Source organism: Mycobacterium heidelbergense (genome assembly GCF_050205645.1).
Classification (GTDB): domain Bacteria; phylum Actinomycetota; class Actinomycetes; order Mycobacteriales; family Mycobacteriaceae; genus Mycobacterium; species Mycobacterium heidelbergense_A.
Genome location: NZ_JBNMQT010000006.1, coordinates 171121 through 223842, shown reverse-complemented (window position 1 = coordinate 223842; position 52722 = coordinate 171121). Strand labels below are relative to the sequence as shown.

63 protein-coding genes and 1 pseudogene (2 of these 64 cut by a window edge) are annotated in these 52722 nt (G+C 66.3%); 32 read left to right on the top strand and 32 right to left on the bottom strand.

What is annotated here, in order from left to right:
* Both ACQI5H_RS09135 and ACQI5H_RS09130 read right to left on the bottom strand, forming a co-directional pair.
* Nucleotides 1-960 carry the 5' portion of a nitronate monooxygenase gene (locus ACQI5H_RS09135; RefSeq protein ID WP_427079065.1) on the bottom strand. 171 nt of this gene lie to the left of the window's left edge, so only the first 960 of its 1131 coding nucleotides appear in the window; its start codon is at nt 958-960; the stop codon falls past the left edge of the window.
* Nucleotides 961-1083: 123 nt separating this feature from the next.
* Entirely contained in the window at nt 1084-1545 is a 462-nt protein-coding gene (locus tag ACQI5H_RS09130; protein WP_427079064.1) for a hypothetical protein, read from the bottom strand.
* A gap of 111 nt (nt 1546-1656) precedes the next feature.
* Here ACQI5H_RS09130 and ACQI5H_RS09125 point away from each other — a divergent pair, with 111 nt between their 5' ends.
* The 4 genes and pseudogenes from ACQI5H_RS09125 to ACQI5H_RS09110 all read left to right on the top strand — a co-directional run bounded on the left by ACQI5H_RS09125 (nt 1657) and on the right by ACQI5H_RS09110 (nt 6906).
* Nucleotides 1657-2397 (top strand): glucose 1-dehydrogenase, encoded by a 741-nt coding sequence (locus ACQI5H_RS09125; protein ID WP_427079063.1) that lies wholly within the window; start codon nt 1657-1659, stop codon nt 2395-2397.
* Nucleotides 2398-2484: 87 nt separating this feature from the next.
* A pseudogene (locus ACQI5H_RS09120) lies at nt 2485-3851 on the top strand (HNH endonuclease signature motif containing protein).
* Between the two features lie 87 nt (nt 3852-3938).
* On the top strand, nt 3939-5870 hold the full coding sequence (locus tag ACQI5H_RS09115) for a flavin-containing monooxygenase (RefSeq protein ID WP_427079062.1): 1932 nt from the start codon (nt 3939-3941) through the stop codon (nt 5868-5870).
* Nucleotides 5871-5880: 10 nt separating this feature from the next.
* Nucleotides 5881-6906: an alcohol dehydrogenase family protein gene (locus tag ACQI5H_RS09110; protein WP_427079061.1), complete on the top strand. Its 1026-nt coding sequence runs from the start codon at nt 5881-5883 to the stop codon at nt 6904-6906.
* Here the strand turns inward: ACQI5H_RS09110 and ACQI5H_RS09105 are convergent.
* Nucleotides 6896-7819 carry a class I SAM-dependent methyltransferase gene (locus ACQI5H_RS09105; protein WP_427079060.1) on the bottom strand — a complete coding sequence of 308 codons (924 nt, stop codon included), beginning with the start codon at nt 7817-7819 and terminating at the stop codon, nt 6896-6898. The two genes, ACQI5H_RS09110 and ACQI5H_RS09105, sit on opposite strands and share 11 nt — an antisense overlap.
* Nucleotides 7820-7840: 21 nt before the next feature.
* Complete coding sequence (dtd, locus tag ACQI5H_RS09100) at nt 7841-8272, bottom strand: D-aminoacyl-tRNA deacylase (RefSeq protein WP_427079059.1); 432 nt, start codon at nt 8270-8272, stop codon at nt 7841-7843.
* 31 nt (nt 8273-8303) lie between these two features.
* Between dtd and ACQI5H_RS09095 the strand changes: the two genes are divergently transcribed.
* The gene (locus ACQI5H_RS09095) at nt 8304-8609 is read left to right on the top strand and encodes an MTH1187 family thiamine-binding protein (RefSeq protein ID WP_427079058.1); all 306 of its coding nucleotides are present in this window, start codon (nt 8304-8306) and stop codon (nt 8607-8609) included.
* 10 nt (nt 8610-8619) lie between these two features.
* On the opposite strand, the gene ACQI5H_RS09090 is transcribed toward ACQI5H_RS09095, so the two are convergent.
* Complete coding sequence (locus ACQI5H_RS09090) at nt 8620-9114, bottom strand: macro domain-containing protein (RefSeq protein WP_427079057.1); 495 nt, start codon at nt 9112-9114, stop codon at nt 8620-8622.
* A 45-nt stretch (nt 9115-9159) separates the two neighbouring features.
* Here ACQI5H_RS09090 and ACQI5H_RS09085 point away from each other — a divergent pair, with 45 nt between their 5' ends.
* Nucleotides 9160-10455, top strand: a complete 1296-nt coding sequence (locus ACQI5H_RS09085; RefSeq protein WP_427079056.1) for a competence/damage-inducible protein A — start codon at nt 9160-9162, stop codon at nt 10453-10455.
* Nucleotides 10456-10457: 2 nt separating this feature from the next.
* Here the strand turns inward: ACQI5H_RS09085 and ACQI5H_RS09080 are convergent, their stop codons facing one another.
* Nucleotides 10458-11705: an MFS transporter gene (locus tag ACQI5H_RS09080; RefSeq protein ID WP_427079128.1), complete on the bottom strand. Its 1248-nt coding sequence runs from the start codon at nt 11703-11705 to the stop codon at nt 10458-10460.
* Nucleotides 11706-11784: 79 nt separating this feature from the next.
* Between ACQI5H_RS09080 and ACQI5H_RS09075 the strand changes: the two genes are divergently transcribed.
* Together ACQI5H_RS09075 and ACQI5H_RS09070 are read left to right on the top strand one after the other, a co-directional pair.
* Nucleotides 11785-12852: an amidohydrolase family protein gene (locus ACQI5H_RS09075; protein ID WP_427079055.1), complete on the top strand. Its 1068-nt coding sequence runs from the start codon at nt 11785-11787 to the stop codon at nt 12850-12852.
* A 5-nt stretch (nt 12853-12857) separates the two neighbouring features.
* A complete protein-coding gene (locus ACQI5H_RS09070; protein WP_076123341.1) occupies nt 12858-13259 on the top strand; it encodes a phage holin family protein in 402 nt (133 codons plus the stop codon).
* A gap of 3 nt (nt 13260-13262) precedes the next feature.
* Here the strand turns inward: ACQI5H_RS09070 and ACQI5H_RS09065 are convergent, their stop codons facing one another.
* From ACQI5H_RS09065 to ACQI5H_RS09040, 6 genes are all read right to left on the bottom strand, one after another.
* Nucleotides 13263-14045: an enoyl-CoA hydratase/isomerase family protein gene (locus ACQI5H_RS09065; RefSeq protein ID WP_427079054.1), complete on the bottom strand. Its 783-nt coding sequence runs from the start codon at nt 14043-14045 to the stop codon at nt 13263-13265.
* Nucleotides 14042-14989, bottom strand: coding sequence for an FAD-dependent oxidoreductase (locus tag ACQI5H_RS09060; protein WP_427079053.1), 948 nt, complete (start codon nt 14987-14989; stop codon nt 14042-14044). The genes ACQI5H_RS09065 and ACQI5H_RS09060 overlap by 4 nt, the downstream gene beginning before the upstream one ends.
* Before the next feature lie 11 nt (nt 14990-15000).
* Nucleotides 15001-15507, bottom strand: coding sequence for a hypothetical protein (locus ACQI5H_RS09055; RefSeq protein WP_427079052.1), 507 nt, complete (start codon nt 15505-15507; stop codon nt 15001-15003).
* Nucleotides 15508-15668: 161 nt separating this feature from the next.
* A complete protein-coding gene (locus tag ACQI5H_RS09050) occupies nt 15669-16163 on the bottom strand; it encodes an SRPBCC family protein (RefSeq protein WP_427079051.1) in 495 nt (164 codons plus the stop codon).
* Nucleotides 16163-16792, bottom strand: a complete 630-nt coding sequence (locus ACQI5H_RS09045; protein ID WP_427079050.1) for a nitroreductase family protein — start codon at nt 16790-16792, stop codon at nt 16163-16165. The genes ACQI5H_RS09050 and ACQI5H_RS09045 overlap by 1 nt, the downstream gene beginning before the upstream one ends.
* Nucleotides 16793-16824: 32 nt before the next feature.
* On the bottom strand, nt 16825-17319 hold the full coding sequence (locus tag ACQI5H_RS09040; RefSeq protein ID WP_427079049.1) for a carboxymuconolactone decarboxylase family protein: 495 nt from the start codon (nt 17317-17319) through the stop codon (nt 16825-16827).
* Between the two features lie 196 nt (nt 17320-17515).
* On the opposite strand from ACQI5H_RS09040, the gene ACQI5H_RS09035 reads away from it, so the two are divergent.
* The 3 genes from ACQI5H_RS09035 to ACQI5H_RS09025 are packed head-to-tail and all read left to right on the top strand — an operon-like array spanning nt 17516 to nt 20400.
* Nucleotides 17516-18205, top strand: a complete 690-nt coding sequence (locus ACQI5H_RS09035; protein ID WP_427079127.1) for a hypothetical protein — start codon at nt 17516-17518, stop codon at nt 18203-18205.
* 14 nt (nt 18206-18219) lie between these two features.
* Nucleotides 18220-19671: a class I adenylate-forming enzyme family protein gene (locus ACQI5H_RS09030; RefSeq protein ID WP_427079048.1), complete on the top strand. Its 1452-nt coding sequence runs from the start codon at nt 18220-18222 to the stop codon at nt 19669-19671.
* Nucleotides 19672-19686: 15 nt separating this feature from the next.
* On the top strand, nt 19687-20400 hold the full coding sequence (locus ACQI5H_RS09025) for a hypothetical protein (RefSeq protein ID WP_427079047.1): 714 nt from the start codon (nt 19687-19689) through the stop codon (nt 20398-20400).
* An 84-nt stretch (nt 20401-20484) separates the two neighbouring features.
* Here ACQI5H_RS09025 and ACQI5H_RS09020 read toward each other — a convergent pair whose 3' ends face one another.
* Nucleotides 20485-21288 (bottom strand): alpha/beta fold hydrolase, encoded by an 804-nt coding sequence (locus tag ACQI5H_RS09020; protein WP_427079046.1) that lies wholly within the window; start codon nt 21286-21288, stop codon nt 20485-20487.
* An 86-nt stretch (nt 21289-21374) separates the two neighbouring features.
* Between ACQI5H_RS09020 and ACQI5H_RS09015 the strand changes: the two genes are divergently transcribed.
* Both ACQI5H_RS09015 and ACQI5H_RS09010 read left to right on the top strand, forming a co-directional pair.
* Entirely contained in the window at nt 21375-21710 is a 336-nt protein-coding gene (locus ACQI5H_RS09015) for a DUF962 domain-containing protein (RefSeq protein ID WP_427079045.1), read from the top strand.
* A complete protein-coding gene (locus ACQI5H_RS09010; RefSeq protein ID WP_427079044.1) occupies nt 21707-22249 on the top strand; it encodes a TetR/AcrR family transcriptional regulator in 543 nt (180 codons plus the stop codon). Before ACQI5H_RS09015 ends, ACQI5H_RS09010 begins: the two co-directional genes overlap by 4 nt.
* A gap of 9 nt (nt 22250-22258) precedes the next feature.
* Here the strand turns inward: ACQI5H_RS09010 and ACQI5H_RS09005 are convergent, their stop codons facing one another.
* The 6 genes from ACQI5H_RS09005 to ACQI5H_RS08980 form a co-directional block, all read right to left on the bottom strand.
* Nucleotides 22259-23059, bottom strand: coding sequence for a lipase family protein (locus tag ACQI5H_RS09005; RefSeq protein WP_427079043.1), 801 nt, complete (start codon nt 23057-23059; stop codon nt 22259-22261).
* A gap of 65 nt (nt 23060-23124) precedes the next feature.
* Entirely contained in the window at nt 23125-23742 is a 618-nt protein-coding gene (locus ACQI5H_RS09000) for a YbhB/YbcL family Raf kinase inhibitor-like protein (protein ID WP_427079042.1), read from the bottom strand.
* 60 nt (nt 23743-23802) lie between these two features.
* On the bottom strand, nt 23803-24249 hold the full coding sequence (locus ACQI5H_RS08995; RefSeq protein WP_427079041.1) for an SRPBCC family protein: 447 nt from the start codon (nt 24247-24249) through the stop codon (nt 23803-23805).
* A 60-nt stretch (nt 24250-24309) separates the two neighbouring features.
* Complete coding sequence (locus tag ACQI5H_RS08990) at nt 24310-25314, bottom strand: synaptic vesicle VAT-1 family membrane protein (protein ID WP_427079040.1); 1005 nt, start codon at nt 25312-25314, stop codon at nt 24310-24312.
* A gap of 4 nt (nt 25315-25318) precedes the next feature.
* Nucleotides 25319-25729: an SRPBCC family protein gene (locus ACQI5H_RS08985; protein ID WP_427079039.1), complete on the bottom strand. Its 411-nt coding sequence runs from the start codon at nt 25727-25729 to the stop codon at nt 25319-25321.
* Entirely contained in the window at nt 25726-26040 is a 315-nt protein-coding gene (locus tag ACQI5H_RS08980; protein WP_427079038.1) for an ArsR/SmtB family transcription factor, read from the bottom strand. The genes ACQI5H_RS08985 and ACQI5H_RS08980 overlap by 4 nt, the downstream gene beginning before the upstream one ends.
* Before the next feature lie 147 nt (nt 26041-26187).
* Between ACQI5H_RS08980 and ACQI5H_RS08975 the strand changes: the two genes are divergently transcribed.
* Nucleotides 26188-27432 (top strand): PucR family transcriptional regulator, encoded by a 1245-nt coding sequence (locus tag ACQI5H_RS08975; RefSeq protein WP_427079037.1) that lies wholly within the window; start codon nt 26188-26190, stop codon nt 27430-27432.
* Nucleotides 27433-27474: 42 nt separating this feature from the next.
* Entirely contained in the window at nt 27475-28191 is a 717-nt protein-coding gene (locus tag ACQI5H_RS08970) for an MBL fold metallo-hydrolase (RefSeq protein WP_427079036.1), read from the top strand.
* Here the strand turns inward: ACQI5H_RS08970 and ACQI5H_RS08965 are convergent.
* Entirely contained in the window at nt 28188-28562 is a 375-nt protein-coding gene (locus ACQI5H_RS08965; protein ID WP_427079126.1) for a hypothetical protein, read from the bottom strand. The genes ACQI5H_RS08970 and ACQI5H_RS08965 overlap by 4 nt on opposite strands.
* Nucleotides 28563-28764: 202 nt before the next feature.
* Between ACQI5H_RS08965 and ACQI5H_RS08960 the strand changes: the two genes are divergently transcribed.
* From ACQI5H_RS08960 to ACQI5H_RS08945, 4 genes are all read left to right on the top strand, one after another.
* Nucleotides 28765-29382, top strand: a complete 618-nt coding sequence (locus ACQI5H_RS08960; RefSeq protein WP_427079035.1) for a DUF5134 domain-containing protein — start codon at nt 28765-28767, stop codon at nt 29380-29382.
* 125 nt (nt 29383-29507) lie between these two features.
* A complete protein-coding gene (aceA, locus tag ACQI5H_RS08955) occupies nt 29508-31799 on the top strand; it encodes an isocitrate lyase ICL2 (RefSeq protein ID WP_427079034.1) in 2292 nt (763 codons plus the stop codon).
* Nucleotides 31800-31953: 154 nt separating this feature from the next.
* Nucleotides 31954-32349: a hypothetical protein gene (locus tag ACQI5H_RS08950; protein ID WP_427079033.1), complete on the top strand. Its 396-nt coding sequence runs from the start codon at nt 31954-31956 to the stop codon at nt 32347-32349.
* A 184-nt stretch (nt 32350-32533) separates the two neighbouring features.
* Nucleotides 32534-33697 carry an LLM class flavin-dependent oxidoreductase gene (locus ACQI5H_RS08945; RefSeq protein ID WP_427079032.1) on the top strand — a complete coding sequence of 388 codons (1164 nt, stop codon included), beginning with the start codon at nt 32534-32536 and terminating at the stop codon, nt 33695-33697.
* A gap of 34 nt (nt 33698-33731) precedes the next feature.
* Here the strand turns inward: ACQI5H_RS08945 and ACQI5H_RS08940 are convergent, their stop codons facing one another.
* Nucleotides 33732-34199 (bottom strand): SRPBCC family protein, encoded by a 468-nt coding sequence (locus ACQI5H_RS08940; RefSeq protein WP_427079031.1) that lies wholly within the window; start codon nt 34197-34199, stop codon nt 33732-33734.
* 188 nt (nt 34200-34387) lie between these two features.
* Between ACQI5H_RS08940 and ACQI5H_RS08935 the strand changes: the two genes are divergently transcribed.
* On the top strand, nt 34388-35473 hold the full coding sequence (locus ACQI5H_RS08935) for a serine hydrolase domain-containing protein (RefSeq protein WP_427079030.1): 1086 nt from the start codon (nt 34388-34390) through the stop codon (nt 35471-35473).
* A 6-nt stretch (nt 35474-35479) separates the two neighbouring features.
* On the opposite strand, the gene ACQI5H_RS08930 is transcribed toward ACQI5H_RS08935, so the two are convergent.
* On the bottom strand, nt 35480-36886 hold the full coding sequence (locus ACQI5H_RS08930; RefSeq protein WP_427079029.1) for a TIGR00366 family protein: 1407 nt from the start codon (nt 36884-36886) through the stop codon (nt 35480-35482).
* Nucleotides 36887-36987: 101 nt separating this feature from the next.
* Between ACQI5H_RS08930 and ACQI5H_RS08925 the strand changes: the two genes are divergently transcribed.
* Nucleotides 36988-37644: a hypothetical protein gene (locus tag ACQI5H_RS08925; protein ID WP_427079028.1), complete on the top strand. Its 657-nt coding sequence runs from the start codon at nt 36988-36990 to the stop codon at nt 37642-37644.
* 40 nt (nt 37645-37684) lie between these two features.
* Nucleotides 37685-38458, top strand: coding sequence for a YqjF family protein (locus ACQI5H_RS08920; RefSeq protein ID WP_427079027.1), 774 nt, complete (start codon nt 37685-37687; stop codon nt 38456-38458).
* Between the two features lie 6 nt (nt 38459-38464).
* On the opposite strand, the gene ACQI5H_RS08915 is transcribed toward ACQI5H_RS08920, so the two are convergent.
* Nucleotides 38465-39235, bottom strand: a complete 771-nt coding sequence (locus tag ACQI5H_RS08915) for an SDR family oxidoreductase (RefSeq protein ID WP_427079026.1) — start codon at nt 39233-39235, stop codon at nt 38465-38467.
* A 58-nt stretch (nt 39236-39293) separates the two neighbouring features.
* Between ACQI5H_RS08915 and ACQI5H_RS08910 the strand changes: the two genes are divergently transcribed.
* The gene (locus ACQI5H_RS08910) at nt 39294-39770 is read left to right on the top strand and encodes a nuclear transport factor 2 family protein (RefSeq protein ID WP_427079025.1); all 477 of its coding nucleotides are present in this window, start codon (nt 39294-39296) and stop codon (nt 39768-39770) included.
* Here the strand turns inward: ACQI5H_RS08910 and ACQI5H_RS08905 are convergent.
* Both ACQI5H_RS08905 and ACQI5H_RS08900 read right to left on the bottom strand, forming a co-directional pair.
* Nucleotides 39767-40507, bottom strand: coding sequence for a DJ-1/PfpI family protein (locus tag ACQI5H_RS08905; protein ID WP_427079024.1), 741 nt, complete (start codon nt 40505-40507; stop codon nt 39767-39769). The two genes, ACQI5H_RS08910 and ACQI5H_RS08905, sit on opposite strands and share 4 nt — an antisense overlap.
* 45 nt (nt 40508-40552) lie before the next feature.
* The gene (locus ACQI5H_RS08900) at nt 40553-41503 is read right to left on the bottom strand and encodes a GlxA family transcriptional regulator (protein WP_427079023.1); all 951 of its coding nucleotides are present in this window, start codon (nt 41501-41503) and stop codon (nt 40553-40555) included.
* A 110-nt stretch (nt 41504-41613) separates the two neighbouring features.
* Here ACQI5H_RS08900 and tpx point away from each other — a divergent pair, with 110 nt between their 5' ends.
* Nucleotides 41614-42108, top strand: coding sequence for a thiol peroxidase (tpx, locus tag ACQI5H_RS08895; RefSeq protein WP_427079022.1), 495 nt, complete (start codon nt 41614-41616; stop codon nt 42106-42108).
* Nucleotides 42109-42138: 30 nt separating this feature from the next.
* Here tpx and ACQI5H_RS08890 read toward each other — a convergent pair whose 3' ends face one another.
* Nucleotides 42139-42597 (bottom strand): hypothetical protein, encoded by a 459-nt coding sequence (locus tag ACQI5H_RS08890; RefSeq protein ID WP_427079021.1) that lies wholly within the window; start codon nt 42595-42597, stop codon nt 42139-42141.
* A 163-nt stretch (nt 42598-42760) separates the two neighbouring features.
* On the opposite strand from ACQI5H_RS08890, the gene ACQI5H_RS08885 reads away from it, so the two are divergent.
* Complete coding sequence (locus tag ACQI5H_RS08885; protein ID WP_427079020.1) at nt 42761-43084, top strand: DUF4333 domain-containing protein; 324 nt, start codon at nt 42761-42763, stop codon at nt 43082-43084.
* 3 nt (nt 43085-43087) lie between these two features.
* Here the strand turns inward: ACQI5H_RS08885 and ACQI5H_RS08880 are convergent, their stop codons facing one another.
* Nucleotides 43088-43468, bottom strand: a complete 381-nt coding sequence (locus tag ACQI5H_RS08880) for an NYN domain-containing protein (protein WP_427079019.1) — start codon at nt 43466-43468, stop codon at nt 43088-43090.
* Between the two features lie 59 nt (nt 43469-43527).
* Here ACQI5H_RS08880 and ACQI5H_RS08875 point away from each other — a divergent pair, with 59 nt between their 5' ends.
* Nucleotides 43528-44712 carry an acyl-CoA dehydrogenase family protein gene (locus ACQI5H_RS08875; RefSeq protein WP_427079018.1) on the top strand — a complete coding sequence of 395 codons (1185 nt, stop codon included), beginning with the start codon at nt 43528-43530 and terminating at the stop codon, nt 44710-44712.
* Between the two features lie 92 nt (nt 44713-44804).
* Here ACQI5H_RS08875 and ACQI5H_RS08870 read toward each other — a convergent pair whose 3' ends face one another.
* Both ACQI5H_RS08870 and ACQI5H_RS08865 read right to left on the bottom strand, forming a co-directional pair.
* Complete coding sequence (locus ACQI5H_RS08870) at nt 44805-45626, bottom strand: alpha/beta fold hydrolase (RefSeq protein ID WP_427079017.1); 822 nt, start codon at nt 45624-45626, stop codon at nt 44805-44807.
* Nucleotides 45627-45638: 12 nt separating this feature from the next.
* Nucleotides 45639-46640, bottom strand: coding sequence for a cation diffusion facilitator family transporter (locus tag ACQI5H_RS08865; protein ID WP_427079016.1), 1002 nt, complete (start codon nt 46638-46640; stop codon nt 45639-45641).
* A 60-nt stretch (nt 46641-46700) separates the two neighbouring features.
* Between ACQI5H_RS08865 and ACQI5H_RS08860 the strand changes: the two genes are divergently transcribed.
* The 3 genes from ACQI5H_RS08860 to ACQI5H_RS08850 all read left to right on the top strand — a co-directional run bounded on the left by ACQI5H_RS08860 (nt 46701) and on the right by ACQI5H_RS08850 (nt 48609).
* Nucleotides 46701-47597 carry an NAD-dependent epimerase/dehydratase family protein gene (locus ACQI5H_RS08860; RefSeq protein ID WP_427079015.1) on the top strand — a complete coding sequence of 299 codons (897 nt, stop codon included), beginning with the start codon at nt 46701-46703 and terminating at the stop codon, nt 47595-47597.
* Between the two features lie 149 nt (nt 47598-47746).
* Nucleotides 47747-48193 carry a helix-turn-helix transcriptional regulator gene (locus tag ACQI5H_RS08855; RefSeq protein WP_427079014.1) on the top strand — a complete coding sequence of 149 codons (447 nt, stop codon included), beginning with the start codon at nt 47747-47749 and terminating at the stop codon, nt 48191-48193.
* A gap of 5 nt (nt 48194-48198) precedes the next feature.
* A complete protein-coding gene (locus ACQI5H_RS08850) occupies nt 48199-48609 on the top strand; it encodes a VOC family protein (RefSeq protein WP_427079013.1) in 411 nt (136 codons plus the stop codon).
* Between the two features lie 75 nt (nt 48610-48684).
* Here the strand turns inward: ACQI5H_RS08850 and ACQI5H_RS08845 are convergent, their stop codons facing one another.
* Together ACQI5H_RS08845 and ACQI5H_RS08840 are read right to left on the bottom strand one after the other, a co-directional pair.
* The gene (locus ACQI5H_RS08845; RefSeq protein WP_427079012.1) at nt 48685-48939 is read right to left on the bottom strand and encodes a hypothetical protein; all 255 of its coding nucleotides are present in this window, start codon (nt 48937-48939) and stop codon (nt 48685-48687) included.
* A 111-nt stretch (nt 48940-49050) separates the two neighbouring features.
* Nucleotides 49051-50064 carry an NADP-dependent oxidoreductase gene (locus ACQI5H_RS08840; protein WP_427079011.1) on the bottom strand — a complete coding sequence of 338 codons (1014 nt, stop codon included), beginning with the start codon at nt 50062-50064 and terminating at the stop codon, nt 49051-49053.
* Between the two features lie 266 nt (nt 50065-50330).
* On the opposite strand from ACQI5H_RS08840, the gene ACQI5H_RS08835 reads away from it, so the two are divergent.
* Nucleotides 50331-50996 (top strand): hypothetical protein, encoded by a 666-nt coding sequence (locus ACQI5H_RS08835; protein WP_427079010.1) that lies wholly within the window; start codon nt 50331-50333, stop codon nt 50994-50996.
* Nucleotides 50997-51000: 4 nt separating this feature from the next.
* On the opposite strand, the gene ACQI5H_RS08830 is transcribed toward ACQI5H_RS08835, so the two are convergent.
* Nucleotides 51001-51849, bottom strand: coding sequence for a glycoside hydrolase family 16 protein (locus ACQI5H_RS08830; RefSeq protein ID WP_427079009.1), 849 nt, complete (start codon nt 51847-51849; stop codon nt 51001-51003).
* Nucleotides 51850-52005: 156 nt separating this feature from the next.
* Between ACQI5H_RS08830 and ACQI5H_RS08825 the strand changes: the two genes are divergently transcribed.
* On the top strand, nt 52006-52314 hold the full coding sequence (locus ACQI5H_RS08825; protein WP_427079008.1) for a hypothetical protein: 309 nt from the start codon (nt 52006-52008) through the stop codon (nt 52312-52314).
* A gap of 228 nt (nt 52315-52542) precedes the next feature.
* A protein-coding gene (locus ACQI5H_RS08820) for a hypothetical protein (RefSeq protein ID WP_427079007.1) crosses the window boundary here: on the top strand, nt 52543-52722 show its 5' end (the start). Its footprint extends 264 nt past the window's final position; the window shows 180 of its 444 coding nt (coding positions 1-180); it begins with the start codon at nt 52543-52545; its stop codon lies beyond the right edge, outside the window.

Here is a 52722-nt window from a genome sequence, read left to right as displayed (position 1 = left end):
GGCCCGCACCGCCATCCCGGAAACCATGTACTGCAACGGCATTCCCAGTGGCTTCGGGTTGTCGGCCTGCTCCCAGGCCTCGGTCCAGTCGTTGCGCAGCATCCGGGCGGGCTTGCCGGTGAACGAACGGCTGCGAACCGTGTCCCGGGAGCTGGCCTTCGCGTATGCCGCCTGCTGAACCGGGGTGTTCGAGGCTTCCTCGACCATCAGCCACTGCGATCCGGTCCACGCACCCTGGGCGCCCAGCGCCAGTGCCGCCGCGATCTGCTGGCCACTGCCGATACCGCCCGCCGCCAGCACCGGCACCGGGGCGACCTCCTTGATGACCTGCGGCCACAACACAATTGAGCCGACCTCGCCGCAGTGACCGCCGGCCTCACCGCCCTGCGCGATGATGATGTCGACGCCCGCGTCGGCGTGCTTGCGTGCCTGCGACGGTGAGCCGCACAGCGCGGCGACCTTGAGTCCGGCGTCGTGGATGTGCTTGATCATGTCGGCCGGCGGGGTGCCGAGCGCGTTGGCGATCATCTTCACTTTCGGGTGCTTCAGCGCCAATTCGACCTGTGGAGTGGCCGTCGCCTCGGTCCAGCCCAGCAACTGCAGGGTGTCCTCGTCGGCGTTCTCCACGGGCACGCCGTGATCGGCAAGGATCTTCTTGGCGAAGTCGAGGTGCTCCTGCGGCACCATCTTGCGCAGCGTGTCGGCCAGCTCCTCGGCGGACAGATGCGAGTCCATGCCCTCGTACTTGTTCGGGATCACGATGTCGACACCGTAGGGATGGTCGCCGATGTTCTCGTCGATCCAGTTGAGCTCGATCTCGAGCTGCTCGGGCGTGAAGCCCACGGCGCCGAGCACGCCGAACCCCCCGGCCTTGCTGACAGCCACCACGACATCGCGGCAGTGGGTGAAGGCGAAGATCGGGAACTCGATACCGAGTTCATCGCAGATAGGGGTGTGCATACCAACTCCTGAAAGCTTGACCGACGCTAAAAGAACTGAAACGTGTTCTAGTTTAGTACGCACCCCCTTGACGAGGCCAGCCGCCCCTCACCAGCGTCCCGAAACTACGACGCGTCGCCGGTGTCAGAGCACCACGGCATGGGCCACCCACAAGACCAGGAACCCGAGGATGCAGCAGACGCAGATCAGATGATCCCGGCAGATGGAGCGCGCCAGGCGGGTCTGCTCGGGCGCGCTGTCGGTGCGGTGCCCGAGCCGAACGGCGTCGGGAACGGTCTGGGTCAGTGCCAACATGATCGGGATGCCCGCGAGCAACGCCGACGTCACCAGCAGCCACGCGGGGTCGTGTCCGCGGGTAGCCTGAAACCCTAACGAGCCCAAGAGGACAAGCATCACCAGGGCGATCAGCCGGCCCATCGGCCGGGAGGTGGTTGTCGCCCGGTGGTAATACCCCGCGATGGACGCGAGTACCGGCTCGGGCAGCTCGTCAGCGCCGCGGTGCCGGAAAACCTGGGCATCGAAAATCAGATCCATCCATAAGACGGCGAACAGGAAACCACTGCAGGCCGCGAGCAACGGGGCCACTGGTCATCCACCTCCGCTTTTCATCCGCTTCGCCCAGGTCACCATTGTTTCGCAGCGCATCGGATAGGCACAGGGCTTCGGCCGGCGAACCAGGCGCTAGCCTGACCCGTCATGGGACGAGTGGAAGACAAGGTTGCACTGATCAGCGGCGCCGCGAGGGGGATGGGCGCCTCGCACGCCCGGCTGCTCGTGGCCGAGGGCGCGAAGGTGGTAATCGGCGACATCCTCGACGACGAGGGCAAAGCGCTGGCCGACGAGCTCGGCGCCGCGGCGCGCTACGTGCATCTCGACGTGACGGATCCCGAGCAGTGGACGGCGGCCGCGGCGGCGGCGGTGGCGGAGTTCGGCAAGCTGAATGTCTTGGTCAACAACGCCGGAATCATGAACTACGGCCCGCTCAAGACCTTCGATCTGTCCAAGTGGCAGCAGATCCTGGACGTCAACGTCACCGGAACGCTGTTGGGCATCCAGGCGGTGATCGATCCGATGACAGCCGCCGGCGGGGGCTCGATCGTCAACGTGTCGTCCATCGAGGGCCTGCGCGGTGCGGCGTGGGTGCACGGGTACGTGACCTCAAAGTGGGCGGTTCGCGGCCTAACCAAATCCGCCGCACTGGAATTGGCACCCCACCACATCCGCGTCAACTCCATTCACCCCGGTTTCATCCGAACCCCGATGACGGCCAAGCTTCCGCAGGATCTGCTCAACATTCCGCTGGGACGGCCCGGGGAGGCGCAAGAGGTGTCGATGTTCGTGCTCTTCCTCGCCAGCGACGAATCGTCGTACGCGACCGCGGCCGAGTTCGTCATGGACGGTGGGCTGATCGCCGACGTTTCACACAAGGCCGAGTAGCGGTTCTTTCTGAAACCACTTGCGCCACTTGCGTTTCAGTGGTTTCGAGAGAGATTTCTTGTCGGTGCCCCGTCGTAATATCCGAACATGCTTTCGAGTGATCGCGAGGAAATCGAAGCCGGCTACGCCGGGCTGCGCACCGCGGTGTCGCGGATCCTCGGGCACTCTTACGACGCGCTGACCACACCCGAGCGGCTGGCATTACTCGAGCAACTCGAACATGAAACGCGGCGGCTACGGGCGCAGGGCCACCACTTGATCAATCAGATCGCCGAGCAGGCGACGCCTGAAGAGCTGGGCGGCAAGCTGCCCCATGCACTTGCCGACCGGCTGCACATCACGCGCAGCGAGGCGAACCGGCGGATAGCCGACGCGGCTGACTTGGGGCCGCGCCGTGCGTTGACCGGTGAATCGCTCGACCCGCGGCTAACCGCGACGGCCGCGGCCCAGCGCGACGGCGCGATTGGGACTGCGCATGTTGCCGTGATTCGCGACTTCTTCAATCAATTGCCGCATTGGGTGGACGTGGAGACCCAACAACGCGCCGAGCAACAGCTCGCGCAGCACGCCATCCGGTTTCGCCCCGAGCAACTGCGCAAGCTGGCAGATCGGCTCGCCTACTGCCTCAACCCGGACGGGAACTTCACCGATGTTGACCGCGCCCGCCGCCGCGGGCTGATCCTGGGCAAGCAGGACATCGACGGGATGTCGCGGCTCAGCGGCTGGCTGACGCCGGAAGTGCGTGCCACCGTCGACGCAGTGCTGGCGAAACTGGCCGCACCGGGAATGTGCAATCCCGAGGACCCCATCCCGGTAATCGACGGCGTGCCGGACGAGGAGGCAGTCCAGCGTGACGCCCGTTCGGCGAGCCGACGCAACCACGACGGATTGCAGGCCGCATTACGCGCTGTGCTCGCAAGCGGGAAACTGGGGCAGCACAATGGATTACCGGCGACCATCATCGTGACCACGACGCTCAGGGAACTCGAAGCGGGTACTGGCAAGGCGCTCACCGGGGGAGGCGCCCTGCTACCGATGAGCGATGTGATCCGCCTGGCCCGCCAGGCGCACCACTACCTGGCCGTCTTCGACAAGGGCCATGCCCTGGCGTTGTATCACACGAAGCGGCTGGCCTCGCCGGGACAGCGAATTGTGCTCTACGCCAAGGACCGTGGGTGTACGGCACCCGGCTGCGATGTACCCGGCTATCTCTGCGAAGTCCACCACGTCGACGAGTACGCCGCGTGCCGGGCGACGAACATGGGCAACCTCACGTTTGTCTGCGGCCCCCACCATCGACTATTGCGATCCGGCGGCTGGACGACCCGAAAACGCGCCAACGGCGACACCGACTGGATTCCGCCGCCACACCTCGATCGCGCCAACCGCGCACCAACACTTTCCATCACCCCGAGGACGCGCTGTGCGACGACGAGGTTGATGACGACCCTTGATCCGCTCCGTCGGCACCGGGTAGCGTAGTGCTGCCAATTACGAAACGCCTCGTAGCGTAATTCCACGCTGCCGAAAGGATCGGCTTGATGCGCAGCCGCTATGCCGGCCATCCCTTCACGACGTCAACGCCGGAAATCGCGGCCGCGCTAGAGGATGTCAGCATTCCGACGCTGCTGCTTTCGCTCGTGCACATCACGGGCGACCCGCGATTCATCCGCGAGTTCAAACAGATGGGCATCTTCCTCAACGAAGTCCAGGGATTCATGTCGGAGGAGGACAAGGCACGAGCCCGGGCCGCGGCACTGCCGGTGATCACCGAGTATCGAGACCGCGGCTGTCCGGAACCAGCGCCGCTGAACCCCGAGCTCATCAGGGAAATGATGGACTGGGCGGCCTGCGAGCACGTTCCCGACGACTACCTTGCCCTGGTCTCCGAGGAGCTGGACCTCGACGGGGCCGACCCCCGCCGCCCGGCGCCCCTGCCGCCCGACCGGGCCGCCGCACTTCCGGTGCTCGTCGTCGGCTGCGGCGAGTCCGGCATCCTGGCCGGGGTGCGCCTCCGACAGGCCGGCATCCCCTTCACCATCGTGGAGAAGAACGCCGGTCCCGGCGGAACATGGTGGGAGAACAGCTATCCCGGGGCCCGCGTCGACGTGGCGAACCATTTCTATTGCTACAGCTTCGAACCCAACAACGACTGGACACACTTCTTCGCCGAGCAGTACGAGCTGCAGGACTATTTCACCCGCGTGATGAACAAGCACGACCTGACCGAGCACGTGCGGTGGAACACCGAGGTTCTCGGGACCGAGTGGCAGGACGACGACGGCATGTGGGCCGTCACGCTGCGCTCGGCCGACGGGCAGACGAGCACGGTGCACGCGCGGGCGCTCATCACCGCGGTCGGTCAGCTGAATCGCCCCCATATCCCCGAATTCGACGGTGCCGACACCTTCGAGGGGCCGTCGTTTCACTCCGCGGCCTGGGATCACTCGGTCGACCTGACCGGCAAGCGCGTCGCGCTCGTCGGCGCCGGCGCCAGCGGCTTCCAGATCGCACCGGCGATCGCGGCAGAAGTCGAGCGGCTCACCGTCTTTCAGCGCACCGCGCAGTGGATGTTCCCGAATGCGATGTACCACGACGAAGTCGGTGACGGCGTGCGCTGGGCGATGCGCCACCTGCCTTTCTACGGCAGGTGGTACCGGTTCCTCGTGTTGTGGCCCGGCTCCGACAAGGGTCTCGACGCCGCGCAGGGCGACCCGAACTACGCCGATCAGGACTATGCCGTCAGCGACATCAACGCCGCGGCGCGGATGATGTTCACCCAATGGATCACCAGCCAAGTCGGCGACCACGACGACCTGCTGGCCAAGGTCATGCCCGACTATCCCGCCACCGGCAAGCGAACGTTGCAGGACAACGGCAGCTGGCTGCAGACACTGCAACGGGACAATGTCGAGCTGGTGCGAACACCGATCCGCAAGGTCGTGCCGCGCGGTGTCATCACCGAAGACGGGGTCACCCACGAGGCCGACATCATCGTGTACGCCACCGGATTCCGGCACACCGATGTGTTGTGGCCGTTGAAGGTCACCGGCCGCGACGGGATCGACCTGCACGACATGTGGGGGAGCCGGCCGTACGCCCACCTGGGCGTCACCGTTCCGCAATTTCCCAACTTCTTCATCATCTACGGGCCCGGCACGCACCTCGCGCACGGGGGCAGCCTGATCTTCCAGTCCGAGCTGCAGATGCGCTACATCGACCAGTGCCTCACGCGGCTGGCGGAGCCGAACGTGCATTCCGTGGAACCGCGCGCAGAGGCGGCCACCGATTGGCATCGGCGCACGCAGACCCAGATCAAGAAGATGGTGTGGTCGCACCCGGCGGTCAAGCACTCGTACTTCAAGAACGCCGACGGGGAGATCCATACTGTCAGCCCGTGGCGCCTCAACGAGTACTGGGCCGCCGTCCGCGAGCCGGACTGGTCGCAATTCGTTGTGCGACAAAGAAAGTGAGCACACCAACATGCGAACCGTAGTCGTCGACGGCCCCCGCAGCATCAGGGTCGATACGCGCCCCGATCCCGCGCTTTCCGGACCCGACGGGGCGATCGTCGAGGTCACCGCCGCGGGCATCTGCGGATCGGACCTGCATTTCTACGAGGCTGATTTCCCCCTGAGCGAGCCGATGACGCTGGGCCACGAGGCGGTCGGCACCGTGGTCGAAATCGGACCCGACGTGCGCACCGTCAAGGTTGGCGATCAGGTCATGGTGTCGTCGGTGACCGGCTGTGGCGCGTGCCCCGGCTGCGCCACACGCGATCCGGTCATGTGCTACTCCGGCTTTCAGATCTTCGGCGGCGGCGTGCTCGCCGGCGCGCAGGCGGATCTTCTCGCCGTGCCCGCCGCCGACTTCCAGCTGCTCAAGATTCCGGAGGCGATCAGCACCGAACAGGCACTGCTGCTGACCGACAACCTCGCCACCGGCTGGGCGGCGGCGCAGCGCGCCGACATTCCCTACGGCGGCACCGTTGCGGTCATCGGCCTCGGCGCGGTCGGTCTGTGCTCGCTGCGCAGCGCGTTTTTCCAGGGCGCGGCAACAGTTTTCGCCGTCGATCGGGTCGACGGCCGCCTCGACCGGGCCGCCCGGTGGGGGGCGACGCCGATCAAGGCTCCGGCGGTCGAGGCCATCCTGGCCGCCACCGGAGGCCGCGGCGCCGACGCGGTGATCGACGCCGTCGCCACCGACGCATCGCTGACCGACGCGCTCAACGCGGTGCGGGCCGGCGGCACCGTCTCCGTTGTCGGCGTGCACGACATGAACCCGTTTCCCCTCAACGCCCTGGGCTGCCTGATTCGCAGCATCACGCTGCGGATGACCACGGCGCCGGTGCAGCGAACCTGGCCGGAATTGATTCCGCTGCTTCAGTCGGGCCGGCTCGATGTCGACGGCATCTTCACCACGACGCTGCCGTTGGAGGAAGCGGCCAAGGGCTACGCGACCGCGGAGTCGCGGTCCGGCGAAGACGTCAAAATTCTGCTCACCCCTTAGCCCGCCGGGTCGCCGTGATGTACTGCGAGCGCATGAAGCTGTCGATCATGACGTCCACGTCCGGTGGCGTCATGCCGTAACCGGCCTGCAACTCAGGGTTGTTGCGGACGGGCTCGACCGCCCAGCCATGGCTGGCCAGCCATTCGGCGGGCTCCGCCTTCGTCTCGTAGGTGAGCGCGGAGAAGTCCACGTCACCCGACATGTTCACGCCCGGATGCGTCGACTCGAGAGCCTCGAGCTGTGCGCGGTCCAGCCGCGAGCCCAACGCGCCCAACGCAACTCGGCTACCCGGCGCACACAGCTCCGTGATTCGAGCGAACAAAGCGGTTTGCGCGTCGTCGGTCAGGTAGGGCAACACCCCCTCCACCGACCAGGCGCTGGGGCTTTGCGGGTCGAAGCCCGCCGCCCTCAACGGAGTCGGCCAATCCGTGCGCAGATCGGCCGCGACCTCGATCCTGTGGGCCTTCGGCCTCGCGCCGTGCTCGCCCAACACGCGCGCCTTGAATTCCAGGACTTTCGGTAGATCGACCTCGAAAACCGTTGTGTCTTCCGGCCATTCGAGGCGATACGCCCGGGAGTCCAATCCGGCGGCGACGATCACCGCCTGCCGGATGCCGGCTTTGCCGGCCGAGGTGAAAAAGTCGTCGAAGAAGCGCGTCTGCACGCCGTAAAGGCGGGGAAAGGCGGTCTCGTCCTCGGTGGTGCCCGGGTTGGCCAGCACACCCGCGAGATAGGGGTCCCTCGCGGCGGCGATGAAAAGCCTCGCGTAGTCATCGCGGACCAGTGGTTGCGGGCTCGCGGCGTGCACGGCGCGCCACCCCGCCACCAGCAGCGCGGTATAGCCCACGCCGCTGACGATGTCCCAGTCGTCGTCCTCGGAACGAAGTGACCCGAATTCGGGTGTCCTGCTCACGTAACCAAGCTACCGACGGCCTCAGAGTTCGAGAAGGACCGTTACCGGGCCGTCGTTCGCCAATTCGACCTGCATCGTCGCACCGAACACGCCCGTTTCCACGTGGGCTCCCAGTTCTCGCAGCGCCTCGGCGAACGCCGTGACGAGCGGTTCCGCGACCGGCCCCGGCGCGGCCGCATTCCACGACGGCCGGCGTCCCTTCGCGGTGTCGGCGTAGAGGGTGAACTGGCTGACCACCAAGATCGGCGCGTTGACGTCGGCGGCCGAGCGTTCGTCGGTGAGAATGCGCAGATTCCATAGCTTTTCGGCGAGTCGCCGCGCCTTGTCGGTGTCGTCGCTGTGGGTGACGCCGACGAAGGCGAGCAGTCCCTGGTTATCCGGCCGAATGGCGCCCACCACACGGCCATCCACCGACACTGCCGCCGTCGAGACCCTTTGCACAAGAACCCGCATGGGCCTCGATGCTGCCAGGTACGCTCGTCGGGTGTCCGTGCTCGTCGCATTTTCGGTCACCCCGCTCGGGGTGGGCGAGGGCGTCGGCGAGATGGTTGCCGAAGCCGTTCGGGTGGTTCGCGATTCCGGCCTGCCCAACCAGACGGACGCGATGTTCACCGTGGTCGAAGGCGAGACCTGGGAAGAAGTGATGCTGGTGGTGCAGCGCGCGGTGGAGGCCGTCGCCGCCCGCGCCCCTCGCGTCAGCACGGTAATCAAGGTGGACTGGCGCAAGGGCGCCACCGACGCGATGACGGAGAAGGTCGCGTCAGTCGAGCGCCACCTCGCCCAGGGCTAGCGTCCCACGGCTAGCCGCCTACGGCGTCCCGGAACGCGCGCTCGGCCGCGTCACCGTGGACCGCGAAAACGATCCGCTCGAGCGAACTCGGCCGGTGTTGCCGCACGGCGTCGACCATCAGGCGTGCGGCGTCTTCGAGCGGGAAGCCACCCACACCCGTGCCGAACGCGACCAGCGCCAGCGTGCGGCAACCCAGCTCGTCGGCCTTGTTCAGCGTCGAACTGGTGGCCTGCGCGATGATCTCGGCCGAGGTGGGGCCGCCCAACTCCATCGTCGCCGCGTGAATGACGTAGCGGGCCGGCATGTCGCCGGCGGTGGTCTCGACGGCATCCCCGAGGCCGATCGGCGCCTTCTCGGTCGATTCGCGTTGCACATCGGGTCCACCGGCGCGGGCGATCGCCGCGGCGACCCCGCCGCCATGCCGCAGCTGGGTGTTGGCGGCGTTGGCGATCGCGTCGAGTTCGAGCTTGGTGACGTCGGCGTGCACTACCTCTAACTCGATCATCGGTTCATCCTCTCGCAGGCGTCCCGCGAGCGCGCCAGTAGGCTCATGCCGGTGAGCGCACGCGCAGGCATCGTGGTCACCGGGACCGAGGTCCTCACCGGCCGGATCCAGGACCGAAACGGGCCGTGGATCGCCGACCGGCTCCTGGAACTGGGCGTGGAGCTGGCACACATCACGATCTGCGGTGACCGTCCCGACGACATCGAGGCGCAGCTGCGTTTCATGGCGGGGCAAGGCGTGGACCTGATCATCACCAGTGGCGGCCTGGGACCGACCGCCGACGACATGACGGTTGAGGTGGTGGCGCGATTCTGCGAACGGGAGTTGGTGCTTGACGAAGTTGTCGAGGGCAAGATCGCCGACATCCTCAAGCGACTGATGGAGCGCAATACCGCATTCGATCGCGGCACCTTCGAGTCCATCAGAGCCGCCAACCGCAAGCAGGCCATGGTTCCCGAGGGTTCGCAGGTGCTCGATCCGGTGGGCACCGCGCCGGGTGTGGTGGTCCCTGGTAAGCCGGCGGTGATCGTGCTGCCGGGACCGCCGCGGGAGCTTCAGCCGATGTGGCGCAGGGCCATCGAAACGCCCGCGGCGCAGGAGGCGATCGCGGGCCGAACGATCTACCGGCAGGAAACGATTCGGATGTTCGGTCTGCCCGAGTCCGGGCTGGCCGAAACGCTGCGCGGCGCGGAGGCGTCCATTTCCGGTTTTGACGCGCTGGAGATCACCACGTGCTTGCGCCGGGGCGAGATCGAAATGGTCACTCGCTACGAGCCCGACGCGGCGGATGCCTATGCGCAGCTGACGAAGCTGTTGCGGGACCGGCATGGGCAGCAGCTCTTTTCCGAGGACGGCGCACAGGTGGACGATCTGGTCGCCCGGTTGCTGGCCGGTCGCCGGATCGCGACAGCGGAATCCTGCACTGCGGGGATGGTGGCGGCGCGGCTGACGGATCGGGCGGGTTCGTCCGACTACGTCGCCGGCGGCGTGGTGGCCTACTCCAACGAGGCCAAGGCGGAGCTACTCGGCGTCGACCCCGCGCTGATCCAGGCGCACGGCGCGGTGTCCGAGCCGGTGGCCGAGGCGATGGCGACGGGCGCGTTGCAGCGCTTCGCCGCCGACACGGCCGTCGCGACGACGGGTATCGCCGGGCCGGGCGGGGGAACGCCGGAAAAGCCCGTCGGCACAGTCTGTTTCACGGTGATGCTGGCGGACGGCCGCACCGATACCCGGACGCTGCGCCTGCCCGGGAACCGCTCCGACATCCGGGAGCGATCGACGACGGTGGCGATGCACCTGCTGCGGCGCCTGCTCAGTGACAGCAGCCCCGAGACCGCATAAGTTCACGTCATTTCGGTTGGCAGAAAAGCGCTTTCGGCGGTGCCGAAGCGAATCCCGGTGGCGTCCTTGCCGACCAGCGTGAGGAAGGCCACGGCGATCAGGACCGGCACGATCGTCGCCGCCAGAGCGAACGGATAACCGTGCGACTCGGCCAGGCGTTCCTGGATGGGCAAGTTGAACGCCGCCAACAGGTTTCCGAGCTGGTAGGTCACCCCGGGGTAGAGGCCGCGGATGGCGTCCGGCGACAGCTCGGTCAGGTGCGCGGGGATCACCCCCCATGCGCCCTGTACGCAGAGCTGCATCAGGAACGAGCCGAGGCAGAGCATCGCCGCGGTGCGCGAATAGGCGAACAGCGGCACGATCGGCAGGCCCAGCAGCGCGCAGAAGACGACGGTGTAGCGGCGGCTGATCCGTTGTGAGAGCGTGCCGAAGAACAGCCCGCCGATGATGGCGCCGATGTTGTAGACGACGGCGATCCACTTGACGGTCACGCTGGACAAACCCGCGCCCTGGTTGGCGGTCGCGCCGAGAAAGGTGGGGTAGACGTCCTGGGTTCCGTGGCTCATCCAGTTGAACGCGGTCATCAGCAGCACCAGGTAGACGAACCGGCGGATGATCGCGCCCTCGCGCAGCACGTCGCGAATCCTGGTGCTGGTGAGCCGCATTCGATCCTGCGCGGCCTCCCAAACCTCGGACTCCTCCACGCGATAGCGGATGATCAGGCTGATGAGGGCGGGGATGATGCTCAGGGCGAACAACCAGCGCCACGACAGCCCAAGCCAATTCATCACCACCAGCGACGCCACGCTGGCCAGCAGGTAGCCGAAGGCATAGCCCTCCTGCAACAGACCGGAGAAAAATCCGCGTCGCTCGACGGGCACCTTTTCCATGGCCAGCGCGGCGCCCAGCCCCCATTCGCCGCCCATGCCGATGCCGTAGAGCACGCGCAGGATCACCAGCACGGTGAAGTTGGGCGCGAACGCGCACAGGAAACCCACCACGGAGTAGAACATCACGTCGACCATCAGCGGGAGCCGCCGGCCGACGCGGTCGGCCCACAGTCCGAACAGCAGCGCGCCGACCGGCCGCATCACCAGTGTCGCCGTGGTGATGAATGCGACCTCGGTCTTGCTCTGGTGGAAAGTCTTTGCGATGTCGGCATAGACGAACACCACGATGAAGTAGTCGAAGGCATCCATCGTCCAGCCCAACAACGCGGCGACGAATGAATTTCGCTGGTCGGCGGTCATCTTCTGCCGGGGACTTTGTGTGGTCACTTGAGCATCGTGCAGTACCAGGCGGCGCTGCGCGAGAGTAAGTTGACCGAACATGCGAATCATCGACGCCGATGGACACGTTGCCGAGAACCCCTCGCTGGCGATCGAGGCGATCAAACGCTGGCCGGAATACATCAAACCCAGCACCGACGGGCGACCGAGCCTGACGTTCGAGGGCCGCAACTATCCGGAGGATCGGGGCCCCGGCGCCGGGTGCCCGCCCGAGCACGGGATCAGCAAGGCGGCCGACCTCAATTGCCGCTCGCCCGAGGGCGTGCTGGGCGACGCGGACCGCGATCACATCGACACGATGGTGCTCTATCCCAGCCTTGGGCTGTGCGCGCCCAGCCTGGAGGATCCGGAGTTCGCCGCGGGATTCTCGCGGCTCTACAACCGGTGGATCGCCGATTTCTGCGCCTCGTCGGGCGGCCGGTTGCGCGGCGTCGCGGTCACCCCGATCGAGCACGGCCAGGCGGCCATCGACGTCATGACCGAGGCCAAGGAGCTCGGGCTGGTGGCGACCCTGGTCCCGCCCGCGCTCAAGACCCGCAACCTCGACCACCCGGACCTCGACCCGTTCTACGCCGCCGCAGTGGAGCTCGGGATGCCGCTGGGCATTCACGGCGCCCCCGGCATCCACCTGCCGAAGATCGGCGTGGACCGCTTCACCAATTACATTCAGGTGCACTGCATCAGCTTTCCGTTCGACCAGATGACCGCGATGACGGCGATGGTCTCCGGCGGCGTCTTCGAGCGGCATCCGCAGTTGCGGGTCGCCTTCCTCGAAGCGGGGGCGGGCTGGGTGCCGTTCTTCATGGACCGCCTGCACGAGCATTACGAGAAGCGGGGCGATTGGGTGGAACGCGGCTGGCGCCGCGATCCGCACGAGTATCTGGCCGCGGGCAACATCTTCGTGACCTGTGAGCCGGAGGAGCCGATCCTGCCCGGCGTCATCGACGTGCTCGGCTCCGACTTCATCATGTTCGCCAGCGACTACCCGCATTGGGACGGCGAATGGCCGGAAAGCACCAAGCATTTGCGGACCCGCGCCGACATCAGCGAGGAGGCCCGCGAAAAGATCGGCGGCCTGAACGCCCAGCGCTTCTACGGGCTGAACTAACGCCCATGGGCCCCTTCCTGATTCGCGCCGCGCTGACCGGGTTTGCCTTGTGGGTAGTCACCCAGCTCGTCCACGGGCTGACGTTCGTGGGCGGCAATACGACGCTGCAGAAGATCGGCATCATCTTCGTCGTCGCCGTCATCTTCGGTCTGGTCAACGCGATCATCAAGCCGATCGTGCAGATCCTCTCGATCCCGCTGTACATCCTGACGCTTGGTCTTTTCCACATCGTCGTCAATGCGTTGATGCTGTGGATCACCGCCCGGATCACCGAACACACCACCCACTGGGGACTGCAGATCGATCACTTTTGGTGGACCGCGATCTGGGCGGCGATAGCGTTGTCGATCGTGAGCTGGCTGCTATCGCTGCTGAGCCGCGATGTCCGCCGGGTCACGAACCGGTAGTCGTCAGCGGGCCCGCCACCGCGGAGGTCGCTTCTCGGCGAAGGCACGCGGCCCTTCCTTCGCGTCTTCCGTCGCGAAAACGCGGTCGCTGTGCCGGGTCTCGTTCTCGTATGCCGATTCGAGGTCGAGCGCCAGGCCTTCGACCGCCGACTGCTTCGTCGCAAACACCGCCAGCGGCGCGTTGGCCGCGATGCGCTCGGCGTAGTCATACGCCGTGTCCATCAGCTGATCCGCCGGGACCACCCGATTGAGCAGCCCCATGGCCAGGGCTCGCTCCGCGTCCACCATGTCGGCGGTCAGCAGCAGCTCCATCGACAGCGCGTAGGGCAGCTGGCGCGGCAGGCGCACCGTGCTTCCGCCGCCGGCGAACAGGCCGCGCTTGGGCTCCATCACCGCGAATCGCGCCTCGGGCACGGCCACACGAATGTCGGTGCAGCCCAACATCTCGAAGCCGCCCGCCACGCAGGTGCCGTTAACCGCGGCGATGATCGGCTTGTACACCGGGAAGCGATGCAAGACGGCGTGGATGGCGTCGTCCTTGTCCCAGCCCTCGGGCTTGGGCAGGTCGCCGGTGAGTTCCGGGATGAATTTCTTCAAGTCGGCGCCGGTGCAGAAATCCCTTCCGACGCCCGTGACCACGGCGACCCAGGCGTCGGCGTCGTCGCGAAAGTCGGACCAGGCGTGGGCCAAATCGCGGAAGTGTTCCATGTCCAGCGAGTTGCGGGTCTCGGGACGGTTGATCGTGATGGTGGCGATGTGGGCGTGCAGGGCGTAATCGATGCTCACAGCGTCTCCCGCTCGGTGACCAGGCGAACGACGTCGCGCGCGCAACCCCACGACAATGTCACGCCGTTGCCGCCGTGCCCGTAATTGTGGACGCATCGCGACGTGCCGAGTGGCTCGGCCTCGACTCGCACCGATGGACGGTCGGGACGCAGCCCGGTGATGGTCTCGATCACGTCGGCCTCGCCCAGCCGCGGCTCGATCTCGCGGCAGCGCCGCAGGATCCGTTCGCTCAATTCGGGGTCGGGAGTGGTGTCCCACCGCCCGGGAACGCTGATGCCGCCGCACACCACGCGCTTCGGGTGGGGGAAGTAGCAGGTCCATTCCGGGCCGGCGTTGAGTTCCAGAAACAGTTGCCGCAAGCCGGGATTGGTGAGCACGACGTGCTGGCCGAACAGCGGGCGCATCGTGTCGTCGCCCGCCAGCGGCCCGGCCCCGAGGCCCGCACAGTTGACCACTATCGGCGCCGCGTCGGCGACCTCGGCCAGTGATCGGACCGTACGGGTTTCGATTTCGCCGCCGGCCGCGGTGAGTCGATCGGTCAGGTAGTCGAGGTATTGCGGCATGTCGATCATCGGCAAGGTGGCGCGAAACCCGGTGCCGAAGCCCTCGGGGAGATCGGCCGCATCGGCCGGCTCCAAGCCGGCGATCAGGCCCACCTCGGTTGGTTCGCCGACTACTAGCGCAGGCGCCATCCGTACCCCGGTGCCGGGATCGGCGGCCAGTTCGCCAAAGACTCGCAAGGAATGTTTGGTCCACTCCGGCGTCATGTTTTGAGGTTCAATTTGCCGCCGGGCGCACACCGCGCCGGCCACGACCGAGGTCGTCTGGCGAGGCATCGCCGCCGCCCACACCCGCACCGGCCACCCGGCTTCGGCGAGACAGATCGCCGACGTCAATCCACTGACGCCGGCACCAATCACGACAATCCGCTGCGCGCTGGCCACGGCGTCACGGATCAGGAATGCGGCACTTGCTGGTTATTCCCGCCGAGCAGCCCGTTCAGGATGCCGAGGGTGCCTTGCAGTTGGGCGCCCGCAGCCGGGCCCGAAGCATCGGGAGGAGGCGCGGCATCCGTCTGCTGCCAGGGCTGGCAACCGTCTGTCTTGAACGCCTTGTCGGTCGGCTCGATGCGAACCACCTGTGGTTTCTTGCTCATTGAATTGTCGATGAGGTTGCCGTCCGGGTTGCCCATCCGCTTCCAGTAACACGTGCCGTTGGCGACGGGTCCCGCCGTGCTGTAGGTGCCCGGCGCGATATCGGTCCCCACCGCAAACGTGCCGTCGTGATCGATGCTCGTCTTCGGCCCGTTCGCGGGTGCCGCCGCCGGCGGCTCCGCCGGTGACGGTTCGGGCGCCGGCTCGGGATCGCCGTAGGCAACACCGGCCGATACAGCCCATCCCGCGATGACCAGCGCCGCGGCGCCGAACCGTGCCGCAACAGATGCTGGCGCGTTAACCCACATAGAACAGCAGCGTACCGGGGTTAGCAGCCTATTTCATGTGGCTGCGCCGGTGGGTCCCTGTTCCGCGACACATAAACCTTTGCGACGACACGCCGACGAAGTTCGCTCTGTCTTATGTCTGGCGAACTAGTTGGGCGATGTGGTGCGCTCGGCGGTTGTAGCTAGGTCAGTCGGCGGACCTTGCCGGCATAGCCGAGCGCGTGCTCGTACGTGTCGAGATTGTCGCGGGAAATCTTCGCGTGCACGGGACGTTCGAGGAAAAAACGCAGCACCGGGTTGTAGGCGTGATAGGTCTCGTGGAAGGTCAGCACCGTGGTGCCGTCGGGCTGCTCCTCGAGTTGGTGATAGCCCTCCGCGCGCGACCACAGCGGCGCGCCGACCGCGACGTAGCGCGACAGCTTGTTGATCTCCGCCTCGGTGACGCTCTCCCACGACCGCCCTTTGCCGCCCGACAACAGGTATTTGGGTACCGGGAATATGCAGGTGCGGACCAGACCCTCGCCGGCATCGTTGCCTTCGTTCAGAATTTCCATGCTGCCGGTGGGCCACGTGAGGACGCGCGGGCGCGGCGCGTCCGGCGGTGCGGGCGGGTGCAGCACCCGCCAGACCTTTCTCGGCGGCGCATCGACATGGAATCGCACGGTGTAGGACTGCATCAGCCTTCTCCCCAGCTGTCCCAATAGGTGACCGTTTCCGCGGGCGGTCGCGAGGCGGGGCGGAAGTCGGTGCCGATCGTGTAAGCGACCGGGAACAGCGCGGCCTGCGTCACCGTCGGGGGAATTCCGAGCACCTCGGCCACCTCCTGCTCCTTGGCCAGGTGCATCGTCGTCCATACCGAGCCCAACCCGCGGGACCGCAGGGCGAGCAGGAAGCTCCAGCCCGCCGGGATGATCGACGCCCACGCCGACGCGGAAGTCAGCAGGGTGGAGTTGTCGATGCGGTTGTCCAGGCAGGGGATGACATGCACGGGCACCCGAGCCAGCGTCTCGGTCAGGGCCAGCGCGCCGGCGTACACGCGCTGGGTCTGCGGATCGGATGCCTCCTTGGCCGCATACGCGAGGTATTCCGCGCCGACGCTGCGATAGATCTCGCCGATGGCGGCGCGCTTATCGGCGTCGGTGATCACCAGCCAGCGCCAGTCCTGCGCGTTGCTCGCCGTAGGCGCCTGCATCGCCAGCCGTATGCACTCGAGGATCACCTCGCGACCGACCGGCCGGTTCAGATCGAGCCGCCTGCGCACCGCGCGTGTGGTGCTCAGCAGTTCGTCGACCGTGGCGATGTCCATGCGTTCCTTTCGATGGCGGGTCAGATGCTGGTTTAGAGGTCGATCGCGCAGGACTGATCGACACCGAGCACGGTCAAGGAACGTCCCAGCCCGAGAAATACGGCGACGCACAGCGTGAGATCGAGGATCTCCTCGTCCGAGAACAACCCGCGCAGGCGCTCGAAAAAGGCGTCGTCTATCGACGCGTGCGCGGTGGCAAAGCGCTCGGCGAATTCGATGGCAAGGCGCTGGCGCGGCGTATAGCCCGGATAGCTGGCGTAGGCGGCGACATTGTCGTAGAGCTCCGGCGCGACACCGGCATCCGGGCCGGCATCCAATATGGACTGCGCGCGAAAATCTGAGCACGCCACACAATCGTTGATCTGCGCGATCCGCATCCTGGCCAGCTCGCGCTCGTCGGCCGGCAGGATGCTCTGCTGGTATGCCCCGCGGATCATCCGCTCGACCATGCCGCCGAGCTGCGGTCGTAGCGTCCAGATCATCGCGGCCTCGCCGCCGGGGCCATCCGGCACACTGACTCGGGCCATCCGCGAACTCCTGCCCGGTAAGGACGGTACCGAGTTGAGCAAACCAGATTCTCAACTGAACTGTCTAGGCCACTCGCGTCGTGTAATTGGGCATATGCCAAACCGACCCTGGACGTGGAAAACGGCCGGGGGCTAACGTCCGTTGAGCGGCGTTGAGCCCACAGCGCCGCGAATGGGAGGTCTCCGCGTGCTTTTCATGCACGAATTACACAAGGTGCGCGGCCGCGCCGAAGACGACTTCGAGGCGGCGTTCCGGGACGGCTGGATGCGGATACTCGCCGCGGGTGACGATGCCCGGTTGCTGTGGTACGCCAACCAGGCGCACGGCAGTGGACCCGCCTACACCGTCGTCACCGTGACCGCCGTTCGCGACGGAGCGGCGTGGGAGCGACTGACGCTGCGGGTCCAGAAAGGCGACCTGCAGGAGTGGATGCGCAACCTCGACGAGCTGCGCCACGAGGTCGACGCGAAGCTGCTGATGCCGTTGCCATGGTCGCCGCTTCGGGAGGTCGACTTGGACGCGGTCCCCGCCGACGGCCGAGAGCACGAAATGACCCTTTACATGGAAGACACCATGTGGCCTTACGAGGACAAGTTCGAGGAATACATCGTGCGCTGCGGCGAGGTCTACGCCAGGAGCCTTGAGCAACCGTCGTCAATGCTGAAGATGCATGCGGCATTTCAGCCCGCGCTCGGCAGCCACCTGCGCCGCGAGGTGATCCTGATGCAGCGAATCAGCCGGCCGGAGGCGCTCCTTGACCTGCTGCGCAGCCATATCCCCGCCGAGTACCGTGCCCCGGGCACGTGGATGCATGACGCTTTGGACCTGCGTGATCAGTGGACCAGCCGGCTGCTGCGCACGTCCGAGTGGTCGCCCCTCTATTGATTACCGAGCCGCGCATGAACATCGGGACGATCCACGACGCGGCGGCGAGCGGCGATCCCGACCGCGCCGCCCTCATCGTCGACGGGCGCGCGATCAGCTACGACGAGCTGGCTGCGGCGGTGCGGCGCTGCGCCGCCGGGCTGGCCGCCCACGGTGTCATGGCCGGGCAACGCGTCGCGGTGGTCGACGGCGGAAGCCTGCTGTCCATCGCGGCGTTGCTCGCGGCGGCGCGCCTTGGCGCCGCGGCCGCGCTGATGAACCCGGCGCTGACTCCGCCCGAGCTGCAGGGCCTGCTGAAGAACGCCGGCTGCGCCGACGTCGCGGTCGCGGGGGAGCCGTACGCCGACCGGCTCCGCGAAGCCGGCGCACCCACGGTATTGACGGGCGCCGACCTACTGGACGGCGACACCGTCGAACCGGCTGCCGAGGCCGACGACGACACCTCCGCCGACCAGGACGCGTTGATCCTATTTACCAGCGGGACAACCGGACTCCCGAAGACCGTCGCCATCACCGCCCGCCGGCTCGCCATGCGAATCAGGGGGATGGCGGCACCATTCCGCGCGGACGCGCCACCCTCGGTGGGGATGATGTGCGTCCCCTTCTTTCACGTCGGCGGAGCGCTGGGCACACTCGGCAGTTTGTATTCGGGCAACACCTCGGTGGTGCAAACACGGTTCGATGCCGGCGAATGGCTTCGTCTGGTCTCGCGGCATCGCGTCACCACCACGTTCCTGGTGCCGACCATGCTGCAGCGGATCCTCGACCATCCCGACTTCGCGAACGCAGATCTGACGTCGCTCGTCGCCATCGCGTACGGGGCCGCGGCGGCGCCGATCAGCTTGGTGCGCAGGGCAATGGCAGCGCTGCCACACGTGGCCTTCGCCAACGTGTTCGGGCAGACCGAGACCCTCGGTGCTTATACGACGCTGATGCCCGACGATCACCGTGACCCGGCCCGTGCCGGATCCGTCGGCCGACCGCTGCCCGGAGTCGAAGTGCGCGTGGTGGACCCCGAAACGGGACGCGACGTCGAGGCGGGAGCGATCGGCGAGCTGTGGGTGAACACCACCCAGAACGTCACCGAAGGCTGGTTGCATACCGGCGACCTGGCACGCCAGGATGCCGACGGTTACATCTTCCCGAGCGGACGGCTGAGTGACACCATCAACCGCGGGGGTGAGAAATTTGGGCCGATCGAAGTCGAAGAGGCGTTGCGTTCTCATCCGGCAATCAGTGACGCCGCGGTCGCCGGGATCACCGACGACGAGCTCGGCCAGCGGGTGGGAGCCGCGGTAGTGGCTTGTGCCCCAGTCACACTCGAGGAACTTCGATCGCACTGCCGGGAGGTGATCGCCTACTTCAAGCTGCCCGAGCGACTCGCGATCGTCGACCACATTCCCTACAGCTCAACCGGCAAAGTCAACCGCCGCCAGCTTGCCGCGCTCATCGCGGACGATGGTTGAACCCAGGGAGTCCAAGTGTTGTTTCTGCATGAGACCCACAAAGTCGTCGGCGCCCGAGAGGAAGAATTCGAGGCCGCCTACCGCGAGGGCTGGATGCCCACACTGGCCAAAGAAGACGACGCCCGGCTGCTCTGGTACACCAACCACGCTCATGGGAGTGGCGTCTCCTACAACGTGGTCACCATTACGGGCATCACCGACGGCACCGCTTGGGAGCGCCTGGCACATCGCGCCCAGACCGGGGACCTTCGGCCATGGATGCGCGAACTGGACAACCTGCGCCACGAGGTGACGGGAAAGCTGATGCTGCCCGTCGCCTGGTCACCACTTCAGTCGGTGGACCTGAGGACCGTGCCCACCGACGGTGCGACCCATCCGCTGAGCCTGTTCATGGAGGACACCGGCTGGCCCGACGCACCATTGGACGACTACATCCGCTCGTGGGACGAGATTTACTATCGGCTGCTCTCCAAAGCCCCGCCGGGGATGCGGATCCTAGATATCCAGGCGTGCTTCCAGATAGCGCATGGCAGTCATCGACGACGAGAAGCGATGCTATGGCAGAAGATTGAGGACGCCAACAACTACGCGGCGCTCGTGCATCTACTGACCACCGAGACTCCGCCGGAGCACCGGGCACCCGGCAGCTACATGTATGAGGCCTTGAAGTACCGGGATCAGTGGGAGAGCCGGTTGCTGCGGACGTCGGCCTGGTCACCCCTATATTGAGCGCCTAGCTTCTGCCCCTACCGCTTTCGGTGTGCGCTCAGGGCGGTGTCGCACGGCGTGTCGTCGCCTTTAGCGCACACTGGATCATCGCCGCAGACTGACCGATTGCAGAAACGGTTCGGCCACAGCGAGAAAACCGTCCGGATCGGACGAGAAGACGACATGCCCGGTGTCGAGGATCTCGAGGCGGGAACCGCCAATGGCGTCATGGGTAGCGCGCCCGGCGCGCAGCGGTATCGCGATGTCTTTCCTGCCCCACACGATGAGCGTGGGCACGGTCAGTTCAGCAGCACGACTTCGAAGATCGTGTGCCGGTGTGGCGAAGCTTCGCCACAGTCCCGATCCGACCCGGACGCCGTCGACCGTTTTCGCCGCGGCGATCGCGCGCTCGCTGATCCGGCGGTCGCTGTCGATCCGAGCCTTCATGTAGCCGCGAACAAACAGGGGAGCGGCCCGGCGAAACACGGCCGGCGTGCCGAGCACTCGGCAAAAGGTGCGGGCTAGCGCGGTCAACGGTACGAAGCCGCCGGTGTTGACCAGAACCAGACCGGCAACGCACCCGGGACGGGTGATCGCCAGCCGCGCGGCCGCGAACCCGCCGACGGAATTTCCGATCAACACAACCTTCGTCAGGCCGAGGCCGTCGACGACGTCTTCGAGTACGTCGGCAAACAGTGGCGCGCTGGGTTCGACGGCGGGGTCAACGGGATCCGAATCCCCGTGCCCGGGCCAGTCCACCGCGATGGTGCGGTAGCACTTGGCCAGCGCCGCGACGATCGGATCGAAGTCGTGCCGGTCATGCAGCGTCGCGTGCAGCAGTAAAACCGTAGGCCCACTGCCCAATTCGCTGTAGGCGACACGGCCTGCCCGGGTTTGGATAGTCGGCATGGAGTTCCTCTCGCCATGGTTGACCGACTGGTCGGTCATTCCGTACAGTACAACGGTAGGCACGCCCTGACAAGGAGGGAATCGAGATGCGGCAAGCCCCACCGCCCGAAGCGCCGTTTGCGGACAAGATGGCCTACTACCGCACGCAACACACATCGAAGGGGGTCCGGGCGACCCACCTCGTCGGGACGCCGATCATCGCGGCGGGCCTGCCGCTGATGTTCGCCAAGCCGAAGGTCGGTGCCCCGATGTTCATCGGGGGATGGGCCATGCAGATAGTCGGCCATCGGCTGTTCGAGAAGAACCTCCCGTCCACGCATAAGGGGTGGATCACGTATCAACTGACCGGCGTCATTCACGTGTGCGAGCAGTACGGCGAAATGCTGGCCCGCCGCAGCCAGCGCAAGGCGGGATTGCGGTGAGATCGCCTGAGCCGGGCCGCAATGCGCTGCTGGATGCGGGACAGCGGCTGTTGGGAACCGCCGACCTCGCCCGCATCTCAGTCAACTCGATCGTTGCCGAGGCCGGGATGGCGAAAGGTAGCTTCTATCAGCACTGGCCCAGCCGGGCCGAATACGTGCGGGCGCTGCACGCTCGGTTCCACGACCAGTTGGAAGAATCGATCGCCGCGGCAATCGCCGACCTACCGCCCGGTCGCGACCGGCTCGAGGCGGGGATGAACACCTATCTTGACGGATGCCTGGCCGACCCGGCCACCAAAGCATTGCTCGTGCAGTCGCGCACCGAGGCCGGACTGAGCGATTTGGTCGCGGCGCGGAATGAAAGCGCGGCCACGCTGATAGCGCCCGACTTGACGGCGCTTGGATGGACGCCACCCGAACCGATCGCGGTGCTCCTCGTCGCGGCGGTCGCGGAGATCGCCCTGGTCGAGCTCGCCAACGCCAAGCCCGACAAGCAGTTACGCCGCGCGTTGCTTCGACTGGCCACCCGAACGGGTTAGGCGCCTGGTTCACGGTTTGCAGGCGGGCTCGAGGGAAAGCACGGGGCCACCGGATTGCAGGGACAGCAGATACAGGTAGGTCGCGAGCGAATGTTCGCACGCCACAGTGGATTTGACCAGGGTCTTCGGCGGAAGCGGCGTTAATCGGATCGGGTTCAGCTCATACGGGTTGAGCACATGCTCGTAGTTGATCGGAGGGGGCAATGCCGGGACGATATCGAGGCGATTGGCAATCCGATACGAGTTGATCACCACCTGGTCGTAGGTGCTGGCGAACAGAGAATCCCCGGTGCGTGGGCTGGCATAGGTGTAGACGGTCGGCGCCTTGAAGCTCGTATTCGCCGCGACGTCGAGGGCGAGCAGGGTGGCGAGCGCTCCGCCCAGGCTGTGTCCGCAGATCGTCACGGAGGTGGCGGGTCGCGGGAACGCAAGCGCCGCGAGCGCATTGACCACGGCCGGCGAATCCGGCGCGGTCCCCGTCGTCAGCGATTCGTACATGGCGGTGAAGCCGTCCTCCGTGTGGCCGGCGCCGGCCAGGAATGGGCACGGCACCAGATCGAACTCGGCGTCGTGAATCCACTCCAGGATTCCTTCGGTGCCCCGAATCGCGATCACCACATCGCCGGCCTGATTGACCTGACAGATCAGCCCGATGGAAACCTCGTTGGCGGCCCGGATCGGGTCGATGTCGGCCGCCAGATCGTTGGCGTAGATCGTCGTGACGACGGTGTAGTCGACGCCGCCGGCGCTCAGCGCCTGGCCGGCCGCGCTCGTCAAATCGCTGGGCGGTGTCGCGTAGGTTGCGTTCACCAGTTGGCCGAATTGTATTGCCTTCATTGCATCTAACGCCGGCGGCATCGGCATGGCGCGCTCCGTCAGGCTCCGAATGTTCCGGTGAGGACGGCGTGTGCCGTTGCGGCCTGCGCTATCGCTTGCGCCGCTTGCGATCCGGTCGCTCCCGCCGGTAGCCCGAACGTGGTCGGCAGCTGGTAGAGAGTGAACCGGTAATGATGTGTCCCGGTACCCGCCGGCGGGCACGGCGCCGCGTAGCCGGATTCACCGCTCGAATTCGCCAGAGTGCTTGCCCCGGCGGGTGTTTGACCGTCCGCGGTGCTGCCGGAACCGGACGGGATTCCGGTCACGATCCAGTGCACATAGGCTCCGCTAGGGGCGTCTGGGTCGTCGACGACGAGGGTGGCGCCCGACGGCGCCGACCAGGCCAAGGGTGGCGCCGTGCTGGCGCCCTTGCAGGTGTACTGCACCGGGATCGGCGCGCCGTCGGCGAACGCGGGGCTCGTAATGGTCAGCGGCCCGGTCGACGGTGCTTGGGGGACCGACTGACCGGCCGTCGTTGCTTGCGGCGGCGGTGGCGCCGTCGTTCCAGCATTCGTTCGAGCATTATCGTGGCCACCGCAGCCGGCCGGCACCAGCAGCGCTGCCAGGCCAAGGCAGGCCGATGCAATTGGGCGAAGTGTGCGACCCGAGGTTTCCATACAACCCAGTGTCGTCAACCGTGGTCCCAGAAAACAGTGGTCCCAGAAACAGGGGCGCGGCTACTTACCGCTTCCCTTGACCTTGAGCACTCGTTTTCGCAGGCCCTCCGTCGCCGTTTCCATCAATCCCTTTGCCCCCTTCTTGACCAGAAATCCGGGGATCGGCACGGTGGGGTCGACCGTGAGCTCGAAGCGGAGCCGGGTGGAATCGCCTTCGGGCGTCAGCGTGTAGCGGCCGTCCTGCGCGCGTTGTTGTTTGGCGCTGACCAGTGACCAGCTCACCCCGTCGTCGTGCACGGAGTAGGCCAGCACCTGTTCGTCACTGACGCCCACGATCTTGACGACCTGCCGCGATTTGCTTGGTCGGCCTTGGTCATCGCGCTCCAGGACTTCGACCTTTTGATGGGTTGAGGACCACTCGGGCAGCGATTCGATATCGAACAGGACGTCCAGGATCTCGTCGGGCGTCGCCTCGATGACAACTTCGCGTGAATCGGAGACAGCCATGCTAGGACGCATAGCCAATGTCGCGACGTTGAAACCCGGCCCGCGAAACTCCAGCGAACTCTAGGGCACCAACACGACCTTGCCGACGTTCTCGCGCGCAGCCAGAATGCGATGCGCCTCGGGCGCTTCGGCGAACGGAATGGCCGCATGCACGATCGGCGAGATCGTCCCGTCGTGCAGCGCCTCGGTGAGCGGCGCGATCCAGGGCTCCAGGGTGCCGCGGTCGTCCCACAACCGCAGCATGTTCAGGCCGATCACGGCTTTCGAGTCCTCCAGCTGGCGGAGCAGGTTGAAGCCACGCAACATCGACAGTGCCTGTGGAGCGGCCCGGCGCAGCGAGCGTTTCTCACCCTGCTGCAGCGCCGAAACGCCGTATCCGACAAGCCTTCCGCCGGGGCGCAGCAGATCGTAAGATCGCCGCAGCGACGTTCCGCCGAGGGCGTCGAGGACCAAATCGTAGGGACCCAGGCCCTGCCACCAGCCGTCGCGGCGGTAGTCAATCGCGCGATCCACGCCCAGCTCGGCGAGCTTTTGGTGTTTGGCCGGCGAAGCAGTGCCGTGCACTTCGGCCCCGGCCGCCTTCGCGAATTGGATGGCCGCGATCCCGACCCCGCCCGCTGCGGCGTGGACCAGAACCCGCTCGCCGGCGCGCAGAGACCCGTAGCCGTGCAGCGCCGCCCACGCGGTCGCGTAGTTGACGGGCACCGCGGCGCCCTGCTCGTAGCTCAGTGCGTCGGGGATCGCGACGGAGTCGGTGGCCGCGACGTTGACGATCTCGGCGTAGCCGCCAAACCGCGTTCCCGCGAGCACCCGTTCACCGACGCGTCCCGGGTCGACACCGTCGCCGACGGCCTCGACGGTCCCGGCGACCTCGTAGCCGACGACCGCCGGAAGTTTGGGTGCGTCCGGATAGAGCCCGACGCGGGCCATGTGGTCGGCGAAGTTCACCCCCGCCGCGCGCACGGCGACCCGGAGTTGACCCGGGCCGGGCGGGGCAGGATCAGGCCGCTGCTCGACCCGCAGCACCGAGGGGTCACCGTGTTTGGTGATGACGACCGCGCGCATCGTGTCAGGCCTCCGCGGCGATGTTGGCAAGGCGGGGGAGAACGACGTCACGCCACCCGGATCCCATCCGATCGAAGGCATCGGCCATCCGCTTGTCGTCCAAATCAAAGCCGCTGTGCTCCAAGAACACTCGGGTGCCGGTACCTTCTTCTTCGAGACGCCAGGTCAGGGTCCAGGCCGGCGTGAACGTGTACACGAAGCGGTGCGGTGGATCAACCTCGAGCACCTTGCAGGGTTGCTTGCCATAGCCCGGCATGTCGAGAGTGAATTGGTGGCCGACCACCGCAGCCACCTGGCCCTCGGCCCACCAGAGCCGCATCAGCTCGGGTTCTGTCAGTAACCGCCACACCTTGGCCGGCGGAGCGGCCACGAATTGGTCGACACGGATGGTCGCGGGGGTCGAAGTCTCCGTCATTCCAGCTCCTCTGCTGTTTCGGCGAGCGCGGCCAGCCGTCCGCGCCAGAACTTCTCGAATGGATGCAGCCACTCTCCGAGCTCCGCCAATGGCTCGGCGGTTAGGCGGTAGATGCGATGCCGGCCCCGCGGTTCGTCCGCGACCAGCCCGGCGTCGCGCAATACCCTGAGGTGCTCGGCGACCGCGGGGCGGCTCAGCTCGAACCGGTCGCTGAGTTCCCCCGCGGATAGTTGCTGCCGGGTAAGGATTTCCAGCAGTTCGCGCCGCACCGGGTTGGCCAAAGCGAGAAAGATGCGGTCGGAAGCGGCCATGGTCGACACCATATGTCGGAAATTCCCGACATGTCAATTGGGTGAACAATCGAATACCGAACAACGGGAGCGGCCGCGTTGCTTCGGATCGGACTGCTGGAGATTTACCGTTAGTGGAACTAATCAGACAGCGACGACGAGGTTGATGTGGAAAGCGACATCGCGGCAATCGCCACTCGGCTCAGCGAGAGGGTCACCGAGATCGGCGCCGCGATATCCACCACGGTCGAAGACAACATTGCCGAACTTCCCCGCGACGAGCGAATGATCGAGTTGATGCACCGGGGGATACGGGATCACCTCCAGACCATCCTGCAGGCACTGCTGCACAGCGTCGGCGTGGAGAAGGTCAAGGCGCCGCCGGCGGCGCTCGAGTACGCGAGACGCCTTGCCCAGCAGGATGTTTCGCCCCACGCGATGATGCGCGCGCACCGGCTGGGGCAACGCCGGATGACCGAGCTGGTGTTCGCCGAGTTGCAAGCGTCGGGCCTGGAGCCCGCGGCGAGGGTTGGCGTCATCCAGGTGATCACCAAGGCGCTGTTGAAGTACGTCGACTCGGTGGAGCTGCAGGCCCTCGCGGCCTATCAGGGCGAGCGCCAGCTGCTGCTGGAGAGCCGGAGTACCGCCCGCGAGACGCAGGTGCGAGACGTGCTCGAGGACGACACACCGGTCGACGCCGATGCCGCGTCCACGGCGATCGGCTATCCGCTGGGCTGGCAGCACCTAGCGCTCATCGTGTGGTATCCCGACGGCGACACGGTGGGCGACGAGTTCACACGGCTGCAGCGGTTCATACGCGACCTGGCGAACACCGTCGACACCTCGGCGAGCCCACTGCTAGCCGCTGCCGAACCGGCAAGCGCGTGGGTCTGGTTGCCGTACCGCTCACCGCCGGGCGACGCCGTCGCGAAAATCCGCCAGTTCGTGCGCTCGCGACCCGATGCGCCCAACGTCGCGATCGGAGCTGTGGGGTCCGGCGTCAAGGGATTCCGGCGATCCCACCGACAGGCGCAACGCGCGCAGGCGGCCGGCCGCGCCCGCAGCCGCCACGAAACCGTGCTGGTCGCCGCGACCGACCCCGGCATCATCACGCCGGCGCTGCTCGGCGCGGGCATCGACGAGATCCGCGAATGGGTGGCCGACATCCTCGGTCCGTTGGCGTCCGACACCGATGACGACGCCGGCCTGCGGAACACCCTGCGGGAATTCCTGCGCTCCGGCTCGGGCTACGACGCCCACACAGAAGAACTCAGCGCGGCTCCCAGCATCGTCAAGTCCGGCGTCGAGAGAGCGGTGGCCAGGCGTGGACGACCGATCGACGACCGAGTCGATGTCGAACTCGCGCTGCTTGCGTGCGAGTGGTACGGGGCTGCCGTGCTGCTGCGCGGCTGAGCCACTTTTCGGCACCGGGCCGCGGGCGTTACCGTCCAGTTTGTGCATTTCGCGTGGGAACAGCTGGCCGACAATGCGTATCGCTGCCGGCTGCCGTTCTGCGACGTCACGGTCGGGCTGGTACGTGGCCGTTCGGCAGCGCTGCTTGTCGACACTGGCAGCTCGCTCACTGAAGCCGCCGCGATCGACGCCGACGTTCGGCGGCTTGCCGGGTATCCGGTCGCGCATATTGTGTTGACCCACAAGCACTTCGACCACGTCTTGGGTTCAGCGATGTTTGTCGGAGCCGAGATCTACTGTGCGCCAGAGGTTGTCGAATATCTGTCGTCATCCACAGACCTCATTCGGGCCGACGCCCTGCACCATGGCGCGGACGCCCCGGAAATCGACCGCGCCATCGCGGCGTTGCGGACGCCAGACCATGCGGTCTACGACGCCGTCATCGACCTAGGCGACCGCATCGTCACGATCGCCTACCTGGGTCGCGGACACACCGCATCGGACTTGGTCGTGATGGCGCCCGGGAACGACGACGGCCGGACCGTGGTGTTCACGGGCGACCTCGTGGAGGAGTCCGATGAGCCGGCGATCGATGCCGATTCCGATATGGCGGCCTGGCCGCTAACCCTTGACCGGCTGCTCGCGATCGGTGGACCTGATGCGATCTATGTCCCCGGGCACGGCAAAATCGTCGACGCGGAGTTCATTCGTCGCCAGCGGAATTGGTTGGCAGAACGCGCGAACCTGCAGCGCGGCTAGGCGCGGGCCGCGGAGCACGCGGCGATGAGGGCATCCGGGTCGGTGACGCTCACCCACAGCGAGCGCAGCCGCACCGACCTGAACACGACGTTCGCCTCCACCGGTGGCTCGATCGTCAACGCCACGAGGCCCTTCCCGGACCCATTGACCAGCCAGCGCCCACGCGAATAGTGCACGCCCCAGGCGAACACCCGCTCGTCCTTTGCTTCGGCAGTGGCGATGGACGCCAACGGGATATGGGCGTCGAACGCCCAGCCCATCTTCACGTGCAAGGTATCGCCTGTCACCCGCAGCTCGCTGCGCTCAGGTCCCATCCCGACCGCAACGGCCAGGGGCAGATACCAGCGTTCAAAGCGCAATTTCGCCTCCATGGTGGCGACCTTACTCATCGCCGACGATGTTTGCTGGCGATTGCACGGCGGGGCGGTTTGGGTGCCGGCCCTCCCGGCGACGACGGCCGGGTCGTAGTGTGCACGGGTGACCTTGTGGACGAGTCCGCTGAGCCCGCGGTCGACGCGGAGTTCATTCGCCTACACCGGAATTGGTTGAAAGGACGAGCTGGCGTCGCTTCGCATGATCGATGACATAGTGCTCCGTTGGGTCGTCACGGGCCTGTCCGCGCTGGGCGCCGTGGCATGGGGATACGTACTCCTGAACCGGCATCGCTCGTGGATCGAGGTTGTCCGGTGTGCGTTGCATGTCGTCATGGCGATCGCGATGGCGGTCATGGTCTGGCCCTGGGGCGCGCAGCTGCCGGTAACAGGGCCCGCGGTGTTCTTCCTGGTCGCCGCCCTCTGGTTCGTCATTTCGGCCTTTGTTTCAGCCGAAACGCTCCCGCTGCGGACCGTGTATGGGTATCACGCCCTGATGATGTTGGCGATGGCGTGGATGTATGTGTTCATCCACGGGCTTCTGCTGCCGGGCCACTCCCCGAAGCACCGCCACATGGACATGGATATGGCCGGCACGGTCGTACCGACCACGATTGGGTCGCCGGGCTGGATCGCGGCGACCAACTGGTTCTGGTTCGTCGGTTTCGGGCTCGCCGCGGCCATCTGGGCGTCCGGTTTCGGGCTGAGGCGGGCGGATGAATCGGCGCCCGGCTCGTGGCGTTCGCTCACCGCGCCGGCTCAGGCAACGATGGCCGCCGCGATGTCCATCATGTTCGGCGCCACGCTATTTCAGGGCTGAGCCGATCCTCACCCCGGGCCGGCCGGCCTCGCTCGCGAAAGCGCGCTGTCCGCCGGTGATTGAACTGTGCTACCCGGGGATAGACTCACGTTCAGCGGAATCGTGCTGAAGAGGAGCGTAATTTCATGGCCATCATCGACGCGGACACTGAAGTTCCCGCACCGTTCGACCAAGAGGTCGCCGCCACGCAGCGATACTTCGACGACCCGCGGTTCGCCGGAATTATCCGCCTCTACACGGCCCGGCAAGTAGTGGAGCAGCGCGGCACGATCCCCACCGACTACACCGTGGCGCGGGAGGCGGCCGGGGCGTTCTACAAGCGCCTGCGCGAGCTCTTCGCCGCCAAAAAGAGCATCACGACGTTCGGGCCCTACTCGCCGGGGCAGGCGGTGAGCATGAAGCGGATGGGCATCGAGGGGATCTACCTCGGCGGCTGGGCGACCTCCGCCAAGGGTTCGACCACCGAAGACCCGGGGCCCGACCTGGCCAGCTACCCGCTGAGCCAGGTTCCGGACGACGCCGCCGTCCTCGTGCGCGCGCTTCTCACCGCCGACCGCAACCAGCAGTACCAACGGCTGCACATGACCGAGCAGCAGCGCGAAGCGGCCAGGGAATACGACTTCCGGCCGTTTATCATCGCCGACGCCGACACCGGGCACGGTGGCGATCCGCACGTGCGCAACTTGATCCGCCGGTTCGTCGAGGTCGGTGTCCCGGGCTATCACATCGAAGACCAGCGTCCGGGTACCAAAAAGTGTGGCCACCAGGGCGGCAAGGTTCTGGTCCCATCCGACGAACAGATCAAGCGGCTGAATGCCGCCCGGTTCCAGCTCGACGTCATGCGGGTGCCCGGCATCATCGTGGCGCGCACCGACGCGGAAGCGGCCAACCTGCTCGACAGCCGCGCCGACGAGCGCGACCAGCCGTTCCTGCTCGGCGCCACCAACCTCAACATCCCGTCCTACAAGGCCTGCTTCCTGGCACTCGTCCGCCGCTTCTACGAGCTGGGAGTCAAGGAACTCAACGGCCACCTGCTCTATGCGATGTCCGATGCCGAGTACGCCAACGCCACCGCGTGGCTTGAGCGCCAAGGCATCCAGGGGCTGGTCTCCGACGCCGTCAACACCTGGCGAGAGAACGGGCAACACTCGATCGACGATCTCTTCGATCAGGTCGAGTCGCGGTTCGTGGCCGCCTGGGAGGACGACGCCGGGCTGATGACCTATAGCGAAGCCGTCTCCGAGGTGCTCGAATTCGGCGAGAGCGATGACGATGAGCCCGCCGCCATGAGCCCGGAGGAGTGGCGGGCTTTCGCTGAGCGGGCATCGCTGTTCGCCGCGCGGGACAAGGCCAGGGAGCTGGGCCTGAATCCGCCGTGGGACTGCGAATTGGCGAAGACACCCGAGGGCTACTACCAGATCCGCGGCGGCATACCGTACGCGATTGCCAAGTCGCTCGCCGCGGCGCCGTTCGCCGACATCCTCTGGATGGAGACGAAGACCGCCGACCTGGCGGATGCCCGTGAGTTCGCCGAGGCGATCCATGCCGAATTTCCCGACCAGATGCTGGCCTACAACCTCTCTCCGTCGTTCAACTGGGACACCACCGGCATGACCGACGAGGAGATGAAGCGTTTCCCAGAAGAGCTCGGCAAGATGGGCTTCGTCTTCAACTTCATCACCTACGGCGGCCACCAGATCGACGGCGTCGCCGCGGAGGAGTTCGCCACCGCGCTGCGGCAGGACGGCATGCTGGCGCTGGCTCGCTTGCAGCGCAAGATGCGCCTCGTCGAATCTCCCTACCGCACACCGCAAACCCTGGTCGGCGGGCCACGCAGCGACGCCGCGCTGGCCGCGTCCTCCGGCCGCACTGCGACGACCAAGGCCATGGGTAAGGGCTCGACGCAGCATCAGCATCTCGTGCAAACCGAGGTGCCGAAGAAGCTCCTGGAGGAGTGGCTGGCCCTGTGGAGCGAGCACTATCAGCTCGGCGAGAAGCTGCGGGTGCAGCTGCGGCCCCGCCGCGCCGGCTCGGATGTGCTGGTGCTCGGGATCTACGGCGACGGGGACGAGCAGCTCGCCAACGTCGTGTTCGATCCGATCAAGGACCGCCACGGCCGCAGCATCCTCACCGTGCGCGACCAGAACACCTTCGCCGAGAAGCTTCGCCAGAAGCGACTGATGACGTTGATCCACCTCTGGCTGGTCCACCGCTTCAAGGCCGACGCGGTCTACTACGTCACGCCGACCGAGGACAACCAGTATCAGACCTCCAAGATGAAGTCGCACGGGATCTTCAGCGAGGTCTACCAGGAGGTCGGCGAGATCATCGTCGCGGAGGTGAACCGCCCCCGCATCGAAGAGCTGCTGACGCCCGACCGCGTGGCGCTGCGCAAGCTGATCACCAAGGAGGGGTAGCGACCACGCTGCCGTCCTCCCTGCGGCGGCTGGGATTTGCCCGCGGATTCGCTCCGCGTGCCCGATTCACCTTCATTCCTGTTTGCACCCCGCTACGGCGGGGTACGACAGGTTGACTGGGTAACTGTGGCGCGAGTGGAGAGTGGGGAATCTGATGAGATCCGAAGCCAGAACTGCTGTCGCGCTTTTTGGCGGTGCGGCCATGCTCGTCGTAGCGGTCGGATGTGGGGGCGGCGGCAATAAAGGGCCCAGCAGTACGACTACCCCAACGACCACTCCGTCGACCAGCGTGGCGCCAACCACCGCGCCGGGCACCGGCGGCGGCGCTCCGACGGGCGGCGGCGGTCCGGGTGGTGGCGGCGGCACCGTGCCCGGTGGCCCCACCGGCGGCGGCGGACCGGGCGGCGGCGGTGGCAGCGTTCCGGGTGGCCCCACGGGTGGCGGCGGCCCCGGTGGCGGCGGTGGCACCGTTCCCGGCGTCGGCGGAGGCGGCGGCGGACCGGGCGGTGGCGGCGGATGCGTCGGCAACGTCTGCGGCGGATATCCGTGATCGCATGCCGTCACCGAGCATGCCGGTATTGAGCGCGCGATAGAGCACTTCACAAACGAAGACTTGCTCCCAAGCCGGTGGGGCCATGCAAAGCTGGCCCCACCGGCTGAGCTATCTCGGGAGGTCTAGGGCGGATCGCGCATTCGGGTTATGGTTTCCGACAACTCGATTGCAAAGGGACCTCATGGCCAAGCTCAGGTTCGGTTATTTCATCGCCCCATTCCATCGCGCGGGCACCAACCCGACGCTTGCGCTACAACGCGACCTGGAATTCATCGAGCACCTCGACGCCCTCGGCTTCGACGAGGTGTGGTTGGGCGAGCACCATTCCGCCGGCAGCGAGATCATCAGCTCACCGGAGGTCTTCATCGCCGCGGCGGCCGAGCGCGCCAAGCGGATTCGGTTCGGGACCGGAGTCATCTCGCTCGCGTATCACAACCCCCTTTGGGTCGCCGACCGCCTGATGCTGCTCGATCACCTCACCCATGGTCGTGTGATCGGCGGGATGGGACCGGGCTCGTTGCCCACCGACTCGGCGATGATCGGGCTGAACCCCACCGACACTCGCGAGCTTCTCGAAACCAACCTCGACATCGTCGTTCGGTTGCTGGCGGGCGAAACGGTGAGCGCCAAGACCGCCACACACCAGCTGTTCGACGCCAAGTTGCAGCTCGCCCCATATTCGGACGGCGGGATCCCGCTGGCGGTGGCCGCGGTTGCCTCACCGACCGGCGCGAGGCTGGCCGGCAAGCACGGCATCGGCCTGCTCTCCATCGGGGCGACGTTGACCGTCGAGGGCTTCAACGCGCTGTCGTATCACTGGGGCATCGTCGAGGAGCGCGCGGAAGCCTTCGGCACCCAAGTCGACCGCAAGGACTGGAGCCTGGTCGGGCCCATGCACATCGCCGAGACCGACGAACAGGCGCGCGCCGACGTGAAATTCGGCATCGAGTCGTGGTTCAACTACTTCCAGAAGGTCGCGGCCTTCCCGCAGATGACGATGCCGGGAGAGCAGCTCGACGAGATGATCGACGTCATCAACGACAACGGGGCAGGTGTCATCGGGACTCCCGAGCGGGCGCGGGAACAGGTGCAGCGGGTGTGGGATCAGTCCGGCGGCTTCGGCTGCTTCTTGCAGATGGGTCACGAGTGGGCCAATCCGGCGGCCACCAAACGCTCGGCCGAATTGTTCGCCGCCGAAGTCATACCGCACTTTCAGGGTCAGGCGCAGCCGACGCTCGATGCGGCGGCACGCGCCGGCCAGGTGCGCGACGGGCTCGCGCAGTCACAGCTGCAGGCCGTCGAGCACATGGCCAAGAAGTACCAGGACGAGGTCGGTTCGAAATAGCGGCTCGAAAACCGTTGAGCCGCAGGAATAATCGCTACCGCCCGCCGGTCGACTCGCGCTCGGCCGCCTTCACCAGGCGGCCCGCGAAAAACCGCACGGCACCGCCCATCGCGGCCCGCATCAGCGGACCGGTTCCGCGCACTCCCTCGGTAAACGAGCCCGTCCAGCGAATGTCGGTGCCGCCGGCCGCATTCGGCGTGAACACGACTTCGCCGAAGTAGTCCTTGGCCGGCGAGGCGGGTCCGACCAGTTTGTAGGCGTGCCGGCGATCCTGCTCGTACTCGACGGTCTCCTCCTGCACCAGCACGGGCCACATCCCGATCTTGCGGATAGCCCCGACACCACCGGGCGCCGGATTACCTTGCCGCGCCCAGCTTGAGTGCACCACGATCGGCTTGCCCCATTTCGACCAATTCGCTCCATCCGCCACGAGCCGGAACAACGTTGCGGCGGGCGCGCTACTGGTCTTGTCGATCTCGAACGAAAACTTCCGACCCGCCATGCCCGACTCCCCGGTGAGACATCCAAATGACCCCGGATGGGATCGCCAGGTACCTTACCGTCCACGCCGGATCAGGCGCATACTCACCCTGTGAGTCAAGCCGATGCCGTTTCAGCCTGCTCGTACGCATGGCAACCGGCCGCCCCGCATCGCAACGCCTGCGGGCGCGAAAGACGTTGTGAATAAACATGGTAACGCGACTGCCGGTGCTGGTCCTCGCAGCGATGTTGTCGCTCAGCGGCTGCTCCGACGGTCGAAACGCCACGCCCGCCGGTACTACAACAAATCACGACGCCGCAACGACCCGCAGCCAGAACTTACTCGACGCCGCTATCGAGGCCGACGGACCTGGATGCTCGGCAGCGGTAGGCGTCAAGGGCGAAGTCGTCTGGACGGGAGTTCGAGGCGTCACCGACGTGTCGAACGGCAACGCGATCACCACGCAAACCGTGTTCGACATCGCCTCGGTGTCCAAGCAATTCACTGCCACCGCGCTGCTGCTGCTGGTTGACGCGGGGAAGGTAACGCTCGACGACCCGTTATCCCGATACGTGCCCGAACTGCCAACGTGGTCCGGCACCATCAGCGTCGGACAGCTGATGCACCAGACAAGCGGCATCCCCGAGTACGTCGGGCTGCTCGAGGCCCAGGGGTTCCAGTTGAGCGACCATACGACACAGGACCAAGCCCTGCAGGCCCTGGACAGCGTGCCGAACCTGGAGTTTCCACCCGGTTCGCGGTTCGAATATTCGAATTCCAACTACTTACTGTTGGGCGAGATCGTCCACCGGATCACGCGGAAACCGCTGGCGCAGTTGCTAGCCGAGGAGATCTTCCGTCCGTTGAGTCTGGCCATGGTCTTGGATCCGACCGGAGAGGTTCCCGGCAAAGCCATCGCGTATGAGAAGGGCAGCGAGGGGTACCGGGCGACCCGATCGGGCTGGGAGCAGGTCGGCGACGGCGGCATCCAGACCACACCCAGCCAACTGGTCTATTGGGCGGACAACTACCGAACCGGCCGCCTGGGCGGACCCAAACTGAGGGAGGCGCAACTGGCCGGCGCCGTGCCAACCGAGCCGACGGGCCGCGACAAGTATGGCGCCGGGATCTACTCCCTGGCCAACGGCATGCTCGATCACGACGGCGCCTGGGGCGGATTCGTCACGGCATTCCGTATCAGCAAGGACCGAGCAACGTCGGTTGCCATCAGTTGCAACACCGACAAGCAAGATCCGGAAGCGCTCGCCGACTCGCTGGCGAAACTCTGGATGTAGCCCGCATCAAAGCACATGGGGCGCAACGAGAACCGCGGCGCTCGCCACCGCGAATCCGATCAGGAACGCGATCACCGTAAAGCCCATTACCTGGCGCACATTGAGCTTCGCGATCGCGATCACCGGCAAGAGCCAGAACGGCTGAATCATGTTCGCGACGCCCTCGCCGACCGCGACCGACATCGACATCAACCCGAGGTAAGCCGGCGCGTGCTGGCCGACGGCCACGGCCGAACCGACCGCTATCGGCCCCTGCACCGCCCAATGCCCGCCACCGGACGGCACGAATAGCGAGATGAGAACCGAACCGACGAACGTCAGAAACGGAAGCGTGTACTGATCCGCGCCCCGCACTAGCGCCTCGGCGAGCACCGTCTGCAGCGCCTTGCTCGACCCCATCGGCAGGTAACCCAGCAGCCCCACGATTCCGCCGTACAACGGATACTGCAGCAGCAGCGGCCCGGACACCTTTGCCGCGCCGGAAAATGCGCGGATGAAGCGAATCGGAGTGCGGTGCAGCAAAGCGCTCGTCACGGTGAACAGCATGATTATTGACGAGATGTTCAGCGCAAAGCCGCTCAGCACGAAGTACGTTACGCCCGCGGCGAAGACGATGACATTGAGGATCCACAGGTTTTCCAGCCACTCGGCAAAGCTCCGCTTGCCCTCAGGCGGGTCCGGTTCGGGCTCCTCTTCGAACACGGCGGGGTCGGGCTGGAGGCTCTGCGTGGGTGCCATGCGCCAGATCGCGGTGGCGAGCAGGGCGAACACGACGAGCACCGCGACCACGTTGTACGGCTGAAAAATCGTCAGCCGCAGCGGCACGATCGTGCCGGTCATCTTGTGAATCACGTTGATTGGGCTGGAAGTGTCCGTGTTGGCGAGCGCGATCGACGACGACAGACCCTGCGTCCAGACGATGAAGCCCATGAACCCGGCGGCGATCAGGTAGCCGAAATGCGCACCGTTGAGTCGCTTTGCGACCTGTCGCGCGACCAACGCGCCGGCCACCAGGCCGAGTCCCCAGTTCAGCAGGGAGAAGACGGTGCTGACGCAGAAGCACAGCAGGGCTCCCTGAACCTGGTTGGTCGGCTTGCTCGCGAGACGGACGATGGCCCGCTTCAGTACCGGCGCCTCGGCCAGCGTGTAACCCGTCACCAGGACGAGCACCATCTGGAACGCGAAGGTGAAGATGTTCTGCGGCCCCCACACGCCGCCGTACCACGCCTTCAGGATGCCGGAGGCCGTCGCGCCCCGGACCAGAAGCGCAACCAACCCGACGACGATCAGGGTCAGGATGACCGCGAACAAGTACGGGTCGGGCATCAGGCGTTCGACGTACCGGACGCACAGCGCGGTGAGGCGCTGAACAACTCCGCCCCGTTCGACGTGTCGGTCTTCTTCCGTCGTCATCGGCTTTCCTTACCGTGATCGTTCGCTCGCGTTGTGATCGCGTTCGGTCGTCTAAACCTTGCCTTACGCGACCGCTACCCGCTCGGTGGCATTCTGGCGGTGTGGGTGTGCTTATCCGGTTGGCGGAGTTCCTGATTCTGCTGCTGCCGCTGGTCGGCCTGGTCATCGGCGCACTGCGGGCCTTTCGCGGCAACCGGCCGGGCGCCGCGGAATCGCCCGAGCCCGGCGCCGAGGCGCCCGAACGCACCGCCAACAATCAGGTGGCTCAATGGCAGTCGCTGAGACGGGTCCTGGAGGAGCACAGCCGCACCGACAAACGCTGGCTCGACTACGAGCTCGACTTCGCCAAGCTGCTCGACTTCCCGCTCATGACCGACATGCGTAACCCGCTCACGATCGGCTTCCACAAAGCCAAGCTCCGGGCGGATTTCCTCCGCCCCGTCAAAGCCGAAGACCTCCTCGATGACCGGGAGACCGCCGCGCAGTATCTGTCCGCGGTCGAGGAGTACGTGAGCGCCTTCAACGTCGCGGAGGCCGAGGCGATGCGCCGGCGCCGCAGCGACTTCTCCCAAGAAGGCCAGCAGCGCATCGCGCGCGCCCAGAACCTGTTGCGGGTGGCCTCGGACTCCGCCGCGGCCCCGCAGGAACGCCAGAACGCCTACGAGCGAGCCCGTAAGGAACTCGATGGCCTCATAGTCCTGCCGTCCACCACACAGGCCAGCATCGAGCGCGGAATCTCCGGTCAGATAGAGCCATAGATCGCGACGGCGGCGCCAGTCGCCGTGCCACGATGATCGAATGACCGCCACGCCCGGCCCGCCCGCCGCAGAGTCGGATGGGGGCCCGGATCACGCCGGGTACCCGATCGTCGCGCCGCCGCTTCCCGGTCGAGTCACCTTCGAGCAGCGCTGGGAAGACCTGACCTTCATCCATTGGCCGGTGCGGCCCGAGAGCGTCGAAGGCCTGTGCCCGCCGGGAACCCGGCCGGACGTTTTCGCCGATGGTTTGACGTACGTGGCGCTGGTCCCGTTCATGTTGAGCAGCACCAGGGTTGGCACCGCGCTACCACTGCCGTATGTCGGTAGCTTCGCGGAGACCAATGTCCGGCTCTACACGGTCGATGAGGCCGGGCGACACGGCATCCTGTTCCGGTCGGCGGAAACGGCTCGCCTAGCCGCCGTGCCCGCGATCCGGATCGGCCTCGGCGTCCCCTACACCTGGTCGCGGATGCGGGTGACGCGCGACGGCGACCAGGTGACGTATGACAGCGTGCGCCGCTGGCCCCGGCGCGGCCTGCGCAGCCGGGTCACGGTCACCATCGGCGACGCGATCCAGCCGACACCGCTCGAGGTTTGGCTTACCGCCCGGTGGGGCGCGCACACCCGCAGGAGCGGGCGCACGTGGTGGGTGCCGATCGAGCACGACCCGTGGCCGTTGCGCGCCGCCGAGATCGTCGAGCTGAGCGACGAATTGGTGGACGCGGGCGCGGTGCGACCCGCCGGCGATCGGCTGCGTGCGCTGTTTTCGCCGGGCTTGCGAACCCGGTTCGGCCGCGCCCGCGCCGTCGGATAAGCGCGATCAAGGGCAGCAGTAGCCGCCGTCGATCACGACGTCGGAACCGGTCATGTAACTCGACGCCTCGCTGGCCAGGTACAGGTACAGGCCGGTGAGCTCTTCCGGCTGACCCAGGCGGCCCAGCGGTATCTTCGGCTCCCACAGGGCGTGGTATTCCGCGTAGGGCTCGACGAGTTCGGTGAGGATGTAGCCGGGACTGACGCTGTTGACCCGGATCTTGTGCGGCGCGAATTCGACCGCCATGGCTTTGGTGAGATGGATGACCGCCGCCTTGGAGGCGCAGTAGTGGCCGACCTGTTGCGGGATGTTGATGATGTGGCCGGACATCGAGGCGGTGTTGATGATGACTCCGCCGTGTCCTTGGCGGACCATTGCCCTGGCCGCGGCTTGGGCGGTGAGAAAAACGCCGGTGACGTTGGTGTTCTGGATGCGCTGGAACTCTTCGAGAGGCATGTCCAGCATCGGGGTGAGCGTGATGATGCCGGCGTTGCAGACCGCGATATCGATGCCGCCCAACTCCGCGGTCACCCGGTCGAGCATGCCGCTCACCTGGTCCGGCTGGGCTACGTCGCAACACACGGGCACGACCCTGCCGGCACCGGCCGCCGCGATCTCTGCGGCGACCCGCTCCAAGGTGTCCGGGTGCCGCGCCGCGATCGCGACGTCGGCGCCGGCTTGCAGATATGCCTCGGCCACCCTTTTGCCGATACCGCTGGACGCCCCGGTCACCAGGGCCCGCTTGCCTTCCAAGTTGAACAAGTCCAATACGTTCATCCGATATCCCCATCCATCCGAGCCGCCTGCAACCGAAACACGTTCTAGTGTGTCCGTCATGGGCAAATTCACCAGGGCCGAAATCGAGCGAGCCTTCGCGAACTACACAACCGTCGTCGAGGGATGCAGCGCTTCGGGTGATTGGCGGCCTTTTGCCGATCTATTCACCGAGGACGTCGTCTACACCGAGCATCACTACGGCGTGTTCCGCGGGCGCGAGGCGGTGCGGGACTGGATCGTCGCGGTCATGGCCCCGTTCCCGCACATGCGCTTTCCCAATGGGTGGATCGCCCACGACGACGACAACGACGCGCTCGTCGTCATGATCAAGAATCTGCTCGACCACCCCACGGACCCCGACGGGGAGCCGTTCTGGTTCCCGAACTGGACGCGACTGGTCTATGCCGGCGACGGCCTGTTTTCCAGCGAGGAAGACATCTACAACCCCAACCGCGACGCGCCCGGGGTCGTCGCCGCGTGGATGCAGGCCGGCGGCCGGCTCGCCTCCGACGAAATCCTGCAGCCCAACGCCTAGCGCGGGCTAACCGAGACGCGTTTGCGCCGGCGTGAGCGCACCGCCGTCAACGCCTGGTCCCACGCCAGCATTGCCGTCGCCGACAGGTTGGCCGGTTTCATGCTGTCCCGGGAAAGCAGCGCCGTCGCGGCGGCTTTGGTGGTCGTCGACGCCTTGGACATGTGCCCGGAGTCGAATGGTGGCTGTGGATCGTATTCGATAGCGAGCTGGATGGCCTTCGCGCGGCCCTCGCCGGCGATCTGCCCGGCCAGCCACAGTGCGAGGTCCAGGCCGGCCGAGACGCCCGCGCTCGTTATTACGTTGTCCTGATGCACGATTCGCTCGTCGGACACCGGGATGACGCCGAATGCCTTCAGGGCGGGAAGCGCAATCCAGTGCGAGGTCGCGCGCCGGTCCTTGAGCAAGCCGGCCGCCGCAAGAATCACCGACCCCGAACACACCGACGTCGTCCAGCTGGCGGTCCGGTGGGCCTGACGCAGCCAGTCCAGCAGCCGCTCGTCGCGTGCGTGCACCGGCGTCGACGGACCGCCGGGCACCAGAATCACGTCGGGCGAAGGCGTTTCGGCCAGCGAATGCGTCGCGCCGATGACTAGAACGCCGGAGTCGGCGGTGATCGGTCCGGGCTCGTGCCAGACGAATCGCACCTCGGCGCCCGGGAGGTTTCGCAGCACCTCGTACGGTCCGATCATGTCCAGGGCGGTGAATCCGGGGTAGGCCACAATGGCAATCTGGGTCATCGCTGTCGTCCTCTCTGCTTAGCCCCAATGATTTAGGCCCAACGACTAGGCGAAGGCCTTGCGGTACTGATCCGGCGAGACACCGACGCGGCGAATGAAGTTGCGCCGCATGGTTTCCGCGGTTCCGAAGCCGCACCGCGAGGCGATCGCCACGACGGTGTCGTCGGTCTCCTCCAACTGCCGGCGAGCGGCTTCGGTGCGGATGCGTTCGACGTAGTGACCGGGCGCCTCGCCAACCTCATCGGTGAAGACGCGGGTGAAGTGACGGGGGCTCATGGTCGCGCGGCGGGCCAGTTCGCCGATGCTGTGCGAGCCGCCCGGTTCGGACTCGATGGCCTCCTGCACCTCGCGGATCGAGGGCCGTTTCGCCCGCGGCATCCATACCGGCGCCGCGAATTGCGTCTGACCGCCCGGGCGCCGCAAATACAGCACCAAATAGCGCGCCACCGTCTGCGCCAGCTCGGTGCCGTGGTCGTCCTCGACCAGCGAGAGCGCGAGGTCGATTCCCGCGGTGACGCCCGCGGCCGTCCACACGGTGTCGGAGCTACGGACGAAGATCGGGTCGGGGTCGACGTCGACGGCGGGGAATTCGCGTGCCAGCCGCCCGGCGAACGCCCAGTGCGTCGTCACGCGGCAGCCGTCCAGCAGCCCCGCCTCGGCCGCAAGGAATGCGCCGGTGCAGACCGTGACGACGCGGCGGGCGGTTTCGGCGACGGCTTTGATCCATGTCACCAGGTCACTGTCGGTTCGTGCGTCGTCGACGCCACCGCCGCCGGGGAGCACCACGGTGTCGAGCGGGTCGCCCGGATCCGGTAACGGCGCCGCCTGGAAGGACAGGCCGGTGGCGGTGCTGACGGGATGACCGCCGGCGGACGCCACGACGACGTCGTATCCGCCGTCGGTCAGCAGCGATGCGGTGCTGAAGACGTCATGTGGCCCCACCACATCGAGTGCCTGCACGCCGGGAAAGCCGACGATCACCACTTTGCGAGCCATGGACCCAGTGTTGGCCACGCAGGGGCGTGTCGTCTACGCCCTGCAGCCCACGAATTAGGACATGCCGACCTGGCCAGGGTCGGCCGTCCCGGGCTTGGCAGACTGTGGCCATGGCACAGATAACCTTGCGAGGAAACCCGATCAACACTGTCGGCGAGCTGCCCGCCGTCGGATCTCAAGCCCCGGCCTTCACCTTGACCGGCACGGATTTGAGCGCGGTCAGCAACGACCAGTTCAGTGGTAAGCCCGTGGTGCTGAACATCTTTCCCTCGATAGACACACCGGTGTGTGCGACCAGCGTGCGGACGTTCAACGAGCGTGCGGCCGCCAGCGGGGCGTCTGTGTTGTGCGTGTCCAAAGACCTGCCGTTTGCGCAGGCGCGGTTCTGCGGGGCGGAGGGCATCGAGAACGTCAAGACGGGGTCGGCATTCCGCGGCGGCTTCGGCGAGGACTACGGCGTCGGCATCGTCGACGGACCCATGGCCGGGCTGCTCGCCCGCGCGGTGGTCGTGATCGGCCCCGACGGCAACGTCGCGTACACGGAGTTGGTGCCGGAGATCGCCCAGGAGCCGAACTACGATGCCGCGCTGGCGGCGGTCGGCTAGAACCTACCGCCAGGCGGGCAATGGCGGCGCTCAGCTGGGCGTCAGGGTAAACGGCAGCCAGTACATCCCGGGACCATCTCCGGGACATCCGGGTGCGCCGACCGCGAAAGTCCGCTCGCCACGGAAGCTTCCGTCACCGTTGGGCACCAGGAAATCGGATCTGGTCGTTGCGACGGTGCCGCCGTCGTCGCAGTGGAACGGGTAGTCCGAGCGCGACACCCACCGGTCGCCCGACCATTGGTAGTCGAACAATGATGGGGCATTGGGGTTGTCCCGCAACTGCTCCACCAATAGCCAGTGCGCGACGCAGCCGGAGGCGTCGCAGTTGGTGGTGAAGCTGGCGGCTTGTGTCGATGGTTCCGATGCCCGCGGTTGGCCATTGAAGGTCTGCTTCGAGTGATCCAGGAACGTGTTGTACGAGCCATAGAGCGGGACGGGTTCGGGCCGGTCGGCGCCCGCCACCGGTGTCCCGACTCCGAGGGTGGCCATGGCGAAATTTGCAGCTATCACGACGTGTCGAAGTGCCATTACCGCTCACCTTTGCAGCCCATCATCATTTGTCTTCGTAACCTGTTGTATCGCAACGAAAGCGTGTTAGCCTGCGATTCCGCGCAGATTTCTCCGAGCGCGAGTGCGGCAAAGGAGCACAGCGATGCGACCCTTCATCCGAAGTGCCGGCGTCCGCGTCCTCACGGGGATGCTCGTCGGCCTAGTGGCTGTGCAGCTGGCCGGCTGTAGTTCCAAGTCGACCATCAAACCCGACGGCGCGGCGCAATCCGTCGTCGATGTCGTCTCCAAGCAGACCGGCTTCCATCCGAACGACGTGCATTGCCCATCCGGGGTGGAAGCCAAGGTGGGTGGACAGTTCGACTGTCACTTCACCGGGCCAGAGGGCACGCCGTACGTCGCGAACATGCGCATCACCAAGGTCGAGGGCGAGCGGGTCGAGTTCGACGTCAAGACCCACCCGAGCTAACTGTCACTGGCCGCGCGGATCGATGAGTTCACGGAATCGCTCCGCCGGGTAGACGGATGCACCCAACGTGCGGACCCGATCGTGCAGCGCTCTGTCCGACGTCACCACGCGAATGTCGCGCGGGCTTGCGTCGGCCCGAACCAGCCGGACGATCTCGTCGTCGGCGGAATTCGCGGCCGCTTTAGGCGCGTGCGCTATTTCGACGAACGATGACGTGATGGCGGTCGACGGCGGCCGCTCGAACACCACCGTCACCGTCTCGCCTCCATCGGAGGCCCATCGGTCCAGCCTCTCCACCAGCGTGGCCATCGCGCGGCCGCGGTCCTTCCACCAACCGTCGGGGCGACTCCCGATCACGTTCATGCCATCCACGATCCATCGCACAAAAGACACGGTAGGGCCGCTTTGCCGATGCGGTTGGACGGGCCGGTACGGTCACCCCTATGACGTCGATAGCCGACACCGGTGACCGGGTCGTATCGCTGGCTCGCGGCATGCGGGATCTCGTGCGGGCCGAAGCCGCCGAATCCGAGCGGATGCGCACGCTGACCCCTGCGATCGTCGACGAAATGTGGGGCAGCGGACTGATGTCCGCGTTCAATCCGGTTGTGGCCGGCGGTGTTGAGCCGTCTTTCACCGAGATGATCGAGACGTGGATCGAAATGGCTTGGCAGGACGGTTCATTCGGCTGGATCGGCATCGCCAACCTGCCGTCCTCGTTCGCCGCCGCCGCATATCTGCCCGACGAGGGCTTCGCCGAAGTCTTTACCGCGCACGACAACCGCGTCACCCTGGGGGGTCAGTTCTTTCCCAATGGGCAAGGGGCCGTCGCCGACGGCGGTTATCTGTTGAACGGGTCGTGGAACTTTGGCTCGGGCATCGGTCACTCGCAATACATCGCGGCGGGATTTTTGCCGATGGAGAACGGCGAAATGCGCTGGATCAGTGAAGGTTTCCCCGAGATGCGGGTCGCGGTCGTTCCGCGCGACGAGATCAGCTTCAACGACGGCTGGTTCGTGCAGGGGCTCAAGGGGACCGGATCCTATGACTACAGCGCCGACGGCGTGTTCGTGCCCGCGAGCCGCACCTTCGAACTGTTTGTCAGGCAGCCATGTCGCGGCGAGTCGCCGGCCACCCGCATGGGGCTGATGCCCGTCACCGCCGCCGGCCACGCATCGTGGGCACTAGGTGTGGCCAAGAGCATGCTCGACGATGTCCAGGACTTGGCCGCAACGAAGTTCCGGATGAGCGACATGGCGTCCCTGGCCAGCCGGCCCACGTTCCAGAAGGGACTGGCGCACCACCGCGCGGCCTGGCGCGCCGCCCGCCTACTGGTGCTCGACTCGTTCACCGCTGCCGAGTCGGCGGTTGCCGCGGGCGAAGATCTGACCCCGGCCCTGCGCGCGGACATGCGGGTGGCGGCGGTCTATGCCACCGACACGGCCCGAGCCTGCGCCGAGTGGGCCCATCTGGTCGCCGGCACCAGCTCGATCCGCGAGGGCAGCCGCCTCGAGCGGGCTTTCCGCGACATGTACACCGGAACGCAACACGCCTTCATCAGCGAGAAGGTGGCCATCGACGTGGCACAGATATGGCTGGGCATCATCGACGATCAGCCGGGGCTCTGAGGCGCGGACGCCCGCCTGTCGTTTGGCTACGGCAGTCGCTCGCCACTGCGTCCTTTGCTGTTCCGGTCGCGCATCTCGGTGACGGCGCCGGTTTACAGATGCGCCAAGAGCCGCTCGGCGAACACCTCGGGATGCTCCCGGTGCATGAAGTGCCCGCCCGGTACCTCCTCGACGACGTACTCGTTGTCGAACATCCGAGCGGCGGCTCGATAGTCGGAGGGTTCGAGGACTGGATCGTCGAGCCCGGCAAAGACAACCGTTGGCACCGTGATCCGCGCCCGCAGCGACGCGCTGGGAATGGGGGAGAGCTTGCGGTAATAGCCGAGCGCCGCATCCAAGCTCGCCCGGTTGGAAAAGCACGCGCGCACGGCGTCGAACTCTTCAGGATCGGGGTTCCATGTTGGGGACCAGCGCCGATAGATGGCGGGAAGGGCCGCAAAGTCGTTGCGCGCGAAGCGGTTCGACGCTCCCGGCAACTTGTACGCCACGAAGTGACGAGCGCCCCAAAGCTTCTTCGGTGACGGCTTGAGCGTCGCCGGATGGGGAATGGCCACGACGATTAGCTTCGTCACCCGCTCGGGGCCCAGCGCCGCCGCGCCGTATGCGGCCGAGGCGCCCCAGTCGTGCCCGATGACGACCGCGTCGCGTGCGCCTAGCGCGTCGATCAGCGCAAGCGGATCACGCGCCAGGGTCTCTTGGTCGGTGTCGCGATCCGGGATCGCGCTGGGGTGATAGCCGCGCAGGAAGGGGCTTACCGCGCGGTATCCGTTGGCGGCGATGCGCGGGCGAAGATCGTCCCACGTGTGCGCCGTATCCGGAAACCCGTGCAGCATCAGCACGAGAGGCCCGGAACCCTCCTCGAGATAGCCGAAATTCAGCCCATTCGCCTCGACGAAACGGATCGTTGTGGCCATGGCCTCCGGACACTACGCCGGTTGATGCTCGGCGGGATAGGCGTGGATCAGCGCGCTGGTGAGTTTCGGGACGGCATGCGTCAGTTCGTGTTCGGCGTCGTGGGCGATGCGATGCGCCTGCGCCAGATCGAGCGCGGGATCGACGTCCAGTTCGGCATCGGCGTGCAGGCGGTGCCCGATCCAGCGCATCCGCACGCTGCGCACCGCGTGCACCCCGGGGCGGGCCGCCAACGCGTGTTCGGCGGCGTCGACCATCGCGGGGTCCACACCGTCGAGTAAGCGACGGAACACGTCGCGTGCCGCCGTGCGCAGAACGGCCAGGATTGCCGCGGTGATGACCAGGCCGGTGATCGGGTCCGCCAGCGGGAACCCAAGCGCGACACCGCCGGCCGAGCACAGCACCGCCAGGGAGGTCAGCCCGTCGGTGCGTGCATGCAACCCGTCAGCGACCAAGGCGGCCGAGCCCACCCGCCGCCCGACCCTCATCCGGTAGAGGGCCACAGATTCGTTCCCGACGAACCCGATCAGCCCCGCGAGCGCAACCCATCCGACGTGCCCGATCGGTTCGGGATGGGTCAGCCGCACGATGGCTTGGTATCCGGCGACGATCGCCGACAGCGTGATCGTCGCGACCACGAACAAACCGGCCAGATCCTCCGCGCGGCCGAACCCGTAGGTGTAGCGGCGCGTGGCGGCCTTGGTACCCAACACGAACGCCATCCACAACGGCACCGCGGTCAGGGCGTCGGAGAAGTTGTGAATGGTATCGGCGGCAAGCGCGACAGAGCCGGACACTATGACCACGGCGAACTGGGCGGTCGCGGTCAGCCCGAGTACCACCAGGCTGATCTTGACGGCTCGGATCCCCGCGACGCTGGATTCCAGGGCATCGTCGATGCTGTCGGCGGCGCCGTGGGAGTGGGGGGCGAAGATCTCCCTGATCGCGCCACGCAGACCCCGCGGATGGTCATGGTCATGGGGGTTGGCATGGGCAATACAGCTATCTGCATGCATACGCAAATAGTAGGCATTGCCGCTGGCGTCTCGCCACCAATGGTCGCCTACCATCAGCGCATGCGCGGCGAAAAAATCCTCATCACCGGTCCCACCGGGCAGGTTGCCAGTCCCATTGCCCAGGCCCTGGCGGTCGACAACGAGGTCTGGGGTATCGCGCGGTTCACCAATGCGGCGGCTCGTGCGGCACTGGAGAAATCCGGCGTGCGGTGCGAGACCGTCAACCTGGCCGCTGGAGACTTCGCCGCGATCCCGTCGGACTTCGACTACGTCCTCAATTTGGCCGTCGCCAAAAGCGGCGACTGGGACAAGGATCTGGGTGCCAACGCGGAGTCCGTCGGCCTGCTGATGGCCCACTGCCGCAACGCGAAAGGGTTCCTGCACTGCTCGTCGGCGGCCGTCTACGACCCGCCCGACGACGAACCGCGGACCGAACGCGCCGCCCTGGGCGACAACCACAAGCCGCTATTCCCCACCTATTCCATTTCCAAGATCGCCGGGGAGGTCGTCGCCCGGACGATGGCGCGCGCACTGGGCATTCCCACGACCATCGCCCGGCTCAACGTCCCATACGGCGACAACGGCGGGTGGCCGTTCTACCACATGGAGATGATTCTGGCCGGAATCCCGATCCCCGTCCCGCCCGGCGGTCCCGCCCGGTACAACCCGATCCACGAGGACGACATCATCGCGACGATTCCGAAGCTGCTCGAAGCGGCGTCGGTTCCGGCGACGACGGTCAACTGGTGTGGCGATCAAGCCGTCAGCCTCCAGGAGTGGTGTGGTTACCTCGGCTCGCTGGTCGGCAAGGAGCCGGTTTTCGACGAGAGCGCCCAGGCGCTGCGCGGCAACCCCACCGACGTGACGCAGATGCACGAACTGATCGGGGGCACGACGGTGGATTGGCGCGACGGGCTTCGCCGGATGGCGACCAAGTTCCACCCGGAGCTGGTTTAGAGGCTCCTGTTGACCCACCCCGGATTCCGCGACACATAACCAGCTGCGGCGACACGCCGGGAGCAGTCGCCGAGGTTTATGTCTCGACGAACTCGGCGAGCGGCGCCCGCAATGACCGCCTAAGACGTGAACGTGGCAGCATCGCCCAGGTGACCGATAGCTCGGCCAAACAACACCTGCGCGACCTCGCGCGGCTGCGTCGCGTTCGCGATCGCATCGACCGCGATTACGCGCAGCCCCTCAACGTCGAGGCGCTCGCAAGCGGGGTACACATGTCCGCCGGGCATCTCAGCCGCGAATTCCGCCGCGCCTTCGGGGAGTCGCCGTACTCGTATTTGATGACGCGGCGCATCGAACGCGCGATGGCGTTGCTGCGCCGCGGCGATCTCAGCGTCACCGAGGTCTGCTACGCGGTGGGCTGCTCCTCGCTCGGGACCTTCAGCACTCGGTTCACCGAGCTTGTCGGCATGCCGCCCAGTACTTATCGGGATCAGACGACGGGCGGGACCGCCGGGCTGCCGCCGTGCGTGGAAAAACAGGTGACAAGACCGATCAGGAATCGAGAAGCGCACGCCGCGGGGGCCCACCTAGCCTGACGGTCATGGACGTCACCATTCACTCGAGCTTCCTGCCCCACGACGATCCGGAAGCCTCCCTCGCCTTCTATCGCGACACCCTCGGCTTCGAGGTCCGCCTCGACGTCGGAAAGGGCAAGATGCGCTGGATCACCGTCGGCCCTGCCGCTCAGCCCGGCACGTCGATCGTGCTGAACCCGCCGGGCGCCAACCCGGGCATCACCGACGACGAGCGCCGCACCATTGCCGAGATGATGGCAAAGGGCACCTACGCGATGCTCCTGCTGGCCACCAAAGACCTCGATGGCGCCTTCGAGCAGCTACAGGCCGGCGACGCCGAGATCGTCCAGGAGCCGACGGAGCAGCCGTACGGCGTTCGCGACTGCGCGGTCCGCGATCCCGCGGGCAACCTGATCCGCATCCAGGAATTACGCTGACGCGGCAACCGCCGCCCAAACGGAAAAGTTCCGAACCCCAAGCGGGTTCGGAACTCTCCGTTGCGTCGAGCAGGTTCATGATCCCCTGGAGTAGCGGGTCAGGAAGCCGGTGGCCGCGACCGCCGCGACGCCTCCGATGACGCCCCACAGCACCAACGGGAAAACCATCGACCCGAAGAACCAACCAAACGTCATCCCGATGTAAAGGGTCCAGAGCACTCGGTAGACACTCCACAGCGCGATCAGGGCGGCGCTGATCCCGATGTACAGGCTGCGCTGGCGATCGACACGGTTGATCTGTTCTTCGATGCTGGCCGGCACGATCCTCATTTGCTGACTTCCTTTCGTCACGCGCCGCCTCGGTGGCGGCGTCGTTGCGATCAGTACAGCCCGGCCGAACCGCTACCGATCCCAACAACCGGACGACTGGCAACCGACGATCTAGCCCGACGTCTTGACGATGAGCTTGCCGACGTTCTTGCCGTCGAACAGCATGTTGATCGCCGTCGGCAGCTGTTCGAAGCCCTCGACGACGGTCTCGAGCGGCGTGAGTTTGCCCTGGGTGATCAGGCCGGCAATCTCGCGGATTGCCTCGGGCGCGCGGCCGAAGTGGTCGAGAACAATGAAGCCCTGCAGCGTCGCCCGCTGGATCAGCAGGTTTCCGAACGCGCGCGGTCCGGGTGGCGGGTCGGCCGAGTTGTAGCCGGAGATCAGACCGCAGAGCGCGACGCGGGCGCCGATGTTGAGGCGCGCGAAGATCGCGTCCATGATGTTGCCGCCGACGTTTTCGAAGTCGACATCGATGCCGTTGGGTGTCGCCGCGGCGAGCTGGGCGGCCCAATCGTCGGCGCGGTGGTCCACCGCCGCATCGAAGCCGAGCTGGTCGGTCAGCAGCGCGCACTTTTCCGGCCCGCCGGCAATTCCGACGACGCGGGCCCCGTCGGCCTTGGCGAGCTGGCCGGCAACCGAGCCGACCGCTCCGGCCGCAGCCGAGACCACCACCGTCTCGCCCGGTTTCGGCTTGCCGATGTCGCGGATTCCCACCCATGCGGTGAGCCCCGTCATCCCGAGCGCGCCCATGTAAGCGGTCGGCGAAACACCCTCGGCCACATCGACCGGGAACAACGGCATCGCATCCGAGGCGACCGCATACTCCTGCCAGCCGACCAGGCCCTGCACCGTTTGGCCGACAACATAATTCGGATTCTTCGACGCGACGACCTCGCCGAGCCCGCCGCCGCGCATGACTTCGCCGATCCCGACCGGCGGCAGATAGGTGGGCGTGTCGTTGATCCACGCGCGGTTGGTCGGGTCCAGCGAGATCCAGTCGACGCGCACCAGTGCCTCGCCGTCCCCGATTTCGGGGACGGCCTCCTCGGTGAGCTCGAACGTGTCCGGGCCGATGCGCCCCGACGGGCGCTCGCGGAGCAGGAAGCGGCGGTTTCGATCAGACATGAGCGCACGGTACCGGACGCGACACATGACACGGTCGAGCGGAGGCGGGAGTGCTATCACGCAACGTATGTGGGGCCCCGGCCACTCCATCACCCACGTCTCCGATGCGGCCCGGATTCTGATGCGACCGCTCGCGTGGCTCCCGCAGCCTGATGTGCGTCAGCCGGTTCGCAGGCCCCGGAGTGCGGTCGCGCTGCTTAGCCATTGAGCCGGGCGGTTTTGCGAGCGACCATTCAAGGGGGGTCCTGTGGAGGAGGGTCGACCAGATGGATGCGTTGCGAGTTGCGATGGTGTCGATCACCTCGATGGCCATTGCCGTTTTCCCGGCGGCCGGTACGGCAAACGCTGAACCGCCGCCGACCCAGGCGATCACCACGGTGGCTATCGGACCCCAAGGCCAACCCATCAACGGCTACCGAGAGGCGCCTGCGCAGGGCAACGTCGTCGCGGTCAACGATTGCTCGACGCCCTCACCATCGGCGGTCGCGGACAACATCTACTATTGCTCGCCGAGCGCGGCAGGCGCCGGAACATGCTGGCCGTCGACGCCCGGATCGCTGCTGTGCGTGGACAATCCGTGGGACAAGAGCCTGCACCGGGTCACCTACGGCGGTTCGCTCCCGCCGGTGCAGCCCACCGCGACGCCGGATCCGTTCGCGCTCGCCCTCGACGACGGCACACATTGCCTACTTCGCAACGGCGGCGCCTGGGGCTTGCGCGACGACGGGTACGAGGGCGCTTACTGGTGCGAGGCCCCGAGGGCGAATCTGCGGGTGCTATGGCTTCCGAGCCAGGGCGCCGGAAGCTGCATCGACCGCTCGGCGGCGGCCTGGACGGTCAAGGTCGGTGAACTCGGCGCCCCGGGAGCCCACTTCCCGCCGCCTGAGACGCGGACGGTGACCAGCGCATGGTTCGCCGGAAACGCGACGTGAGCGTCTACCAGACGCGGATCCAGTCGATCAGCATGTCCGCGGGATAGGTCCCGGGCCCGGGGTCCTCGCCCCCGGAACCGGCAACCGCAAGGTTGAACACCGGGAAAACGGTGTAGCCAGGGTTGTTGAATGGCCAATCGGGCAGGGAACTGGCCGGGACGTCGAAGTACGGTTGCGCGCCGTCGGAGTAGTCCTTCCAGAACCGGATCCCCGCGGCGTCCCACTGGGTGCGCCAGGTGTGCCAGCCGCTGTCCATCGCGATGTTGTGGGTCTTCCACTCACCGCCGTTCGCCTTGGCGTGGACGGTCGTGGCCGAGGGCCATTTGCCGTTGCCGTACCACTCCATGACGTCGATTTCACCCTGATCGTCATTGCCCAGCCAGTACGCGGGCCACGCGCCGGGGGTCAGGCAGTCGAGCTTGATCCGCGCTTCCCAGGTATGGCCGACCCCGCCGCGCCAGAGGCTTTGAACCTTGCCGCTGAAGTACGTCGGGCCGTCTTTCGCGGCGCGCAGGACCAGGTTGGACTTACCGTCGAGGAAGACGTTCCGGCGATCGTCGCGGTACTGCCCGATGTGTTCGGGCTGCTCCCAGTACGTCGGGTCCTTGATCGTCTCGCGGGCGCGCGCGATCGCCCACTTCGACGCATCGGGGGCCGACCCGGCCGGTCCGTCGAATTCATCGGCGAAGATGTAGGTCCCGGTCTGGCCGCTCGGCGCGGCGGGCGGCGGCATCCTGCCCATCGACGCATCCGTTCGGGATGGGAAGGCACGGGCCTCAGGGACGGGGAGCGCGGCCGCCAGCACGCCGATCCCTGCCGTCAACATCATGCGGCGGCGATCCATCTCAGGCATAAGCAAGCGACGATAGCAGCCGAGGCAGCACGGGGTTGAAACAGAAAGTTTGTCGGTGGGTGTCGTTACCGTTTGGATCGCGGTCGCCCCAAAAGGGGCGGCGAGGTAATGGCTCGGGATTTACCAGGAATTCATGGCCAATTCTCAAGATGACCGATGGTTTGGTCTCAGGATTGGCTGGGCATTCTGGGATCACGAACCGATAACCACCTGTGGTGGCTTTTGCAGCGGGTTGAGTGGCTCTGGGAGGAGTTGACAATCGTGGCGAATGCATCAGGAGCGACGGTTATTTTCCTTCGCTCGCATCCCGCCTGGGCTGCGGCTCAGCGGCGCGCACGCGAGCGCAGTGAAGCGATGCATCGGCATCCGTCATCTCTTGCCCGGCGCCGCGCCGCCTCGGAGGACGACGCCGTCCCCGTTATCCGCAACTTCAAGGTGTACACCGGTACCGACACACCGGCCTGAAACGTCTAGGCGCGCCGTGGTCAGCGAATTCGGCTGTGCCACATCGCAATAGCCCTGACAATTTTCACCAATTGTATTGGTAAAACTGGGCGTTCCGGATCGCGCTATTCGCTGGACTACGAGCGTCCGCGCGCGCCGAGTGCGAAATCGCTTCCTTGCGGTTAAACCATTTACATCGGCCCGATGATCTACTACCTTATGTAGTAGTCGATGGTTGGGAGGACAACGATGTCCAACGATTCGCATCCACTGACCGCCCGGCGTTCGCTAGCCGTAGCGGTCATCGTTTTCACCGCGGCATTCGGGCTCCACGGGATGGATCACCTTCGGCGGGGAATGGCGGCATCTCCGCCGGCAATCATGGTCGGCGGGATGATCCAGGGCGTTTTCGTGGTTGTCGCCCTCGTG

Excerpts from the sequence above, each read along its gene's own strand:
- ACQI5H_RS08935 (WP_427079030.1), top strand. The coding sequence starts at position 34,388 with ATGGTAACGCGACTGCCGGTGCTGGTCCTCGCAGCGATGTTGTCGCTC.
- ACQI5H_RS09015 (WP_427079045.1), top strand. The coding sequence starts at position 21,375 with ATGCGGCAAGCCCCACCGCCCGAAGCGCCGTTTGCGGACAAGATGGCC.
- ACQI5H_RS08990 (WP_427079040.1), bottom strand. The coding sequence starts at position 25,314 with ATGCGCGCGGTCGTCATCACCAAACACGGTGACCCCTCGGTGCTGCGG.
- ACQI5H_RS08850 (WP_427079013.1), top strand. The coding sequence starts at position 48,199 with ATGGACGTCACCATTCACTCGAGCTTCCTGCCCCACGACGATCCGGAA.
- ACQI5H_RS08865 (WP_427079016.1), bottom strand. The coding sequence starts at position 46,640 with ATGCATGCAGATAGCTGTATTGCCCATGCCAACCCCCATGACCATGAC.
- ACQI5H_RS08845 (WP_427079012.1), bottom strand. The coding sequence starts at position 48,939 with ATGAGGATCGTGCCGGCCAGCATCGAAGAACAGATCAACCGTGTCGAT.
- ACQI5H_RS09030 (WP_427079048.1), top strand. The coding sequence starts at position 18,220 with ATGAACATCGGGACGATCCACGACGCGGCGGCGAGCGGCGATCCCGAC.
- ACQI5H_RS09000 (WP_427079042.1), bottom strand. The coding sequence starts at position 23,742 with ATGGAAACCTCGGGTCGCACACTTCGCCCAATTGCATCGGCCTGCCTT.
- ACQI5H_RS08965 (WP_427079126.1), bottom strand. The coding sequence starts at position 28,562 with ATGGAGGCGAAATTGCGCTTTGAACGCTGGTATCTGCCCCTGGCCGTT.
- ACQI5H_RS08905 (WP_427079024.1), bottom strand. The coding sequence starts at position 40,507 with ATGACCCAGATTGCCATTGTGGCCTACCCCGGATTCACCGCCCTGGAC.
- ACQI5H_RS08890 (WP_427079021.1), bottom strand. The coding sequence starts at position 42,597 with ATGGCCACCCTCGGAGTCGGGACACCGGTGGCGGGCGCCGACCGGCCC.
- ACQI5H_RS09050 (WP_427079051.1), bottom strand. The coding sequence starts at position 16,163 with ATGCAGTCCTACACCGTGCGATTCCATGTCGATGCGCCGCCGAGAAAG.
- ACQI5H_RS08840 (WP_427079011.1), bottom strand. The coding sequence starts at position 50,064 with ATGTCTGATCGAAACCGCCGCTTCCTGCTCCGCGAGCGCCCGTCGGGG.
- ACQI5H_RS08885 (WP_427079020.1), top strand. The coding sequence starts at position 42,761 with ATGCGACCCTTCATCCGAAGTGCCGGCGTCCGCGTCCTCACGGGGATG.
- ACQI5H_RS08910 (WP_427079025.1), top strand. The coding sequence starts at position 39,294 with ATGGGCAAATTCACCAGGGCCGAAATCGAGCGAGCCTTCGCGAACTAC.
- ACQI5H_RS08980 (WP_427079038.1), bottom strand. The coding sequence starts at position 26,040 with ATGGCCGCTTCCGACCGCATCTTTCTCGCTTTGGCCAACCCGGTGCGG.
- ACQI5H_RS08915 (WP_427079026.1), bottom strand. The coding sequence starts at position 39,235 with ATGAACGTATTGGACTTGTTCAACTTGGAAGGCAAGCGGGCCCTGGTG.
- ACQI5H_RS08830 (WP_427079009.1), bottom strand. The coding sequence starts at position 51,849 with ATGCCTGAGATGGATCGCCGCCGCATGATGTTGACGGCAGGGATCGGC.
- ACQI5H_RS09080 (WP_427079128.1), bottom strand. The coding sequence starts at position 11,705 with ATGACCGCCGACCAGCGAAATTCATTCGTCGCCGCGTTGTTGGGCTGG.
- ACQI5H_RS08995 (WP_427079041.1), bottom strand. The coding sequence starts at position 24,249 with ATGGCTGTCTCCGATTCACGCGAAGTTGTCATCGAGGCGACGCCCGAC.
- ACQI5H_RS09040 (WP_427079049.1), bottom strand. The coding sequence starts at position 17,319 with ATGGCCCGAGTCAGTGTGCCGGATGGCCCCGGCGGCGAGGCCGCGATG.
- ACQI5H_RS09020 (WP_427079046.1), bottom strand. The coding sequence starts at position 21,288 with ATGCCGACTATCCAAACCCGGGCAGGCCGTGTCGCCTACAGCGAATTG.
- dtd (WP_427079059.1), bottom strand. The coding sequence starts at position 8,272 with ATGCGGGTTCTTGTGCAAAGGGTCTCGACGGCGGCAGTGTCGGTGGAT.
- ACQI5H_RS08900 (WP_427079023.1), bottom strand. The coding sequence starts at position 41,503 with ATGGCTCGCAAAGTGGTGATCGTCGGCTTTCCCGGCGTGCAGGCACTC.
- ACQI5H_RS08875 (WP_427079018.1), top strand. The coding sequence starts at position 43,528 with ATGACGTCGATAGCCGACACCGGTGACCGGGTCGTATCGCTGGCTCGC.
- ACQI5H_RS08870 (WP_427079017.1), bottom strand. The coding sequence starts at position 45,626 with ATGGCCACAACGATCCGTTTCGTCGAGGCGAATGGGCTGAATTTCGGC.
- ACQI5H_RS08945 (WP_427079032.1), top strand. The coding sequence starts at position 32,534 with ATGGCCAAGCTCAGGTTCGGTTATTTCATCGCCCCATTCCATCGCGCG.
- ACQI5H_RS08835 (WP_427079010.1), top strand. The coding sequence starts at position 50,331 with ATGGATGCGTTGCGAGTTGCGATGGTGTCGATCACCTCGATGGCCATT.
- ACQI5H_RS09115 (WP_427079062.1), top strand. The coding sequence starts at position 3,939 with ATGCGCAGCCGCTATGCCGGCCATCCCTTCACGACGTCAACGCCGGAA.
- ACQI5H_RS09110 (WP_427079061.1), top strand. The coding sequence starts at position 5,881 with ATGCGAACCGTAGTCGTCGACGGCCCCCGCAGCATCAGGGTCGATACG.
- ACQI5H_RS08950 (WP_427079033.1), top strand. The coding sequence starts at position 31,954 with ATGAGATCCGAAGCCAGAACTGCTGTCGCGCTTTTTGGCGGTGCGGCC.
- aceA (WP_427079034.1), top strand. The coding sequence starts at position 29,508 with ATGGCCATCATCGACGCGGACACTGAAGTTCCCGCACCGTTCGACCAA.
- ACQI5H_RS08985 (WP_427079039.1), bottom strand. The coding sequence starts at position 25,729 with ATGACGGAGACTTCGACCCCCGCGACCATCCGTGTCGACCAATTCGTG.
- ACQI5H_RS09055 (WP_427079052.1), bottom strand. The coding sequence starts at position 15,507 with ATGTGGGTTAACGCGCCAGCATCTGTTGCGGCACGGTTCGGCGCCGCG.
- tpx (WP_427079022.1), top strand. The coding sequence starts at position 41,614 with ATGGCACAGATAACCTTGCGAGGAAACCCGATCAACACTGTCGGCGAG.
- ACQI5H_RS08960 (WP_427079035.1), top strand. The coding sequence starts at position 28,765 with ATGATCGATGACATAGTGCTCCGTTGGGTCGTCACGGGCCTGTCCGCG.
- ACQI5H_RS09070 (WP_076123341.1), top strand. The coding sequence starts at position 12,858 with ATGGGCCCCTTCCTGATTCGCGCCGCGCTGACCGGGTTTGCCTTGTGG.
- ACQI5H_RS09075 (WP_427079055.1), top strand. The coding sequence starts at position 11,785 with ATGCGAATCATCGACGCCGATGGACACGTTGCCGAGAACCCCTCGCTG.
- ACQI5H_RS09085 (WP_427079056.1), top strand. The coding sequence starts at position 9,160 with ATGCCGGTGAGCGCACGCGCAGGCATCGTGGTCACCGGGACCGAGGTC.
- ACQI5H_RS09035 (WP_427079127.1), top strand. The coding sequence starts at position 17,516 with ATGCACGAATTACACAAGGTGCGCGGCCGCGCCGAAGACGACTTCGAG.
- ACQI5H_RS09090 (WP_427079057.1), bottom strand. The coding sequence starts at position 9,114 with ATGATCGAGTTAGAGGTAGTGCACGCCGACGTCACCAAGCTCGAACTC.
- ACQI5H_RS09045 (WP_427079050.1), bottom strand. The coding sequence starts at position 16,792 with ATGGACATCGCCACGGTCGACGAACTGCTGAGCACCACACGCGCGGTG.
- ACQI5H_RS08860 (WP_427079015.1), top strand. The coding sequence starts at position 46,701 with ATGCGCGGCGAAAAAATCCTCATCACCGGTCCCACCGGGCAGGTTGCC.
- ACQI5H_RS09125 (WP_427079063.1), top strand. The coding sequence starts at position 1,657 with ATGGGACGAGTGGAAGACAAGGTTGCACTGATCAGCGGCGCCGCGAGG.
- ACQI5H_RS08930 (WP_427079029.1), bottom strand. The coding sequence starts at position 36,886 with ATGACGACGGAAGAAGACCGACACGTCGAACGGGGCGGAGTTGTTCAG.
- ACQI5H_RS08920 (WP_427079027.1), top strand. The coding sequence starts at position 37,685 with ATGACCGCCACGCCCGGCCCGCCCGCCGCAGAGTCGGATGGGGGCCCG.
- ACQI5H_RS08940 (WP_427079031.1), bottom strand. The coding sequence starts at position 34,199 with ATGGCGGGTCGGAAGTTTTCGTTCGAGATCGACAAGACCAGTAGCGCG.
- ACQI5H_RS08825 (WP_427079008.1), top strand. The coding sequence starts at position 52,006 with ATGGTTTGGTCTCAGGATTGGCTGGGCATTCTGGGATCACGAACCGAT.